Here is a 57671-nt window from a genome sequence, read left to right on the forward strand (position 1 = left end):
GGATTGGATCTGGTTCTACAATCACGAACGCCCTAACATGGCCTTGGGCGGTATTACCCCAATACAGCGGCTGGCCATGGTCGCATAGCGCTACTTCTGACTCCCCTTAAAAATGGGGGGATTACCGAGGGATTGGATTACGGGAGTTTTGTTTTCTTGTAATTCAGTCTGTTCGTTTATCGCTGAATGGATTTATTGACTGTCTCCTCCTGAGTAAGTACCAAACCATCTTGGCCCTGTAGCCAAAAGTTTGGTTCGGTTGCTATCTCCATTGACGTAAACCCTCATGAATCTAGATAAGCAGACACAACTGTCAGCACGGCTGATCGTGAGCCATTGAAGGCTGTTGCTTGAAGTTCCAAAATGAAATGACCCTGGCACTTAGGGAAACTGCCCAATGTCATTTCCAGTTGTTTGTTTGATAATGACGGACGAATTGGTTCTAGCACGACTATGTAAGTGGCAACTGGTCGATTATTGAATTTATCGTAACAACATCGAGCCCTACGACGATTTTGGTTTCGCTTCAGTGTTCGTTGCTTACTATGCGCTTAACAGTAGCAGCTATGAATGTATTGAAGTGCGGCGTGGATATCAGATTTGAGTAATTTTCCAAGCAAGCGCTATTAAATCCTCATCTTTTACTCGTTAGTGGTATGAAGAATTTATATCCTATTTAATATATTGAGAAATAAAGTGGTAGCAAAGTTAACTGAAAGCCAACATGCAGAAATCTCTGTCTTATGTGATCAAGGCGAGGAATTTGAACGTACTGGTCAGCATGAGTTGGCGAGGGAAAAATATATTGCCGCATTAGGGGCGTTGCCAAGGAATACGCATGACTATGAGTTGGCGACTTGGTTGTATGCGGCGGTTGGCGATATTTGCTTCCATATGGGGAAGATGCGCGAGGCATTGAAATATTTTTCCCACGCTGTTCAATGTCCATTGGGTATGGGCGACCCGTTGATTCATCTACGGTTAGGGCAGTTGTACTACGAGGTGGCGTACTTCGAGAAAGCGGAGGAGGAGCTGGCCAAGGCCTACCGGGATGCTGGTGTGGCCATATTCCGAGATGACGACCCCAAGTATTTCCAGTTCCTGGAAGCCCGTATTGCTATTTAGTAGCTAGATAAGGCTTATTGGGTAGGGCATTACTTGTTGAAGGCAGTAAACTATTCATTGCTTTTGTACTTGGCTTGGCACTTGTCTTTTTTAAGTGAACTTAAGTAAGTAGATACGGTCTTTTATTAGTCCGTTTCTGGTTTGACACTAATGCTTGGTGTTCTTGCCTTTGCTAACTCTTCAGCCACTGTCCCTGCCTATTTTTATGCATACCATACACGCCTTAGCTGCAGCCATTTTGCTTTCCGCAAGTAGTTTTACGCATGTTGCAGCATCAGATTTCCCTCAAAATTTTCTGTATTTAAGCTCGGGTGATTTGATACAGTTCGAAGACTTTATTAAACGATCAGATATTAATGGCGTGCAGATTGTTTATAACTGGAAAAGTTTGGAGATGTCGAAAGGCGAGTACGATTTCTCGCGGATTGAACAGGATTTGAAATACCTGAGCGGTCTGAATAAAAAGCTGTTCATTCAGGTTCAAGATCGCTTCTTCATGCCAGAAGACCGGAATGTACCGGCCTATCTGATGCAGGATGCCATCTATAAAGGCGGCATCGTGCAGCAATACGATAATCCGGGTGAAAACAAGCCAGTGGGGAGCGGTTGGGTTGCCCAGCAATGGAACCCGGCAGTACGTCAGCGTTTTCAGTCCCTGCTGACTGCTTTGGCGGGTCAGTTCGATGGCCGGGTGATGGGTGTTAATTTGCCGGAAACAGCGATTGATCTGGACATGAAGCGCAATAAAACCGGGTTCAGTTGCAATAAATACTTTGACGCGACGATGGAGAACCTCGGTTTTGCCAGAAAGGCGTTTAAGAAATCTCACGTCGTGCAATACGTCAATTTCTGGCCGTGTGAGTGGAATAACGACCACAAATACATGTCGCGTATCTTCGCTTTTGCCACAAGCAAGCGTATTGGTCTGGGTGGGCCCGACATTGTGCCGGGTCGTGAAGCGCAAATGAAGAATGCTTATCCATTCTTCAATAAGTACAAGGGCAAGTTGGATCTGGTTTCGATGGCAGTTCAAGAGCCTACGTTGACCTACACCAACCCCAGTACGAAAAAGCCGTTCACACGCGATGAGTTTTCCAGTTTCGCCAAAGATTATCTGGGCGTGAACATTATTTTCTGGAGTACGCAGTCGCCTTGGTTGAAAGAGAAGCCTGCTGCTGTGAATTAGCGAAGGCACAATCGCAGATTGTCAGGCTTTCCTTCTACCGTTTAGTAAATGTCACTACCCCACTACAAGGTTGAGATGTTTAGAGTCTGCTTACGATTTGTCTTGAGCAGCTGTCAGCAGGGTGCAGACCAGCACGTAAGCCCATTTCACGGCTGCGTAGCCAGATCGTAATCAGGTTCTTAAGGCTGTCCACTTGCTGTTTCTGTTACTGGCTTACGCCCCATTGCAGATGGCCAGCATTTAGTACCAAATCCATTGCTGCCATGGCGCTTGCCTATTGGTTATTGGAAACAGCGCTACCTCATTGCCTGCGGTATAGGTTAAGGCCGACCGCGGGTAGGCGACACTGATCAGCCGGTCTTCGTTATACCGCCATTGGGAGGTAGGTGGTGGTTGCTGGGCGCTACTGTCGGTACATGCTGTAGCGGAAGTGATATGTGCAGTACCTGTTGCTGAATCTATGGTAGGGCCGTGCGGCGAAAGGCAATGCGCCCCGGTGATACTGATGAGCTGGCCCGTTTCATCTTGCCGCCAGAGTTGGAACACTTTGTTGCCATCGCAGGGTGCTACGGATACGGATAGTGCTTCATCTATGATTGACGCCGTTAACGCTTCTCCATCAATATCGGCGGGGACGCGTTGGGCATTGGTAGCGAGCCTGCGTGCTTCCAAACAATGCTTTTGTTTGCTGCCGGCTGGTCGCCACTTCGAAACAAGTTGGCGAAATGATTTTGATAGGGCTTCTGGCCTGACGACCTTAACAGTAAATACCGCCATGCCGGCTTTGCCGTCGGTGGTCTGAAAGTCGAAGAATACTCGGCTCAGCTCTTGTTCTACCTCGGTTGTTGTAGTTGCTGGTGCACTGCCAGCCAATGTTTGGATTTTGAGCGTAAATGCATTGTTAGTCTGGTGGTCTATTTCCGCGGTGATAAGTGGGTTTTCACTTTTAACTTGTGGTGTCCGAGAAAGCGAGGTCTCCATGGGTAGCACCTGTATGTCCACTTTCGCCGTTGCACCTTCTGCCAGCACTAATTTGTGTTTGCTGAGGACGACCCCCAGGTTGTTGTCGGTTGGCGTAGGGCCGGTGTTTTTGGGCATGCCACCATATAGTGCTTCCAGCGCGTCGATGTCGCCGTTGGAAAGGGTATCGCGTGGCCATGGTCTTACCGGCGTATTGGGGTCTCGCAACGAGAGAAAGCGGTCGAGTTCGTAGTGCGTTACCGAGCCATAATCGTAAGCACCTATCGCAACGCCTTTAGCTTGCTTGCCGACTTGACCGGCAAGAGGGTGTGGTCGGACGTTTATATATTGGTCACGGTCTGGCCTCGCGTGCTCATGAAGCAGTCCCAAGGTGTGCATCAATTCATGCAGCATATCGTGTACGGTCTGGCAGCTCGCACTTAATGTAAGTGCCTGTGGCCCGCCGTCTCGCCCGATGGAAGAGTGACACATGGGGTAGTGGTTGCTGTCGGTCAGGTAGATATAGTCGGGTTCCGTTGTCCGCTCGACAAAATGCACTGCACTGTTTTCGGAAATATGGCTGGCAGCAGTAAGGAATGCCTGGCGTGCTTTGGGTGAGGCATTGGTCAGTACGTAAGGTACTTTACGGTCTGACCAGCGCTTGATGCTGGGATGCGTATGGCCACGCTTTACACGTACTGCTTTGGTTGCTTCGTCGTCACGGTTGTTTAGGCCTGCTTTCTGCCACGACCGCTCCGCGGCTTGGGCTACGTTCATCATCAGCATGGGTAAGATACAGGCATTCAACGACATTATGACTTTGCTGCAGCATCGATCCATGTTGCTACTCCTTTAACCAACACGATTTCGTATGAGTTCTTAGAGCCTGTTTACGACCTTGCTAAGCAGCCGCGATCAGCGCTTGTGTGTTGCTCGAAAGTATCCAGAAAGAGGATGTCGAACTCACTATTGTGCTTTACACCAAGGAGTTTGCAGCCTCACGTAACCAGAAGATTCTGGCTCGGGTACGATGCTTCATTCCGATTCACGGCTGCTTGCAGGGGGGAGTAAACAGGCCTTTCGTGGTGACTCTGTACGAAGGGACTCCCGCGCGTTGGGACCAGGTCCAATACGGCTTGTTCGTGGCATTGGTCAACTACAGGAAGAATGGGCAGTATTAATTCAAGATTCAGTGAAATGGCCTGTTTATTGATGTAAGTACATGGTTCACTGCTGGCATGTCTTCTCAAGAATCTGACCAAAGTTTTGCCTATGGGTGGTAGACCCTGACCAGTTCTAGGGTTGAATGTGGGTCGCGTTTTATCTGGTCTGTTCAACCATGTCTTTGATAACCCCATGCTGGATAGCGCGCAGGCATTGCACTTCGCCAGCAAACTTGGCGGCAAGTTCTGGCCGTTGTTGTATCAGTAGGGCATTTTCCGCCTCTACCTCGGTGTACAGCGCGGCTGTTTCGGTTTGAATACGGGTACGCAGGTTGTCGAGCAGGCGTTCAGCGGTTGCTTTGGCCAGGTTCAGTATTGCGCCAGCTTCCAGCAGCAAGGCCCGGGTGACATCCGCAAAGTGCTGTACGTTCAGGATGGGCCACGCCAGCATGGTTTGGTTTGGCCAGCCCGTCTTGCCGAAAGCGCGCATGTCGTATGCCGCAACACTCAACAAGTCGTAATGCGGTGCGAGTTGAATACCTTCCTGCGAAACCAGGAAGCTCAAGTTTTTTAGGTGTGCGTCGCTATTGCCAACCAACACATTGAGGACCAACCAGGAAAATAACCGGGTGCGTGCGACAGCTGGACTGCGACATGCAGTAGCCAGTGCCGCGAGATTCTGCATGCTGCCTTGGCTGTATTTGAAGCTGCGGTCCAGGCCAAGTAGCTGGCAGGCATCGATAACATGACGTCGTTGCCAGCCTTGCGCATTTTTGACCCGGTCGAACCGGTTGATGAGATATATCGGTTCAGGCACATAGCGCCGGTGTACATCCGGCACATCGAGTCCCAGCTTGCGCGCAAGGCGCATAACAAACCATTCATTGGCTACTGAATGTGGGTAGTCGGCATCGGGGTGGTCCGGCTTCAGGATATGGGTCGATGGCGTTGCGCCGCCGGGCTCAAACAATTTGCCGTCTTGCAGCACGACAGCGAGCTTATGTTGTGCCCCGGCGAGCGACATGCGCTTGATTGCAGCGTGTGTCAGCGGTGCTCGCGGCAATTGGCGGATTCGCGCGGCCAATGCATCGTCGGCCAGCAGCCGCAACGTATCCGGGCCCTGTGCTGTATGGCCTGGCGGCAGCAAGGTGACCGACCCGGCAGACTCAGCACCGTAATAAGCCAATAGGCCGAAAGCGTCTGCCGTATCAATCCGGGCATCATTGGCCAGCAGGGCGCGTTGGCTGTCTTCTGGCAACAGGTTATCGAAGTACCATTGCACCGGGCGCAGGGTTGCACCATCCAGCAGGCTTTCATCTGCATTTTTTAGGGGCAAGTGTGGGCTTAATGGAAAACTATGCGGGCTTTGCTGCCAGCTGGCGCTATAGCGAAAAGCCCAAATGCCGTTTACCTCCTGCAGGGTACCGATTGCCTCGTCGTTGATGAGGGCGACCAATTGGCGTTCCGTCATGACGGGTCTCGGTTTGCGGATTCGGCGGCCATCAAGGTGGCGACATCGTCCGGTACATCAAGCACAACATGTATTCCAAGTCCTTCCAAGACCTGGAATAACTTACCCCATTGGACGGACTCACCACCCCGTTCGATCTTGCCAAGAAAGTTCTCGCTGACACCAATACTGCCGGCGGCATCGTCCTGGCGTATACCTTGGGCTTTTCGGCTGGCTCTGACCACCTTGCCGATCTCAGCAGCTTGTTTGACAGGTATCTTCATAAAAATCCTCACGTTCGTGAGGATTATGGCAGTCAACCAGTTAATAAGAAACAAAATCCTCATGATCATGCGGATTTTTATTATTTGAATGAGAAGGTGCGAAAAATCCTTACGATCGTGAGGATTTTTCGGCGAAATAGATCGCTTAGAACTTGTGCAAAGTCTCACGAGCTAGAGCGAGGCAAGGAGGAAATAGCTGAGGAAGCAGAATTTACACGTGGTAAATGAGCATTCCGAGGGTGTTTTCAACGCCGTATTGCTGACGCACAGCAGTATTTGAACAGGTTCTTACTTTTCCTGAGCTTGGTAGGCATATCCCCAGGGTAAACCGCCAGAACAGTGTGACATGACCAGACATCGGCAAACCCGGCAAGCCGAGAACGAGAGCCTATAACCCAAGGTAGCCCGCCGACTTACCCAGCCGCGGGTGATCAGGTCTAGGAATCGGCTTAGAGTCTATCGCGAGCATGCCTTAGCAGGGCAAGCGCAAAATGGCGGTAAGTCGGTTCAGCATAAAAAGTGGGCTGCGTCATGCAGCACTATAAAAGCAAGCAGGAGGACCTATGGATACACCACCCTTTCCCAATGCCATGTCAGCGCAAGATCTGTGCTTAGCCATTGTTTGGTCTTGCTGAGTATTGGCTAGATATAAAAACATAGTAAGTAGATATTGATGTCCGCTTGTAAAAGGTTCATGTGAGCCGTTGTTCTGTATTGGGCATCTGTACAGGAAATCATGTCGGTAAAGAATCGACGTGGTTGCCTATTTTTTGGTAATGCGTATTGGAGTAAATAGTCACCTTGGTACTTTTAATTACTTTCAAGGTGCATTTTTTAATTAAATGCTTGGATTTAATTTTTGGCATTAATTGCAATTGATATTCATGCGTGAGGAACTACTGTGCTACTTGCCTTGTGAGTTGCATAGAGAGCAAAAAGGCAAGTTATTGTTAGAGCACGACCAAAATGAGTTGGCGTGTATTTCAGGAGGATCATCATGAATCTAATAAAAACGCACGTACCATATGTGATGGCAGCGACACTGGGGATTAGCTTTCTACCAGCGCAAGCAGTTGAAACAGGTATTACGATTGAAGCAGTGGATGCTTATTCCTGTGGTGCATTATCGAACGATATTCCCAATGTCGATAATTTCCGTAATCGAATGTTATCAATAGGAGGTTATACAGCAGGGGTACGGTATACCAATGGACTGGTATACCCCACGGATTTTACCGACCCACAAGTAATTTCTGGTGGTGCAGACACTTCCAACTTTGACCGGCCAGGAGATGCTATTTCCTACTTCAGCGGCCATGGTACCTGTGACGACCAGACCAATACGGCATGTACGTCAAATGCGGGTTGCCCGACAATTGCCGGGCTGCAGAAGCAATGCTTGAGATTTACCGATAGCCCATTGACGGGCCGCTGCGTTTATTCCCGTCCAAGGAATATCGTTGTTGATAAAACAGGTACATCTTGCCAATTGGTGAATTATTCAACCGGCAGTGTACGTTGGGGTGAGACACCTAGCGCAGGTACTTGGGCAGGGGCGGGTACTAATGGCGGTATTAATCTGGCAGTGATTGATAATAGCTGCGGTATTACACCTGGCATGTATGTATCGCAATTACTGCGACCATTTGCCGGACTATCGAGTATCGCTTTGATTATGCCAACCCGGGTAGGGTCTGATACGGCTGACGTTGCAAATCGTGGCCGTGCATTTGCCGATAGATATGTCGCTAATGTGAATTCAGCAGTCGGCCCATCGTGGACCAGCTCCATTAATTCGGTGACGGGTGGTAGCAGTTGCGCATTTGGTGGTGGCAGCCACGGGGTGGTGGGATGTGGCGCACATATTTATGTATCGGTAGAAGTGAATCAGGCCCGGGCGGAATGGGCCAATAGAACAGAGTCATGGGTGCAACTTAGAAATGAGGCGAACGATGGCATAGGTTGGGGCTGGATGTCCTGGCTTTATACCTGCAATTACGATTGCAATAACCATCCATTCTTTTTGCCTTGAATCAATACGCCCCATTTATCTGGAGGAACAATCATGAAATTGAATAGCGTAACTATTTGTTTATTACTGGCCTTGGGCGCATTGCAAATACCGCAGGCAATGGCGGATGAAATGGAAGTGGATAGCGCATCGCTGGCTAATACTGAAGGGCTTCAGTACGTGCATAGCATCGAGAAAGCGCGTTACAACCTTGGCATTGCCGCCCAGCGCGAAACAGAAGGCCCATACACGCGCATTGTGGGAGATAAAGGCGTCTTCATGGAAGACACGGTAACCCATGCCACGCTGCTGGTGCCGAATGCCTTGTCTGCCGGCCCTAAGTCCACAGCGGCGTTGAGGGCTGAGTTGCCACAGATACTGACAAGCAACCCGGATAAACATAACGCTGCAGTCAAAGCGTACTTGTTGGAGGCTGGTGTGCCGGCAAGTGAGGTGAGCGGCACCCATGTAACTACGACGATGGCAGGTGGTGGCCAGGTGCAGGCAGGTGTTCAGCCGGCCGACTCCAAGCTGCTTTTTTACACCACCCATTTGGAACGTTCATTGAATGGCATTCCGGTTGAAGGGTCCTTTGCTTTTGCTGCACTAGATAACCAAGGCAGATCTTTCTCTGAGGGAGTTTACTGGCCGGCTATTTCGGCCCAGGTCGTCAAAAAGGCAGTTGCATTGAAGCGCAAGCTCAGTTCGGCAGATGCGCTGCAGCAGTTCCTTGGTAAGGCCAAGACCTTCCGTTCTGATGTGGCGGATGCTGAAGCTGGCGAGGTACGGATAGTACATACCAGTGCAGGCCATCATGGTGCGTTTGAAGCTAGAGCGGTCTACTCCATGATCGTGCGCAACAAAGGACAGAAAGCGCAGATCGTCCGTTTGGATGAAACCGGTACGCCCATCACCATGGCTGATGAAGTCAAAGTGGCAACCAAGGATGTTGCCAAAATCAAATAGCCTTCTTTTGAACAGCTGGGGAGGGGGTGACTCCCCAGTTTTCTTTAAAACGGTTCTAGGAACCTGTCTAAAGTCTGCTGTGCGTCAGCAATACGGCGTTGAAAACACCCTCGAAATGCTCATTTACCATGAGTAAACTCCGCTTTCTCGGCTGTTTTCGCCTTGTCTTGCTCTAGCTCGCGAGACTTTAGACAGGTTCTAAGAACCTGTTGGCGATCTGTCGCGAGCAGCTGTCAGCAGGGTGCAGAGCAGAAACCGGAATGTATGTTGTACATGAGGCTTTCGAGTAATACATAAGCGCTGATCACGGCTGCGCAGCAAGATCGTAAACAGGCGCTAAGTGCGTTTCTTTTTACTGCTCTTTTTCCCAGTAGATTTAGCCTTGGTTGACGACTTTTTCTTGCTGCTCTTGGCGCTTTTCTTACCTTTGTGCCCTTTTTTACTGGTGACTTCGCTGGCTTCTTCCTGCTCCGGTTTGCTTGCCTGTTGGCTGCGTTCCGCGACACTCTCGTGCGTTACGCGGCGGCCGCCGTTATAGCGCTTGGCCCAGTAAGCGTCGGTAATCCGTACGATCTGCACCTTGCTGCCTTTACGGGGGGAGTGGATAAAGCGGTCATCTCCCAGATAGATACCGACATGGGAAAATTTCCGACCCAGTGTATTGAAGAACACCAGGTCACCCGGTTTCAGCGCTTCCTTTTTAACATCCTCTCCAAGGCGGCTGATGGCAAAGGCGTTATGAGGCAAGGCGATATTGAGGGCTTGCTGGAAGACATAACGGATAAAGCCACTGCAATCGAGCCCACTTTCCGGTGTGCTGCCACCCCAACGATAAGTGACGCCGATCAACCCCAGAGCCTGCAACATGATGTCCTGTGTGAACCTGGACCCAGCTTCGCTCTCTAATGCGCTTAACGCATCGTCGGGCTGCTCGGGTGTGACTACGGGTGCAGCAGGTGGTTCAGGCAAGGGAGATGGAGGGTCTTCAGTGGGTTTGGCCAGAGCTATGCAAGCCAAAGGTATGAGCAGTAAATGGCGAAAATTAAATGACATCCCGGCAATGTAAAAGGCGAAAAGGGTTACTGTAAAGAATGGTCACAGTGGACAATTCCTGCGTATCTTTGAAGTGAGCCGGGCGATGAGCCTACCGCGATCACCGTGATCTGATGCTCGTCGACTAGAATCGAGAACATGCTAAAAGAGACAATCAGCCTGATGCGCGATTTGCCTCGCATCAGGGAAATTATCGGGGTATTCGCCAGACACGGATTTGGCGATTTGGTTCGCCGCTTGAATGTACAACGTACATTCGAGCGGGCTGGCGAATCGCTAAGCGTACCCGAAGACGACGAGCGGCAGGTGCTCGACCCGCCTGTGCGTGCACGGTTGGCATTGGAGCAATTAGGGCCAACATTTATCAAACTTGGCCAAGTCTTGGCAACCCGGGTGGATGTTTTTCCGCCCGAGTGGGTTGCGGAATTCGAGAAACTGCAGTCAAGTGTACCAGCTACCGACTTTGCAGAATTGGAAGCCGAGCTGACCAGGGTCTGGGGCTGCCCCCCAAGCGAGCGTTTCAGCGAGTTGAGCCATGAGCCGATCGGCTCGGCATCAATCGCCCAGGTGCATCGTGCCAAACTGCCCGACGGGCAAAGCGTCATCCTGAAAATCCGTCGGCCGCATATTGTGGGCAAGATCGAGGCGGATCTACGTGTATTGCACCATTTGGCTACACTGGTCGAATTTGAATTTCCCGACAGCCGCCAGTACCAGCCTGTACGGATAGTCGAGCAATTTACCAAGTCGCTCCGACGTGAGCTGGATCTTGCCCAGGAAGCCCACCATCACCACCGCTTCGCCGAGAATTTTGCGGATGACCCGCATATTGTCATTCCGACGATTTATTGGGAGTACACCAATGAGATCGTCAATGTGCAGTCCTATATCGATGGCATTGCCGGTAATGAGCTGAGCTTGCTTGAGCCGGCCGGGTTGGATCGTAAGCTTCTGGCCCAGCGCGGCGCGAATGCCGTGTTGAAGATGATTCTGATTGATGGTTATTTCCATGCCGACCCGCACCCGGGTAATGTCATTTACCTGCCGGACAATCGTATCGCGTTTATCGATTTTGGCATGATCGGGCGTCTGCCTGCCCCAAGGCGTGACGAAATCGTTGATCTGCTGGCAGCGCTTGCCAGCCGCGATGAGCGGGGCATCCTCAATGTATTGATCGACTGGACCACCGATGCGCCGGTTGACGAGGACAAGTTGTCCGCTGACTTGGCCGAGTTCATGTTCAACTATGAGAACCTCGCGCTGAAGGACATCCGGTTTGGCCAGTTGCTAAACGATGTGATCGCCATCATGCGGGAGCACTCAATTACGCTACCGGCTGATCTGACGCTGCTGTTCAAGGCACTGATCACCCTGGAAGGCTTGGGTCGCCAGCTGGACCCGGATTTCCAAATGGTGCCGCATCTGACACCTTTTGTGCGCCAGGTACTATTGAGTCGCTATGCGCCCTTGGCGCTGCTGAAGAAAGGCCGACGCAATATATGGGAGCTGGTCTCGTTGATAGGCGGTTTACCGCGTGATGCGTCGAGGTTGATCAAGGCAGCACGCCGGGGCAAGGTGAAGATCGATCTTGACCTGAAACGGCTCGATCACTTTGGCCTACAAATAGACCGCGCTGCCAGCCGATTGACTTTGGGCATCGTGACAGGTTGCCTGATCATCGGGTCGAGCATTGTGATGACAGTGCCAGCAGGCCCACGGCTATTTGGCTTGCCGGCTTTCGGCTTCATCGGCTTTCTGATCGCCTTTTTCAACAGCATATGGCTGATCTGGTCTATCTGGCGTGCGGGAAAACAACCGCTCTAGACGCTGCTAACATATTGAAGCAAAATCGAAATGCCACACCCGTTTCATAGGGTCAGCATGTGTCGTTGGAATCCATGAAATTGGATTTTGGCCTTTATTTTGAGAGAGCGTAACCATGCATTTCCAGATAAGCCGACGCCACTTTCTAATGCAAGCCTCGGCCTATCTTGCTGCGATTGCATGTCCATCCAGATCTTTCGCGATTGGGAATGCAGACGATATCTTGTTAGGTGGGTGCCGCTACAAAGATATCGAAAAGGACTTGGTTCGATGTGCTCTCGTGTGTGTTGCGCCTGTGCAGAGGTTGTTACAGCAAGCCAGTGTAGATTTCTTCCCGCATGGCTTGGCTTTTCTCGACAGTACGCGAAAGCGTGCTTTTGCTTTTGAAAAGATAGGCCCAGGCGCTGCCTTAATAGATACGGAGAAGATGCAGTTAATAGAACCGATTCCGCCGGTAAAAGACCGACTATTTTACGGCCATGGGGCATGCAGTGCTGATGGGCAATTGCTCTACTCCACAGAAACAGCGGCGACGGGGGAAGGAGCAATTGGCGTGAGGGAAACGGGTAGTTTGCGCTACGTGGGTGATTTCCCAACGTATGGAAGTCATCCGCATGATTGTCATTTGATCGAAAATGGCGCAGTGCTTGCTGTTACCAATGGCGGGGGGGATCAAGCCAGTGGTAAACGGGCATCCATTTGCTATATCGACATTCAATCCCAGAAACTTCTGGATCGCATCGAAATGACGGATGAGCGTTTCAATGCGGGCCATATTTTTCCATTGACCGAGCGCCGGTCGGTACTTTTGTCCGCACCACGCCGCGGATGGAACGATGAGCATATTGGCGCAGTCAGTATTCAACGCGACAGCCAAACGCTCGAAATTATGAGTCAGCCCACAGATGTGGTTAACAATATGTTTGGTGAGGCGCTAAGCGTATTGGCCATTCCGGCAGCTGACTTTTTTGTCGCTACTCATCCTACACCAGGCATGGTAACGATTTGGCAGCTTAGCTCAGGTAAGCTTATTAAGCGGCTTGATCTTCCTCGAGCAAGAGGGGTTGCGTTGTCACGTGATAAAAAGGGTGTCTGGATTAGCTACGGTGCGGAGGCAAGCATGGTGCAGATGAGACTTGCCGACTTCAGTCTTGGCCCTAATGTACCAGGCACTTATATCACCGGCTCGCATCTGTTTTCCCTTTGAATTTCCTATTGCGTACTGATTGCCGTTAATAAAGAAAGCAGAACCTCCTGTGGCTCTTTCTGTACCTGTACACATGGTCTGTGTTTGCATACCTAACAAGCCCAGCTTCGTTGCTGTACTTAATTACCTAGCTGCACGTAACTAAACCGTGGACTGCTCCGTCCCGGAAGTCATATACCCCCGCAATATGTATTGCTCGGCGTTATGGCGCCGGTTGGCTTCGGCTGGGACGTGGACGATTAGAACCAGTTTGTCTGCTTCTTTGAGCTGCAGAGTGACCAGTGGCTCGGCAACAGGGATTTCCAGAGCGTGCCGCTCCGCCATCTCGCGGGCCGATGCCATCATCGCGCCTTTGCAACTGGCACAGGCTTCGCGGGCCAGCTCAAGCAGGCGGGCTTCGGCTACGCGCCAGTCTTTACCACAATCAATCGGTACACTGAACTGGTGCATGATGAAGTCACCCATCAGGCTGTCGCGTACCACGGCGTGGTTCCATAACAGGCTGTTAGGGATGGCGATAGCGCGGCCAGTACGTTGGTGGCTTTCAGCGTCGTCTTCGATCAGCGTAGTGGAAAACAGATTTGTATCGACCACACTGCCGCGGTGTTCGCCAATCTGAATTCGATCTCCCACCACATAGAGCTGTCCGCCACTACGTAGCATGGCGCCCGAGACACACAGAATCACTTCCTTGCCGGCTACGACCAGCGCTACGGCGAATGCCGCCAGTGAAACCAACAGGGCATGCAATTCACTGGCCCAGACCACCACGAGACCGATAATGAACGCACCAATCAGACTATTACGCAACGTAACCTGCCAACGCCTGCGTTGCTCCAAGGTGAAATTGGGATTATGTGCGATCAACTTGCCTAGGCTGTAGCGTACGACCAGTAGCGTAAGCAGCAGGGCGACGCTGGCCAGTGCATCTGCCAGGGTGGTGCGATCGGAGAGGTAGGACTGAAGTAACGGTAAGGCGGACGACATGGACGACTTCTACTAATAAATTTTGCGATTGAGATTGGCTTTGTGAAGGATGGTGGACGCAAGTTCCTCGATGGACTTGCTGGTTGTATTCAGGTGCGGGACGCTGGCATTACGGTAGAGGGCTTCCGCCTCCGCGACCTCGAATCGGCAATTGTCCAACGAGGCATAGCGGCTATCGGGTTTGCGTTCTGAACGAATCTGCGAAAGCCGTTCCGGGCTAATGGTAAGCCCAAACAACTTGTGCCGGAAGGGCTGCAATGGTTTAGGCAGGCCAGGCTGATCAAAGTCATCTGGCGTCAGTGGGTAGTTGGCAGCCTTGATGCCATATTGCAGTGCAAGGTAGAGGCAGGTGGGCGTTTTGCCGGATCGGGAGACGCCAACCAGCACGATATCGGCTGAGTCGAGATCGGAAGGCTTCACACCATCATCATGCGCCATGGCGAAGTTCACGGCTTCTATGCGCGTGTTGTACTCGTGATAATTCTCGATGCTATGGCTTTTACCTACCGTGTGTGAGGACTCTTGTTTTAACTCGGCCTCCAATGGTTCGATGAAGGCTTCGAAAAAGTCGATCACATGGGCTTGCGAGATATGAATGATGTCGCGGATTTCATCTTTGACAAAGGTCGAGAAAACTAGAGGCCGTGCTCCTTCTGCTTCGGCCGTTCTACGTATTCTGTCTGCTACCTGGTGCGCCTTGTCCAGTGTATCGATGAAGGGTAGGGTGATTCGTTTGAATTCGATGCCCTCAAACTGGGTAATCAGGCTGTGGCCCAGCATTTCTGCGGTAATGCCGGTACGGTCGGAAATAAAGAATACGGTGCGGTGATTCTGCATGGCAGGCTTTCTGGACAAGGCGGTTTTGAGCCATCTTGCCACAGCCTATTTGCTACGTCGCGAGTTGGTTGTGCGGACGCAACAAACGAGTCTTTGCTCGGATTCAGATGTTTTTCTTGTAGTTTTGTGGCTGAGACTACATTTCGCATTATCATGCGGCGACGCCTGTTATCAGGAGTTACCCTTAATAGGCTTTATTTGCGCGGTTTTCTGGGCTGCAAGCCTTGCAGCAACAGGCTAGAATCGCCACCTCGTTTTCCCCCAATCCCCAGCAAGGAAGCACAAAAAATGGCAGAGAACAACGTCATCTGGTTTGACGAACTGCGCATGACCGACGTAGAGCGTGTAGGCGGCAAGAATGCCTCGCTCGGCGAGATGATCAGCCAGTTGGCCGCCTCGGGCGTACGTGTACCTGGTGGTTTCGCCACTACAGCCGAGGCCTACCGTGCCTTTCTGGCGCATAACGGTCTCTCTGCCCGTATCAATGCGGCATTGGCTGCGTTGGACGTGGAAAATGTGACGGACCTTGCTCTGGTTGGCAAGCAGATTCGCCAGTGGGTCATCGACCAGCCATTCCCCACCCAGTTGGATGCAGATATACGCACGGCTTTTGCCAAGATGGAGGCAGATTCCGGCGCTGTGATTTCGGTCGCGGTACGTTCCTCAGCCACCGCAGAAGACTTGCCGGATGCCTCCTTTGCTGGGCAGCAGGAAACCTTCTTGAATATTGTCGGCGTCGATAACGTTATCCATGCAATCAAAGAGGTGTTTGCCTCGCTGTATAACGACCGCGCCATTTCCTATCGCGTGCACAAGGGGTTTGCCCATTCCGATGTGGCATTGTCTGCCGGCATCCAGCGCATGGTGCGTTCAGACAAAGGGGCTGCCGGGGTGATGTTCACCATCGATACCGAATCGGGTTTCGATGATGTGGTGTTCGTTACCGCAAGTTATGGCTTGGGTGAGACAGTGGTTCAGGGCGCGGTGAATCCTGACGAGTTCTATGTCTACAAACCCAATGTGATGGCCAGCAAGCCTGCTATTTTGCGCCGTAACCGTGGTTCCAAGCTGATCAAGATGGAATTCACCGATGAGGCAAGGGCTGGTAAATCGGTGCGTACAGTGGATGTGTCGGACGTTGAGCGCAATACCTTCTCGATTTCGGATGCCGAGGTCGAGGAATTGGCCCGTTATGCTTTAATTATTGAGAAACACTATGCTCGCCCGATGGATATCGAGTGGGGGCGTGATGGCATCGATGGCAAGCTGTATATCCTGCAAGCCCGCCCAGAGACGGTGAAATCGCAAGAGGCGCGGGTTGACACGCTGCGTCGTTATCGTTTGAACAGCAAGTCGACCATATTGGCGTCGGGCCGCGCTATCGGCCAAAAGATTGGTCAGGGTGTGGTGCGTCTGATCAAGTATGCCAGCGAAATGGACTCGGTCAAACCGGGCGATGTGCTGGTGACTGATATGACCGACCCTGATTGGGAGCCGGTGATGAAGCGCGCCAGCGCCATCGTGACCAATCGCGGCGGCCGTACCTGCCATGCAGCCATCATCGCGCGTGAGCTCGGCATTCCGGCCGTGGTGGGTTGTGGCGACGCCACGCGTGCGCTGCGTGATGGCCAGGAGGTAACCGTATCTTGTGCCGAAGGCGACACCGGCAATATCTATGAAGGTAAATTGGCTATCGAGATCATCGACTTGAAACTCGATTCGATGCCTAAGAGCCCGGTCAAGCTGATGATGAATGTGGGCAACCCGGAGTTGGCATTCGACTTCAGCCACCTGCCGAATGAGGGGGTAGGTCTGGCACGGTTGGAGTTCATCATCAATCGCATGATCGGTATCCACCCGAAAGCCTTGTTGGCCTACCCGAATATCCCATGGGACTTGAAGCAGCAGGTTGATGAGCGTATCGGCGGCTATGCATCCGCAGTGGACTTCTATGTCGATAAACTGGCTGAAGGCATCGCCACCCTGGCAGCGGCGTTCTACCCGAAAAAAGTGATCGTACGCATGTCCGACTTCAAGTCGAACGAGTACTCGAACCTGATTGGCGGGCAGAACTACGAGCCGCACGAAGAGAATCCGATGATTGGCTTCCGCGGCGCGGCGCGTTATATCAGCGAGTCGTTCCGTGATTGCTTCGAGCTGGAGACCAGTGCGCTGAAGAAGGTGCGCAATGAAATGGGGCTCACTAACGTTGAGGTGATGATTCCTTTCGTACGTACATTGGACGAGGCGCGCAAGGTAGTCGAGTTGTTGAAAGAGCAGGGGCTGGTACGTGGCGAAAACGGTTTGCGCCTGATCATGATGTGCGAGATTCCATCGAATGCCATTCTGGCAGACCAGTTCCTGGAGTACTTTGATGGTTTCTCGATTGGTTCCAACGACATGACCCAACTGACGTTGGCATTGGATCGTGATTCCGGCGGTCCGATTGCGTCTTTGTTTGATGAGCGTAACGAGGCAGTGAAAGCCATGCTGTCGATGGCGATCAAGGCTTGCCGCGCGAAGGGGAAATATATCGGTATCTGTGGCCAGGGCCCGTCCGACCACCCTGATTTCGCCAAGTGGTTGGTGGAGCAAGGTATCGAGACCGTATCGCTGAACCCGGATACAGTCGTGGAAACTTGGCTGTATCTGGCCAAGGAACTTGGCCGGTAAGTTGGGAAAAGGCGCTTTCGGGCGCCTTTTTCAATATACACGAGTGTTAAATGCGTATTCCGAGGATGTTTTTAACACTGTAGGGCTGATGCGTAGCAGGCTTCGAATCGGTTCTAGAGCCTGCTTACGATCTACCACGAGCAGCCGTTAGCAGGGTGAAGCGCAGCGCAGAAACCGGAATGTACTTGGGTACATGAGGCTGCGAACTTCTTGGTGCAAGGCACCTTAGCAGTTCGGCGTCCCCCTTGCGGGGGCTTTCGAGCAGCACATGGGTCCTGATCATGGCTGCGCAGTGAGATCGTAAACAGGTACTTAGGTCTTTGCCTTTGTCAAGATTGAGGCGTAGTGGGGTGTCGGAGTAGAATACGGAATTACCACCTGTGCGTTTTCAGCCAATGACCAAGTTTATCTTCGTTACCGGCGGCGTTGTCTCCTCTTTGGGGAAAGGCATCGCCGCCGCGTCACTTGCAGCCATCCTTGAATCGCGCGGTCTCAAGGTCACCATGATGAAGCTCGATCCCTATATCAACGTGGATCCGGGCACGATGTCTCCCTTGCAGCATGGCGAAGTCTTCGTGACTGAAGACGGCGCCGAAACCGATCTCGATCTTGGCCATTACGAGCGCTTCATCCATGCCAAGATGAAGAAAGCCAATAACTTCACCACCGGCCAGATTTATGAGTCGGTTATCAAAAAAGAGCGCCGTGGCGATTACCTGGGTAAGACAGTCCAGGTAATTCCGCATATCACCGATGAAATCAAGCATTTTGTCGGACTCGGTGCGGCGGATGCCGAACTGGCTGTTATCGAAGTCGGCGGTACCGTAGGCGATATTGAATCCTTGCCTTTCCTTGAGGCGATTCGCCAGATGGGTGTACAACTGGGTCGTGAGAACACCTGTTTTGTACATCTCTCCTATGTGCCTTATATCGCTGCTGCCGGTGAAATCAAGACCAAGCCGACCCAGCACTCCGTCAAAGAGCTGCGCGAGATTGGTATTCAGCCTGACGTGCTCATTTGCCGTGCAGACCGTATGGTGCCCGATGATGAGCGCCGCAAGATTGCCCTGTTCACCAATGTGGCAGAGAAGGCTGTTGTGTCTTGCCCAGATATGGACAGCATCTACAAGATTCCGCGTGTACTGTCTGAACAGCATATCGATGACATCATCTGCAAACAGTTGCAGCTGGATTTGCCTGGCGCGGATCTGGGTGTCTGGGACCGTATTGTCCATGCTACTGAGAACCCACGGCAGACCGTCAATATCGCCATGGTCGGTAAGTATGTCGACCTGACGGAGAGCTATAAATCGTTGATCGAGGCGCTCAAGCATGCGGGCATTCATACCCAGAGTGCGGTGAAGATCCACTATGTGGATTCTGAGGAGCTTGAGGGCGGTAATCTCGACCAGATCAGAGACATGGACGCTATTCTGGTGCCCGGTGGCTTTGGTAAGCGGGGGGTGGAAGGCAAGATCCGTGCGGTTCAGTATGCGCGCGAAAACAATGTGCCATACCTAGGCATTTGTCTTGGCATGCAGTTGGCGCTGATCGAATATGCCCGCCATAAGGCTGGTATGGCGGATGCCAACTCGACAGAATTCACGGTAGAGACGCCTTATCCTGTGGTGGCATTGATTGATGAATGGGTCAATCATGATGGCAGAATCGAAGTGCGTGACGAGAACTCGAACATGGGTGGAACCATGCGCCTGGGTAGCCAGGAGTGTGAACTTGCAGCCGGGTCACTGGCGGCACGTGTTTATGGCTCAACCCGGATTACCGAGCGCCATCGCCATCGCTATGAAGTGAACAACTACTATCTGCCACGGCTTGAAGCGGCCGGTCTGCGGGTGAGTGGTCGTTCCACCGATCCGAACCATTTGTGCGAAACCATCGAGTTGCCAGACCACCGCTGGTTCTTTGGTTGTCAGTTCCACCCGGAATTCACATCAACACCGCGTGATGGTCACCCGATGTTCAAGGCTTATGTGGAAGCGGCAATTGCTTATGCCCGTGCACATGGTCGCGAAGGTTTGAGTTGTTGATCTAACCCTGTGGGGTGTGAGTTATGCGGCACAGCGCTGTTTTATCTCACATCTCCCGCCTCACTCTTCACGGAGTAGTACATCATGAAACTTTGCGGTTTCGATATCGGCCTCGATAAACCTTTTTTCCTGATTGCTGGCCCCTGTGTGATTGAGGGTGAGCAATTCGCCATCGATACGGCCGGTACATTAAAAGAGCTCACTACCGAGCTGGGCATACCTTTCATCTATAAGTCGAGCTTTGACAAAGCCAACCGTTCCAGTGGTAAGTCATACCGCGGGACAGGCATGGATGAAGGATTGCGGATACTAGCCAAGGTACGCGAACAGGTCGGTGTGCCGGTGTTGACAGATATCCATGAGATCGACCAGATCAAACCGGTGGCGGCAGTGGTCGATGTATTGCAAACCCCGGCATTTCTGTGTCGTCAGACCGACTTCATCCGCGCCTGCGCGCAAAGTGGCAAGCCGGTGAATATCAAGAAGGGCCAGTTTCTGGCGCCTGGCGATATGAAGAATGTCATGGATAAAGCGCGTGAAGCAGCCAAAGAGGCGGGGTTGCCGGAAGATAACTTCATGGCCTGTGAGCGTGGCGCCAGCTTTGGTTACAACAATCTGGTTTCTGATATGCGCAGCCTTGCGATCATGCGTAATACCGGCTGCCCGGTCGTGTTCGATGCGACGCATTCTGTGCAGTTGCCCGGGGGGCAGGGCGATAAGTCGGGCGGTCAGCGTGAGCATGTGCCTGTGTTGGCGCGCGCCGCAGTGGCGGTTGGTGTGGCGGGTCTGTTTATGGAAACACACCCGAACCCAGCTGTCGCCATGTCGGACGGCCCCAATGCCTGGCCTTTGCCGCGTATGAAGGAATTGTTGGCCGTATTGAAAGAGCTCGATGGGTTGGTGAAACGCCAACCTCTGCACGAGAACACGCTGTAAAGCAGCTGCCTGTATGTTGAATATGTGCTTGGTTCTATGGGCACGTATTCAACATCACCTGGTTCGAACCCCTCACATCGCATCAAGGAAATATACCGATGAGCGCAATCGTAGAAGTCATCGCCCGCGAGATCCTCGACTCACGTGGCAACCCGACTGTTGAAGCCGACGTACTGCTGGAAAGTGGCGTGATGGGTCGCGCAGCCGTACCGAGCGGGGCCTCCACTGGCGAGCGGGAAGCATTGGAGCTGCGCGATGGCGATAAGGCGCGTTATCTTGGCAAAGGTGTGTTAAAGGCGGTTGAGCACGTCAACACCGAGATCTGTGAAGCCATCATCGGTCTGGATGCATCTGAGCAGGCGTTTATTGACCGCACCATGTTGGAGCTTGATGGTACCGACGACAAGGGTCGTTTGGGTGCGAACGCCATCCTGGCCGTTTCGATGGCGGTAGCCAAAGCGGCGGCAGAAGAAGCAGGTCTGCCTTTGTACCGTTATATCGGTGGTTCCGGCCCAATGGCTTTGCCGGTACCAATGATGAATGTGATCAATGGCGGTGAACACGCCAATAACAGCCTGGATTTTCAGGAGCTGATGATTGTGCCGGTGGGTGCCCCCAGCTTCCGCGAAGGGCTGCGTTATGGCGCTGAAGTCTTCCACAACCTGAAGAAAATCCTGCATGACAAACACCTGCCTACTCAGGTGGGTGATGAAGGTGGTTTTGCCCCTGATGTGGCCAATGCCGAAGAAGCATTGGAGCTGATCAAAGCGGCGGTAGAGAAGGCAGGCTACAGTTTTGGCGGCGATTTTATGATTGCACTCGACTGTGCTGCTTCTGAGTTCTACGACAAAGCTTCCGGCAAGTATGTATTCAAGAAGAGTGACAAGCGTGAGCTGACATCTGCTCAGATGGTGGATTATCTTGCCAGCCTGGCTGACAAGTATCCGATCGTATCGATTGAAGATGGCATGGGTGAGCGTGATTGGGATGGTTGGAAGTTGCTGACCGACCGTTTGGGTGATCGCGTCCAGCTGGTGGGTGATGACTTGTTTGTGACCAACGCAAAGATTCTGGCTGAAGGCATAGACAAAGGTATCTGCAATTCGATTCTGATCAAGGTGAACCAGATCGGATCGCTGACTGAAACACTGCAGGCAGTCGACCTTGCCAAGCGTAATCGCTATACATCGGTGATGTCCCATCGCTCTGGCGAAACAGAAGACAGTACGATTGCCGACTTGGCTGTGGCTACCAACTGTATGCAGATCAAGACGGGCTCGTTGAGCCGTTCAGATCGTATGGCCAAGTACAACCAGTTATTGCGTATCGAGGAAGAGTTGGGCGATGCTGCGTACTATCCTGGCCGTGCGGCTTTTTATCAGTTGAAGAAGTAAGGTCACCCATCGTTTCAGGGCGTAAAAAAGAACAGGGGCGTTATCATTGTCCCTGTTTTTTTGCCGCTTTGGCCTGATCCCACCTACAATCGCGCCCATGCGTCTTCTTGCCCTTATTCTTGCTAGCTGTGTTGTCTTGCTCCAGTGGCCACTCTGGATAGGCAAGGGTAGTTGGCTGAAGGTATGGCAGATTGAGAATCAGCTTTTCGAACAAAAAAAGCAGAATCAGAAGCTGCAGGCACGTAACAATGCGTTGGAAGCCGAAGTGCGTGACCTGAAGACAGGTACTGATGCGATTGAGGAAAGAGCCCGCAACGAGCTTGGCATGGTGCGGCAGGATGAAGTCTTCTTCCAGATTCTCGATCCAAAGCCTTCCAATATTGCACCCAAAGTCCAGGCTACTCCAGCTGTACCTTTAGTGCCGTCTGCAGAAACTCCTGCGCCAGCCGCGGTTCCAATTACGCCTATTGAGCCGCCTTCATCACCTATGCCACCCAGTGATCTTCCACTTACCGAGCCTGTTGTAGAGCCCGGTCCCGGGGATATACCCCCGCCGTGAATGAAACCCAGCGTTGCTGGGTTTTTGCCTTTTTGATTCTGCGTAACACAGTCTGCCGGACTGCCACCTTCCCGGTAAAATGGGGATATGCCTGCCTTTGACCCCAAGCCCATCCTTGCCAGCCTGCCCAATCTGCCAGGTGTATACCGCTTCCTGTCTGCGAAGGAGGATGTGCTGTATGTAGGTAAGGCGATCGATCTTAAACGGCGCGTATCGAGTTATTTCCAGAAGAATGACCAGTCGCCCCGTATCAAACTGATGCTGGGGCAGGTGGCGGATATCCAGACCACGGTAGTCCGGTCAGAGGCTGAAGCGTTGATTCTGGAAAATAACCTGATCAAAGCGCTGACACCGCGTTACAACATTCTTTTTCGCGATGATAAGAGCTACCCCTATCTGATGTTGAGTGGCCATCGTTATCCGCGATTGGCATACTACCGCGGTGCGTTGGACAAGCAGAACCAGTACTTCGGTCCATTTCCCAATGGCTACGCCGCGCGGGAAAGTATTCAGCTGCTGCAGCGGGTATTCAAGTTGCGGACCTGCGAGGATTCGGTATTTGAGCACCGTACCCGGCCTTGCCTGCTATTTCAGATCAAGCGTTGTAGCGGTCCTTGCGTAGAGCAGATTCCGATCGAGCAATACCGTCAAGACGTCCATAACGCCACGCAGTTTCTGCAGGGCAAGGCGAACGACTTATTGACCGAGCTTGACGAGAAGATGCGGGTTGCTGCGGCCAGCTGGCAGTTCGAGGTGGCGGCAGCCTATCGTGATCAAATCCAGGCGTTGGCCAAGGTGCAGGAGAAGCAGTTTGTCTCCAGCAATGCCAGCGAAACGGATGCAGACATCGTCGCCTGTGTGGCGGAGAATGGTCTGGTTTGCGTCAACTTGGTCATGATTCGTGGCGGGCGGCACGTGGGCGATAAGTCACTCTTCCCCGCACATGGCGAGGGTTATGATGTCCAAGGGGCACTTGAAGCCTTTTTGGTGCAACACTATCTGGACCGCAGTATTCCGCCTGTTATTGTGTGCAACAGCGTTGGCGACAACATGATATTGGTTGAATTGCTGAGTGCGCAGGCTGGCAGAAAGATTGCAATCGTGTCCAACCCGATTGCAGAACGCCGGGTCTGGTTGGAGATGGCGTTGAAGAATGCATCGCTCGCAATACAGCAGCGGCTCTTATTGGAATCAACCCAGCTTGGCCGAGTCGAGGCGCTGCAGGAGGCATTGCAGCTGCCGGACACCGCCCAGCGGATAGAGTGTTTTGATATCAGCCATACGATGGGCGAGGCCACCGTGGCTTCCTGCGTGGTTTACGACAGGCTGGCCATGCAGCCCAAGGAATACCGGCATTACAATATTACGGGTATTACACCGGGCGATGATTATGCCGCCATGCGCCAGGTGTTGACCCGGCGTTATGGCAAGATCGCGCAGGGTGAAGGTGTTGCGCCGGATGTGATCCTGATCGATGGCGGTAAGGGGCAGATCGGGGTGGCGGTGGAGGTCATCGAGGAAGTGGGTCTGCAAGGGGCATTGCTGGTTGGCGTGGCAAAGGGCGAAACCCGCAAGCCGGGTCTCGAACAGCTCGTTGTTCCATCACGGGACCAGACGTTACAATTGCCGCGCGATTCTGCCGCTTTGCATCTGGTCCAGACCATACGTGATGAGGCCCACCGTTTTGCTATTACCGGCCATCGCGCCAGAAGGGGCAAAGCCAGGGTGTCGTCGAGTCTGGAAGAGATCGAAGGGATTGGTGCCAAACGGCGGCAAAAGCTGTTGAGCCGCTTTGGCGGCCTGCAAGGCGTCAAGGCAGCCAGTATTGAAGATCTTTGCCAAGTCGAAGGCATCAATCAAACATTGGCTGAAAAAATTTATCAGGCGTTACACTGAGAACCTATTCACGATTTGTCACAAGCATGTATGTGAACTCCACTCACTGCTGCGTAGTAAGATCGTAAATAGGTTCTGAGGCTGCGCATGTCGCAGTCTCGCCAGAACGTGATGGTGTTTGTATTCGAACGGGCCGCACAACTGAATGACCCCAACCTTTACCGACTGGCAACATGCCCTTTAATCTTCCCAATCTGCTTACTTGGGCGAGAATCCTGACGATTCCGCTGATTCTTGGTGTTTACTACTTCCCGGATAGCTGGCTGTTGCCTGCCAACAAGAACATGGTCGGCGCGCTCCTGTTTATGCTGGCCGGAATTACAGACTGGTTTGATGGTTATCTGGCCCGTAAGTGGAACCAGTTGTCTGCCTTTGGTGCGTTTCTCGACCCGGTGGCGGACAAGTTGATGGTGGCGGCTGCATTGATTCTGCTGGTGCAACTGGGGCGGGCAGAAGCATGGTTGGCGGCAATCATCATCGGCCGTGAAATCACGATTTCCGCATTGCGTGAGTGGATGGCGCAGCTGGGCAATAGCAAGAGCGTCGCCGTATCGTTTGTGGGCAAGGTGAAGACGGCAGCCCAGATGGTGGCGATTACCGTTCTCCTGTTCCATGAAAACCTGATCCCTGGCGTCAATATGCAGCTGCTGGGGTCCGTCTGCCTCCTGGTGGCGGCCGTGTTGACGCTCTGGTCGATGGGGTACTACCTGCGTGTAGCTTGGCCTCAGTTGAGCGGCCGTCAGTAAACCTGAATTGGCGTCTGTACTCTGGTTGCTAGCGTGCGTAAGCGCGTGATAAGTTCGATCTCCCCGAACGCAACCAGGCTGTGGAGTAACCGATGGCACAGACCCTCTATGACAAACTCTGGCAGAGCCATGTGGTACACGAAGAAGCCGACGGTACCGCACTGCTGTATATCGATCGACATCTCGTACATGAGGTCACCAGTCCTCAGGCTTTTGAAGGCTTGAAGCTGGCGGGCCGTAAGCCCTGGCGTATTAACTCGATTGTGGCTACTGCTGACCACAACACCCCTACCGATCACTGGGATCAGGGCATCCAGGACCCTATCTCGCGCCAGCAGGTGGAGACGCTCGACGCCAATATCCGCGAAGTAGGCGCGCTGGCCTATTTCCCATTCAAAGACAAAGGCCAAGGCATTGTGCATGTGGTGGGCCCGGAGCAAGGCGCCACCCTACCGGGCATGACCGTCGTATGCGGCGACAGCCATACTTCCACCCACGGCGCATTTGCTTGCCTTGCGCACGGTATAGGTACTTCCGAAGTTGAGCATGTCCTGGCAACCCAGACACTGGTTGCCAAGAAATCCAAGTCCATGTTGGTCAAGGTGGAAGGTCAGTTGGGTCGTGGTGTGACCGCCAAGGACGTTGCGCTTGCGGTTATAGGCAGAATCGGCACGGCAGGCGGCACAGGTTATGCGATTGAATTCGGTGGTTCGACCATACTCAGCCTCAGCATGGAAGGCCGGATGACCCTGTGTAATATGGCGATTGAAGCGGGTGCACGCGCTGGCATGGTGGCTGTGGACCAGAACACGATCGATTATCTGCAAGGCCGGCCATTCGCGCCTAAAGCCGAGCACTGGGACAAGGCAGTAGCGTATTGGCGTACGCTGGTTTCTGATGAGGGAGCCCGTTTTGACGCTGTTATCGAGCTGGATGCAGCCAATATTGCCCCGCAGGTTACCTGGGGGACCTCGCCGGAGATGGTGGTTACGATCAACGACCGTGTACCTGACCCGGCTGTCGAGACGGACCCGACTCGTAAAACAGGTATGGAGCGTGCGCTAAGCTATATGGGATTGGTGGCGAATACGCCGATCAATGAGATTGCTGTCGATAAAGTGTTCATTGGTTCCTGCACCAATAGCCGTATCGAGGACCTTCGTGCTGCGGCGGCCATTACGCGTGGCCATAGAAAAGCTGCCAATGTGAAGGCGGTGCTGGTCGTGCCGGGTTCCGGTCTTGTTAAACGGCAGGCCGAGGCTGAAGGGCTGGACAAAGTGTTCATCGAAGCCGGTTTCGAATGGCGCGAGCCGGGTTGTTCGATGTGTCTGGCCATGAATGCCGACAGGTTGGAGCCCGGTGAGCGCTGTGCGTCGACCTCGAACCGCAATTTTGAAGGGCGGCAAGGGCAGGGCGGGCGTACGCATCTTGTCAGTCCGGAAATGGCTGCAGCTGCGGCGATTGCCGGCCATTTTGTCGATGTGCGAACTTTTGCCTGAATTCGGCTTTATAACGAAACCTGGGAGCGATCAATGACAAGACTGGCACTAATCGTTCTGGCCGCGCTAATTGGTCTGCAGCTGACTGCCTGCAATACGATGCAAGGCATTGGCAAGGATATTAAAAAGGGTGGCGAAGCCATCGAGCGCGCTGCCGATAAAGCCAGCAGTTGAAAGCTTAGAGAGACAAATATGCACGCATTTACCACTCTGAATGGCTTGGTCTGTCCGCTGGATCGGGCCAATGTCGATACCGATGCCATCATTCCCAAGCAGTTTCTCAAGTCGATCAAGCGTTCCGGCTTTGGCCCGAATCTGTTCGATGAATGGCGGTACCTGGACCATGGCGAGCCCGGCATGGACAACAGCAAGCGGCAGCTCAACCCGGAATTCGTACTGAACTTTCCACGTTACAAGGGTGCCCAGATATTGTTGGCGCGGGAAAATTTCGGCTGCGGCAGCTCGCGGGAGCATGCCCCCTGGGCGCTGGAGGACTACGGTTTCCGCGCCGTAATTGCGCCGTCGTTCGCCGATATCTTCTTCAACAATTGCTACAAGAATGGTGTGCTGCCGATTGTGCTGCCTGCCGAAACCGTTGAGCAGTTGTTTCAGGAAGCCCAGGCAAATGAGGGATACCGGCTGACGATTGATCTTGCGGCGCAAACTGTCATCACGCCGGCTAGCGTAAGATTTGGCTTTGATATTACGGGTCATCGTAAGCACTGCCTGTTCAATGGTCTCGATGAAATTGGCCTGACGCTGAATCACGCAGACAAGATCAAAGCCTTCGAAGCCCAACGCCGTATCGAACAGCCCTGGCTGTACGCCTGATTGCGCCGCCATGCACGGATGGCTCACCTTTATCGCACGGCTGCCTGTGCAGGTGCTCAGTCGACTACGGCAGCATGCGTGGTTGACGTTTGGTTTGATGGGGGTGTGCTTTCTTGGCTTTGGTATCTGCTCGTTGAACCTGATTATGTTGCTGCAAGCCAATCTCGACCTCTTTCTCGAGTATGGTTGGCAGGTGGTGCAAGAAGGGGCGCTCAGGCAATTGATCGAATTGATTGCACTGAGCTATCTGGCACTGGCGTGCTGGGTTGGCTTCAAATGTTGTGAGAAATTACTGGTGGACAGACTGACGCGTGACCCAGGGGAGGACAACCATGCTGGCGAGCAATCAGACTGAGTTGGAGCTGCTACGGACGGACTGTAAAGCCCTGGTGCGCAAACGGGCGCGCCTATCGGCGGGGGCTGCCGTTATTCCCGTGCCTGGTATGGATATGCTGGCGGATGTCATGGTGTACTCCGAGCTCTTGGAAACCATCAGTACACGCTTCGGTCTGTCGCATGCCCAACTGGCCAAGCTCGACCCGACAAGTCGGCAATATCTGATGCTGGTTGCAGGGCGTATCGGCAGCGACCTGATAGGACGTTTGATCAGCCGGCAGCTGGTCAGGTTGGTATTACGCAAGATGGGCAGCAAACTCTTGGGTAAGACGGTAATAAGGTTTGTGCCATTGGCAGGCCAGGCGGTCGCCGCCGGTTTGAGTTATCGGATGGTCACGGGCCTTGGCGATAAACACATAGATGATTGTTATCGGGTTGCGCTGGCGCATATAGCGCAACCTGAAAATACAGAGGGACAACCATGAAGATAGCCATTCTCCCCGGTGACTGTATCGGTCCGGAGATCGTTGCACAGGCTGTGCGCGTGCTTGATAAATTCAAGGCTGAAGGCCTGGTGGTGGAAACAACAACCGTGCCACTCGGTGGCGCCGCGTACGACCAGTATGGCGAGCCATACCCTGCAGCAACGCGCGATGCCGTTCGCGCAGCCGACGCCATTTTGCTTGGTGCGGTTGGTGGGCCGCAGTACGACACCCTACCAAGAGATAAACGCCCCGAGCGCGGGCTGTTGGCGATTCGCAAGGATCTGGGCCTGTTTGGCAATTTGCGCCCTGCCATTCTCTACCCGGAACTGGCCGGTGCTTCTACGTTGAAGCCGGAAGTGGTGGCCGGTCTGGATATCATGATCGTGCGGGAGCTGACCGGCGACATCTACTTTGGCCAGCCCAGGGGTATCCTCGTCAATACCGAGGGTGAACGTGAAGGCTTCAATACGATGCGTTACAGCGAATCGGAGATTCGACGCATTGCAAAAGTGGCGTTCGATATCGCCATGAAGCGCAACAAGAGGCTTTGCTCGGTGGACAAGGCCAATGTGTTGGAATGTACCGAATTCTGGAAGGAAATCGTGACCGATGTGGCCAAGCAGTACCCAGAGGTGCAGCTGAGCCATATGTATGTCGACAATGCCGCCATGCAACTGGTGCGTAACCCAAAGCAGTTCGATGTCATCGTCACCGGTAATATCTTTGGCGATATCCTTAGCGACGAAGCATCAATGCTGACCGGTTCGATCGGCATGTTGCCGAGTGCGTCGCTTGATGCCCATAACAAAGGGTTGTATGAACCCTGCCATGGTTCCGCCCCGGATATCGCAGGCAAGAACCTGGCCAACCCGCTGGCGACCATTTTGTCGTTGGCGATGATGATGCGTTACACCTTTGCCCGTGAAGACCTCGCTAAGCGTATTGAAGCTGCAGTGCAGGCTGTGCTGCGTAAGGGTTATCGTACGGCGGATATTTACGAGGTGGGTACCGAGAAGGTCAGTTGTTCGGTCATGGGTGACGCTGTCGTCGCGGCGGTGTGATGGTGACAGGCGCCCTGAAGCTGCGCAGCGCGGTACCTGACGATGCCGAGGCATTTGCCTGTATCGCGTCGGATGAATCCGTTTTCGGTAATCTGATGCGACTGCCTTATTCCACTGCCGCACAATGGTCGGAATGGGCGTCGAAGATCGGCCCGGAAGAGTTGCTGCTGGTGGCGGAACGGGATGGGCAGGTAGTAGGTTTTGCCGGGTTGAAAGCTGCTGCAGCCAGTCCACGCCGCCGGCATTCGCGTACCTTGTTCATTGCGGTTGCTACAACCGCGCAGCGGCAGGGGATCGGTAATGTTTTGATGCAGGCCTTGCTGGATGCGGCAGACCGCTGGATGGCAGTATTGCGTATCGAACTCGGTGTTTTCGTCGAAAATGAACCAGCGTATCGTTTGTATCAGAAGTTCGGATTTGAAGCAGAAGGCATTCAACGCGGTTTCGCGTTCCGAGATGGCCGCTACCAGGATGTACGCCTGATGGCGCGGCTCCATCCGCGTCTTTTGCAGCAGTGAGTTTCATTATTTATCTAGGTGATTCAGGAAAATTATCATGTTGAAAGTGGGTTTGGTCGGTTGGCGTGGCATGGTCGGTTCGGTGCTGATGCAGCGTATGCGGGAAGAGAATGACTTCGCGCATATTGATCCTGTCTTCTTTACTACCTCGAACGTGGGTGGCAATGGGCCTGATGTGGGCCGTGGTGTGTCGGCATTGAAGGATGCCAAGTCGATTGCCGATCTGAAAGCCATGGATGTCATCATTACCTGTCAAGGTGGCGACTACACGACCGAGATTCACCCTCAGCTGCGTGCTGCCGGTTGGAATGGGTATTGGATCGACGCGGCTTCCACACTGCGTATGGAAGACAACGCCGTAATCGTGCTCGACCCGGTCAACCTCGATGGCATCAAGGCATCGATTGCCAAAGGCGGTAGAGACTTTATCGGCGGCAACTGCACCAACTCCATTCTGTTGATGGGTGTGGGCGGTTTGTTCAAGGCCGGTTTGGTGGAGTGGGTGTCTTCGATGACCTATCAAGCTGCGTCGGGCGGTGGTGCGCAACATATGCGCGAGTTGCTGACCCAGATGGGTGCTGTAAATGGCTCAGTTGCTCACCTGTTGGCCGATCCAGCCTCAGCTATCCTGGAAATCGACCGTCGTGTAGCTGAAACCATGCGTGACGATAAGCTGCCGACCGAACACTTTGGTGTACCGCTGGCCGGCAGCCTGATTCCCTGGATCGACAAGCAGCTCGACAATGGCCAGTCCAAGGAGGAGTGGAAAGGCCAGGCTGAAGTAAACAAGATTCTGGGAAATACCAAGGTTATTCCGGTTGATGGCTTGTGTGTGCGTATCGGTGCCATGCGCTGTCACAGCCTTGGTCTGACCTTGAAGCTGAACAAGGACCTGCCGTTGGCTGAGATCGAAAGCCTGATCAAAGGTACCAACCAGTGGGTCAAGTTTGTGCCGAATGACCGTGCCACTACCGTCAAGGAACTCACCCCGACTGCCGTGACCGGTAAGCTCGATATCGCGGTGGGCCGTGTACGCAAGTTGAATATGGGTCCGGAATACGTGTCGGCCTTTGTCTGTGGCGATCAGCTCCTGTGGGGCGCGGCAGAGCCTTTGCGCCGTACCCTGCGTATTTTGCTCGACAAGTAAGCAACACAAAGTTTGCGGCCCGATTTCATCATCGGGCCGTTTGCTTTCATGGTTATCTCTCATGCAGACCACACTCATCAGTAATGCGCATTTTGCGCTACGCCCGTTACGCGCAGCCGATGCTGCTCAATTATTCAGCGCTATCGATGCTTCGCGAGCAGAAATCAGCCAATGGCAGAGCTGGTGCGGGCCGGATTACCACCTGGAACATGCAGCGCAATATGCAACCGATGGTGAGGCTAACTGGGAGGCCGGCACTGAATATAGCTTTACGGCAGTTTGTAAGCAGACCAGCCAGATGCTGGCCATGGTTTCGCTCAACCATATCCGGCGCGACCATCAGTTCTGCAATCTGGGCTATTGGACGCGTACCAGCCATGTCGGTCGTGGCATCGCCAGTCAGATAAGCCTCGCTGCCGCGCGTTTTGCATTTCAGACACTAAGCATGGCGCGGGTTGAAATTGTTGCAGAGGTCAACCATCTGGCCAGCCAGCGGGTTGCGCGCAAGATTGGCGCTCGCGAAGAAGGTATTGCGAGAAGTCGTTTGCTGTATCACGGTGAGCCGCGAGATGCGATGCTGTTTTCATTGATTAGCTCGGACTTGTTGTAATTGTCCGTCTGCTCGATATCCCCCCTATTTTCATGTCCATGAAATATGCTCGTTGGCGCGACTGGCTGCCCGATGCGGCAACAGTAAGTTGGCCGGAACGCCTGAGAGCAGGGGCAGGTGGTGCATTGGCCATACTACTGGTTGGCATTGTTGCTTCCAGCATCAGTTCGGGCCTTGGCGCTGTATTGATTACCGCGTCGATGGGCGCATCGGCCGTCATCGTGTTCGGCCTGCCGACCAGCCCCTTGGGTCAGCCCTGGCCATTGCTGGGCGGCCACCTTATATCAGCAGCCATTGGTGTGTTGTGCCAATGGTTTATTCCAGTGCCCCAACTGGCTGGTGCATTGGCCGTGGGCTTGGCGATCATCGCGATGTTGGCTTGTCGCTGCGCCCACCCGCCTGGCCGCGCGACAGCCTTGACGGCGGTGATTGGCGGGCCCGTGATACACCAGCTGGGTTTCGCTTATCTGCTTCACCCGATTCTGACAGGTGCGCTTGCCATTCTGGTGGTAGGCCTACTGGTCAACAACCTGCTTCTCGGCCGGCAATATCCGCTACGTAAGCATTTGAGCAGCAGGCATGGTGTGAAAGATCCAGAGCCTTTGGCGCGTGGCCCTGTACAGGAATCCGATATAACACGCGCAGTGGCTGAGCGCGATCTGCTGGTTGATCTGACGCCCGCCGAGCTTGAACAACTCTATATCTCAGCCGAGCGCTATGCGGCCAGTCGCCTGACTGGAGGTTTATGTTGTGGGGATATTGCCTCCCGTGATGTATTGGTCTTATCGGCAGATATATTGGCCGAACATGCTTGGCGTTTGCTCAACGGGCGAGCGATCAGTAGCGCGCCGGTCGTGGATGGGCAAGCTAGGGTTATCGGCCTGTTCTCGCCGACTGCAATGCTGCAGGATGCACCGACCCTGGCGTTGGCGCATGACGCGTTGAGCCGCCTGCAAGGCAAGCCGGTTACTGAAATGATGCGTCTCAATCCGCCCCTGGTAAGTGTAAATACCCCGGTAGCAGACTTGTTGGCGCAAGTGAGCGCCAGCGAAGAACACCTCACTCTTGTCCTTGACGAAGCTGGCGGTCTGTATGGTGTGATCAGCCAGACCGACCTGATCGCCAGCCTGTTTCATCAACAGATTTTTGACACCCAATCCGGCTCAGCCGGTTTGCAGAACTAGAACCATGCTACCTACCATCGAAAACCGCCTTGCCCAGGAATTGAACTGCCGCCCCAATCAGGTCGTGGCTACCGTCACCTTATTGGATGAAGGCGCCACTGTACCTTTCATTGCCCGTTATCGTAAGGAAGTGACTGGCGGGCTGGACGATACGCAGCTGCGTACGCTGGAAGAGCGTCTGCGCTATCTGCGTGAATTGGAAGAGCGGCGTACGGCGGTGATTGCTTCAGTTCAGGAGCAGGGTAAGCTGACAGCAGAGCTGCACGCAGACCTTCTGAGTGCCGACAACAAGCAGCGCCTCGAAGATTTGTATCTGCCGTATAAGCAGAAACGACGCACCAGAGCCCAGATCGCGCGTGAGGCAGGCTTGGCGCCGCTTGCGGAAGCTTTGCTTGCCAACCCGACCTTGAACCCGGAAGCCGAAGCCGCGGCTTACGTCAGCGAAGAGAAAGCTGTGCCGGATGTGAAGGCAGCCCTCGATGGCGCACGGCATATCCTGATCGAACAATACGCTGAAGACGCTGCGTTGTTGGGTGAGCTGCGTGAATTGCTTTGGAGTCGCGCTGAATTGGTTGTCAGCTTGGCAGATGAAGCCAAGCGGGAGGAGGGCGCCAAGTTCGCCGATTACTTCGACCACCGCGAACCCTTGGCCAAAACGCCATCACATCGTGCGTTGGCGATTCTACGTGGGCGTAATGAAGGCATTCTTAACTTCACACTGGCCTTGCCTGAGGATGCCAATCTTGCAGCTGGCCAACAGAGTGCAGGCGAAGCGCGGGTTGCCATGCGATTCAATGTCCGGGACATGGGCCGGGCAGCGGATCGTTGGTTGCTGGATGGTGTACGGCTTGCCTGGCGGGCGAAGATATTCCTCTCTTTGGAAGTGGAGCTCACCAATCGGATTCGCGATGCTGCCGAGGTCGAAGCCATCAAGGTTTTCGCCAGCAATCTGAAGGATTTGCTGCTGGCAGCGCCGGCTGGCCCGCGTGCTACCTTGGGCCTGGACCCAGGCTTGCGTACCGGTGTGAAAGTGGCTGTGGTGGACAACACGGGCAAGCTGGTGGCGACCGATACCATTTACCCCCATGTGCCGCGTAACGATTGGGATGGTAGCTTGCATAAGCTGGGTGTGCTTTGTGCGGCCCATAAGGTTGAGCTGATCGCCATTGGCAATGGTACTGCCAGCCGGGAGACCGACAAGCTTGCAGCCGAGCTGATCAAGCACTATCCGGCGTCGAAGATGCAGAAGATCGTTGTGTCGGAAGCGGGCGCGTCGGTTTATTCCGCCTCGGAATTGGCTGCCAAGGAATTCCCTGAACTGGATGTCAGCCTGCGTGGCGCTGTATCGATTGCCCGTCGCCTGCAGGACCCATTGGCTGAACTGGTCAAGATTGACCCGAAGGCGATAGGAGTCGGCCAGTACCAGCATGATCTAAATCAGGGCGAACTGGCGCGTTCGCTTGATGCGGTGGTGGAAGACTGTGTGAACGCCGTGGGGGTCGATGTAAACATGGCGTCCAGCGCCCTGCTTGCTAGAGTCTCCGGCCTGACGCCGACCTTGGCGAGCAATATCGTGGCTTTCCGCGATGCCCACGGTGTCTTTGCCAGCCGTGCCGCGTTGAAGGCGGTGCCACGCCTGGGCGAAAAGACCTTCGAGCAGGCTGCCGGCTTTTTGCGAGTGATGAATGGCGACAATCCGCTTGATGCCTCTGCGGTCCACCCGGAAGCCTATCCGGTGGTGGAGAAGATATTGGCCAAGAGTAGGCGTGAGATAAAGGCGGTGCTGGGGGATTCAACCTTCCTCAAGCAGGTGAATGCGGCAGACTTCACTGACGAACGTTTTGGCTTGCCGACCGTGAAAGATATTCTGTCTGAACTGGACAAGCCCGGCCGCGATCCACGCCCGGAATTCAAGACTGCGACCTTCCAGGAAGGGGTGGAGGATATCAAGGACCTGCGTGTCGGCATGATTCTGGAAGGCGTAGTCAGCAATGTGGCAGCTTTCGGTGCATTTGTGGACATTGGCGTACATCAGGATGGCTTAGTGCATGTCTCGGCCCTGGCAAGCAAATTCGTCAAGGACCCACGCGATGTCGTCAAGGCGGGCGACGTGGTCAAAGTAAAGGTGATGGAGGTCGACGTGAAACGCGCCCGGATCGCCTTGACGATGCGATTGGACGATCAACCCGGTGCAGCCGGCAATGGTAGGCCTAGTCCAGCAGAGCGGCCAACCCACCAGGTCCGCCAGCGTATGGAGAACAAAGCTGCACCTATTGGCGACAATGCGATGGCAGCAGCTTTTGCTGCACTGAAGCGGAAGTAGGCACGGCAACATAGGAAACAAAACACTCCGCAATGAGGGGTGTTTTGTTAATACAGTTGCGCATTATTTAATGCCTGTACGGCTAATAAAACCCAGCGAAGAGGTTCTGGTCAGGTGTGCAAACATAGACAGTACGTGGGTACGGCAAGTTTGCGCAACAACGCAAGAAGGGTTTTGTTGGCCGTATTAAGCCGATGCGTTCAAGCCTTTGGGCAGCGAAAACACAATCCCTTCAATGCGGCCATCCATTTCACGCACTTCATTACCGCCAAATTCTGCGATACGGGCGATGACTTCCTTGACCAGGACTTCAGGCGCCGATGCGCCAGCAGTAACGCCGACCCGGCCTTTGCCAGCAAACCATTCGGGCTTGAGTTCGCTGGCATTGTCGACCAGATAGGCATCAAGACCCGCATTACTGGCGACTTCGCGCAGGCGGTTGGAGTTCGAGCTGTTTACCGAACCCACCACGACCACGACGTCGGTTTCGGTGATCAACTGCTTCACCGCATCCTGGCGGTTTTGCGTGGCATAACAGATGTCGTCCTTCTTCGGGCCGACGATATTGGGAAAGCGCTTTTGCAGGGCTTCGACCACGATGGCCGCGTCGTCCACGCTCAAGGTGGTCTGGGTAACGTAGGAGAGTTTGCTGGGGTCGGTAACCTCCAGCTTTTCCACGTCGGCCGCATCTTCCACCAAATACATGCCACCGGTGGATTGGCCCATGGTGCCCTCGACCTCCGGATGTCCTTTGTGGCCGATCATGACGATCTCAAACCCGGTTTCGCGCAGCTTTTTCACTTCCAGATGCACTTTGGTCACCAAGGGGCAGGTAGCGTCGAATACCTTGAGGCCACGCTCTTCAGCCGCACGCCGCACTGCCTGCGGCACACCATGGGCCGAGAAAATCAGCGTGGCACCTGTGGGCACCTCCGCGAGGTCCTCAATAAAGATGGCGCCTTTGCGTTTGAGGTCTTCCACCACGAACTTGTTGTGCACCACTTCATGACGCACATAAATCGGTGCGCCAAACTGCGACAGGGCGCGCTCGACGATGGCGATGGCACGATCTACACCGGCGCAGAAGCCGCGAGGGTTGGCGAGAATGACTTGCATGGGGCGCATGGCAATATAGAGGGCTGATGGCTTCGAAAGAACCGATTTTACCGGATAGTGTGACAATGCTCGTATAAAGTCGGCCAAAATCTGTAAATGCGGGTTGTCATGGCAGATTTCAATAGCTAGTGATCGACTGCAAATCCAGAGAAAAAGAGGTGTGCCCACTAGACCTGTACCGATCAGTAGCACCTGTACCACCAAAAATATAAGCCAAAACAGCAATTAATTAGAGTGACAACATGAAGCTGAAACACATTCCGCTCGCCAGCCTCTTGGCAGTGGCGTTACCGGGCCTTGCCGCTACGGAGCAATCCAAATCGAGCACTGCAGTACTATTCCAGAGTTTTCATTGGCATTCAGCCAACGGTTCGTTTTACCGTGACATCCAGTCTAAAGCTGCCGACTTGAGAGACCTTGGCATTACCCATGTCTGGTTCCCACCGCCTTCCGATGCGGGCTCACCAGAGGGGTATCTGCCTCGCCAGTTGAATAAGCTCGACTCCCAATATGGAAGCGAACTTGAACTGACCTCGGCGATTTCGGCCCTTAAAGCCCAAGGTCTGGAAAGCGTGGCGGATGTCGTGATCAACCATCGTATTGGCTCAACGGACTGGGGTGATTTCACCAACCCCACCTGGGACTGCCGCGCTGTGGTCAAGGAAGACGAATGGCTAGGCAAGTGCGGCAATGCGGATTCAGGCGAGGGATTTGGCGCCGCCCGCGATATCGACCATAGCCAGACGTTTGTGCAGAACGACATCAAACGCTGGTTAGGTGTAAGGCTGAAGGGTGTAGGCTTCACCGGCATACGTTTTGATTATTCCAAAGGCTACGCACCCCGCTACGCAGGCCTGTACCACGACGCCATGCAGCCAAGCTTCTGCGTAGGCGAAGTCTGGACCGATCTCAACTTCGATAACGTCAATACACATCGCCAGGGTTTGATGAACTACGTCGATGGCACAGGTGGGAAATGCGGTGTATTTGATTTCACCACCAAGGGTTTACTGAACCAGGCGCTGCACCATAGCGAATATGGTCGGCTACGTGACAGCACAGGCAAACCCGCGGGCGGTATTGGCCGCAATGCCCAGAAGATGGTGACCTTTGTCGACAACCACGATACCGGCCCGTCAGAAAGTTGCAGCGCAGGCCAGAATCATTGGCCTGTACCGTGCGACAAGGTGATGCAGGGCTATGCCTATGTGTTGACCCATCCTGGTATTCCGAGCGTTTATTACCCGCATGTGTACCAGTGGCGACTGCGGGATAGCATCAAGCCCTTGCTTAAGCTACGCAAGGAACAAGGCATTACATCGACCTCCCAGGTAGCCATACAACGCGCTGAAACCGGGCTTTATGCGGCGATTGTCGACAATAAAGTCGCCGTCAAGATCGGCCCAGCTGACTGGAGCCCCGGTGTGGGTTGGACATTGCGCACTTCAGGTAACCAATATGCAGTCTGGACCAAGGGGATGACAGAAAGCTGTACAACAGTGCCGGTCAACTTCAGCATTGCCAATGCCGCGACAGTAGGGAACCAACGCCTCTATGTGGTGGGGAATCAAGCCAATCTGGGTGATTGGACGCCTGCTCAAGGTTTCAAGCTGAACCACCAAGGGAATGGCAACAATGCCACGTGGACAGCTACGGCTAACCTGCCGCCCACCACACAGGTGCAATACAAATTTGTAAAGTGGGATGGTGTGACAGCCAGCTGGGAAGGCCGCCAGGATTCAGCCAGCGGCAACCGGGAATTGGTTACGCCGGCTTGTGGCGGTTTAGTAGCAGAAAGTACTGGCGGCAGCTTCCGCTTCTAAGAGCCTGTTTAAAGTCTCGCGAGCTAAGGTGAGACAAGGCGAAAACACCCGAGGAAGCGGAGTTTACGAGTGGTAAATGAGTATTCCGAGGGCGTTTTCAACGCCGTATCGCCGACGCGCAGCAGACTACGAGCAGCTGCTAAGTTATACAGCGCCGGCTTTGCGCAAGCTCTCCGCCAATGCCTCTGCAAACTGGCGGTAACCTTCCGCATTGGGGTGGATAGGGTCGCTTTTGAGACTATTGTCCGCAAGGATGCGCACCAATGTATCGGTTTCAATGGGCAGCTTGTACTCCTTGGCGAGCTCGGTGTAGAACTCTGGCACTTTCAGGCCCAATCCTAAACGTGGTGTGGCGACCAGCAGTACAGGCAGATTGCGGCGCTTGGTTTCGTCCAGCATGGCGCGTAGGTTGGCGATGGTCTCTTCCTGCGGTTTACGCTGCAGGAAGTCATTGCCGCCCAGGCACAGAATAACGAGGCGTGGTGGGGTGGCATCCAGTGTTGTGGCAAAGCGGGCAAGGCCGTCGGCCGTGGTATTGCCTGGGATGCCGGCATTGATCACGGGCCGCGAAATCAAGCCGGCAAGCACGGTGGGGTAGCTGGTCTCGAGTGTGGCGCCGGTACCGTAGGTGAGCGAATCGCCAAATGCCAGAATCGTCGCATCGGTCGAAAGCCGCTTGATAGCCGGTTGTTTGCCACAGCCCAATAGCGCCAACAGGGCAATCATTACCAGCGCATTTCGTCTTGTAGTCATCTCTTTGTCTCGGTCACCCGGTTCAGTGTTGATCCTAGCAGTCGGGCTGTCATCGTTTACAATCTGATGTTGCTCCTTTCCCCTGGATTGCCTACGTGCGCCTTACCCACGTCAAACTTGCCGGCTTCAAAAGTTTTTGCGACCCGACCGCCATTCCGGTACCAGGGCAGCTGGTGGCCGTCGTGGGTCCAAACGGTTGCGGCAAATCGAATGTGATCGACGCGGTGCGTTGGGTGCTCGGCGAGTCCAGCGCCAAACAGCTGCGTGGCGAGTCGATGCAGGACGTGATCTTTAACGGGTCGACCACGCGCAAGTCGGTCAGCCGCGCCTCGGTGGAGCTGGTGTTCGACAATGCCGAGGGCAGGGCGGCCGGCGCATGGAGCCAGTATGCCGAGATCAGCATCAAGCGCTTACTGACCCGCCAGGGGGAGTCATCCTACTACATCAATAACCTGCAATGCCGCCGGCGTGACATTGCCGATCTGTTTCTCGGCACCGGCGTGGGCACCAAGGGTTATGCGGTGATTGAGCAGGGCATGATCTCGCGCATTATTGAAGCCCGACCTGAAGAGCTGCGTGCTTTTCTGGAAGAGGCGGCAGGGATATCGAAATACAAGGAGCGGCGTAAGGAAACCGAGGGGCGCATTGCCGACACACGTGAAAATCTGGAGCGGGTGGACGATATTCGCCAGGAATTGATTGGCCAGTTGGAGAAGCTGGAAACGCAGGCAGGGGTTGCCGCCCAGTTCCACGAGATGAAAGCGCGCCTTACCGAGCGGCAGAACCTGTTGGCGCTGCAGCGCAAGCTCGATGCAGAGCGTGATGAGGCCCAGTTCCGAACCGAGATTGCCGCAGCCCAGACTGGCCTTGAATCGCAGACGAGCCGGCTGCGCGATACCGAAGCCGCTATTGAACTGCTGCGTGAACAGCATTACGACGCGACCGATAAGGTCAGCGAAGCCCAAACGGCATTGGCAGATGCCAGCGCCACCGTGGCGAGGATGGAACAGAAGCTCTTGCACCTGCGTGAAACCCGCCAACGGTTGACGCAACAGCAGCAACAGGCACGCCAACGTCTGGATGAGCTGAACCGTGCACAGCAGGGTGTGGCGGCGGAACAGGACGAATGGCAAATCAAGCACGAGGATGCTGCACTGGCGAAGGAGGATGCCCAGGCAGCGTTGCTGGCGGAGCAAGATGCCTTACCCAAGCTGGAGGCTGAATATAAACGACATGACCACGCCCTGAGCGAAGCGCAGCTGGCTTTTTCCCACGCTCGGCAGTCTCGCCAGCTGGCCGAGCAGCAATTGCAGCACCTCGAACGCAGCCTGAGCCAATTACAGCAGCGGCGCGAGAAGCTTGCGGCGGAAGCACGTAATCTGCCTGTGCCGGATGCCGATCTCCTTGCAGACAAACGCCTGGAGCTGGAGGAGCTGAGTCTGGCATTGGAAGATGCCCAAGGGCGCCTGGGGCAGTTGGATGCGCAATTACATGCAGCCGAAGCCGCACGCGCGGAACACCGGCATGTAGTGGAAAAACTGCGGGTGGAGCGGGCAGAGCTGAGTGCGCGCCACGATGCCTTGGCCAAGCTCCAGGCGCAAGCGGGGGCCGACAAAGCGCTGGACGCATGGCTGGCCAAGCAGGGGTTGGCCGATGCACCCCGCTTCTTCCGCCAACTTACGATTGCGCCGGGTTGGGAAACCGCAGTGGAAGCGGTGCTGCGCGAACGCATGAATGCGGTTATCGGCCAGGCTGCTGATGTATCAGTTGCCCCGGCACGCCTTACTGTGCTTTGGACTGAGGTTGCTGGCGCAGCTGGTCAACCAATAGCCGCCCATGCTCTGCTGCATCATGTACATAGTCAGCACCCGGCTGTGCAAGCGGCACTGCAGGATTGGCTGGCGGGGGTGTTGTGCGTTGAGCAGGATGTGGACTTGGCCGGCATGCAGAGCCAACTTGCACCCGGTGCGCTGGTTGTCGCGCGCTCCGGGCATTCGGCCAGCCGGCATGCCATGCATTTTCACGCACCGGACAACGCCCTGGCAGGCGTATTGCAGCGTGAAAAGGAGCTCGTAGAGCTGGCGCAACGATTGGCGACCATCGGCCCTGCATTAGAAGCGGAAGGCGACGTGCTGCATACGGTGGAGCACCGGTTGGGTGAACTGCATAACGAACTCAAGCATGTCCGCCAGAAACTTGATGCCTTGCGCCAGCATCGTGGTGAGCGGCAGGTCGAGGTGGCGCGGCTTACCCAGGCGGCTGAACAGGCCCGGGTACGGGCCGAGGCATTGGAGCGAGAGCAGGCCGACCTGGCAGAAGAAGCTGCAGAGTTGGCGCTGGAGCAGGAAGCTGTACGTGAAGAGGCTGCCGCTGCAGGCAGCGACCAACCGGCATTGGAACAGGAAGTCCAGGCTGCACACATTGCCAAGGCAGAAGCCGAGACGGCGTTGGAAGTGTTGCGAGGACGTTTGCGCCAAGTCGAACGGCAGGCGCAGGAAACCGGCTTTGCCTGCCAGTCCGCCCAGGCAAGGTTGGCCGAGTTGCAACGGCGCAGCCAGGAAATCAGTACGCAGCTTGAAGAGGCGCAGCTGAGGCTGGATGAAGCGAGCTTTGACCTGGAAGGCATAGACGAAGGCGAATTCGATGTCGGCTTTCAGGAGGCGGTGAACCTGCGTGCTGAAAAGGAACGTCAGCTCGCCACAATGCGCGACGCCGCCAATGCCACAACGAATGCATTGCGCGAAAAGGAATTGGAAAAGCAGCAGATTGAAACTGGTTTCGACCCATTACGCGAAAAAGTAGGCGAGCTGCGCTTGAAGGAGCAGGAAGCAAGGCTCGCGCTAGAGCGATTTGAGCAGGAACTGGTGGAAGCACAAGCCGATGTGGCGGCGTTGCTGCCCTTGATCGGCAACGGCCTCAAAGTAAGCAGCCTGGTGTCGGAGATCGGCCGACTGGGGCAGAGTATCAATGCCTTGGGAAATGTGAACCTTGCCGCGCTTGATGAGCTCAATGCTGCCCGTGAGCGCAAGACCTATCTCGATGCGCAGGCAGAAGACCTGACCCAGGCGATGGACACGTTGGAATCCGCCATCCGCAAGATCGACCGAGAAACACGCATTCTGTTGCAGTCGACGTTTGATGCGGTGAATGGCAGCTTGAAGGAACTGTTCCCATCGCTATTTGGCGGTGGCCGTGCGGAATTGATTCTGACTGGCGAGGAAATTCTCGACGCCGGTATTCAGATCATGGCGCAGCCGCCGGGCAAGAAGAACGCCACGATTCACCTCTTGTCGGGTGGCGAAAAGGCGTTGACGGCCTTGAGCCTTGTGTTTTCGCTGTTCCAGCTCAACCCGGCGCCATTTTGTCTGCTCGATGAGGTAGATGCTCCACTGGATGACGCCAATACCAGTCGCTTTTGCGAGATGGTAAAACGTATGGCTGGACGTACACAGTTTTTGTATATCAGCCACAATAAGCTGACCATGGAAATGGCCGATCAGCTGATCGGTATCACTATGCAGGAGCAAGGCGTGTCGCGGGTTGTGGCGGTGGATATCCAGGAAGCGTTGCAAATGCGCGAGTTATCGGCGGTATAGACGGCAGGATCTAGAAGCGGCCGGCGCAATCGACTATATCGTTGTGGCTGCTATGCCGTTTGGCTTGGCGCATGTCCCGCCTTCCGCTAAGCTCGTGTTCCATGTCCTCTTGGGGACACTTTAATATTCAAGGGTCTGTTTATGGCCTGCAGCGTGCGCCGGAAGTGCTGCAATGCAAGGCCTTGGAACCTGCACGATCGGTTACGAGCAGTCGTCAACAGGGTGAAGCGCAACGCAGAAACTGGAGTGTACTTTTAGTACATGAGGATTTCGAGCAGCACATAAGCCTTGATCATGACTGCGCAGTAAGACTGTGAATAGGTTCTGTAAACAGGTTCTATCAGCCACGCCCGGATCAGACTAGCAACTATGACTGAATTTCACTGGATCACCCTAGGCCTTGGCGTTGCCCTCGTGGCTGGCGTGTGGGGTTTCAATGCCTGGCAGGAATGGCGCTTCAAAAAGCGTGCTGCCGCAGCTTTCGCACGCAGCCATCCGGATGTTTTGCTTGAAACGCCGAAGAATATGGTCCGACAGGGCGAAGCTGTCGCCAGGATGGAGCCCTCGTTAGCAGGTGCAGGCACGCCACCACCACCCGCATCGCCTGTCGTCAATGCGCCGGAAGAGCTGGAGCTCACCGATTCGCTGGCCCTGGCGGTGTCGGTCCTCGACCCCTCGCTGGACTATATCGCCGAATTGCATCCCGGTGAGACGATCGATTATGCAGAGATCACTCAGATTGAAGTGGGTAAACGTATAAGAACCCTGGGCTTGTCTACGCTGGACGAATGGGAAGTCGTGCGTCCGGGTGGCAGTTACAGCGAGCTGCGCATCGGTTTGCAGCTGGTTGACAGGCAAGGGCCGCTTAGCGAAGCGCAGATGGTCATGTTCTGCGAGCAGGTGATTGCATTGGCGGAACGTGCTGGGGGTGTAGCTACCTTCCCACGCCGTGAAGACAAACTGCGTATTGCCCAGCACCTGGATACCTTTTGCGCTGATGTCGACATGCTGATCGGGCTCAATATCGTGTCGAGCCGAAATCCGTTCCCTATCAGCCGGGTGCGCAGCATGGCCGAGTCCGCCGGCATGGTGTTCGAAGGCGATGGCGCATTCCATATGCGCTCGGACTCCGGCAAGGCCTTATTCACGTTGACCGATCGCCACCACCGGCCACTCGATGCGCTGGAAGATACGCCGTCGCTTACCCTGATGCTCGATGTACCGCGTGTTGCGGGGGGCGAGTTGGCGTTTGACCGCATGACCGACCTCGCCCAGCAGATGGCCCTTACCTTGGGCGGTGACCTTGTCGACGACGAGAACCGCTCCCTTAAACCGGCCGACCTGGCTGCCATCCAGAAGCAGTTGATCGTGATCTACGACCGCATGGACGAACGCGGTATCGCCGCGGGCAGCATGGCGGCCCTGCGTCTATTTGCCTAACTATGTCTTCACCGAACCGACGCGTAGCACAGCTGCGCGAATTGTTACGCCGTTATAACCGTGAATATCACGAGCTGGATGCACCCAGCGTACCCGATGCTGAATATGATCGACTGTTTCATGAACTTGAAGAGTTAGAAGCAGCCAATCCTGGTCTTAAAACATTAGATTCGCCTACCCAACGCGTCGGTGGTCGTCCTTTGACGGCATTCGAGCCGGTCAGACATGCTGTTCCCATGCTGTCGATACGGACGGAAACGGATTTTGGACCTGGCGGAGCTGCAAATTTTGACGCTAGAGTGCGACGTGAGTTGGGATTACCGTCCCACCTATCCGTGGAGTACGCGGCTGAGCTTAAGTTCGACGGTCTCGCAATCAGCCTGCGTTACGAGAGTGGCGTGTTGGTACGTGCAGCAACTCGTGGTGATGGCGAAACGGGCGAGGATGTCACGCACAATATCCGTACCATTGATCAGATTCCATTATGTTTGGCTGGGCAAGCGCCAGCGGTGCTGGAAGTGCGCGGTGAAGTGTATATGCGCCGCGATGCGTTCGATGCACTCAATGCCCGCCAGCGTGAGCTGGGCGAAAAGACCTTCGTGAACCCGCGTAACGCTGCAGCAGGTGCGGTACGCCAGCTCGATTTCAAAATTGCCGCCAAGCGTCCGCTTAGCTTCTTTGCCTATGGCCTGGGTGAAGTAGTGGATTGGGATATTCCCCTCACCCACAGCGGCATGCTTGATGCGCTCGCAGCATTCGGCTTGCCAGTTTGTCCTGACAGGGAGGTCACAAGGGGTGCTGCCGGCCTGATCGACTTTCATGACAGTATTGCCGCCAAGCGCGACAAACTGCCGTTTGATATCGATGGTGTGGTTTACAAGGTAAACGACCGCGCATTACAGACACAGTTGGGGTTTGTAAGTCGTGAACCACGCTGGGCAGTAGCGCACAAATATCCTGCCCAGGAAATGCTGACCACGGTAGAGGCCATCAACGTCCAGGTTGGCCGCACTGGCACCATCACACCGGTTGCCCGGCTTGCCCCAGTGTTTGTCGGTGGCGTTACTGTCACCAATGCCACCTTGCACAATATCGACCGGATTCGCCAGCTTGATGTACGCGTGGGGGATACCGTCATCGTCCGCCGTGCGGGGGATGTGATCCCAGAAGTTGTGGATGTTGTGATGGACCGACGCCCCCTGCGGGAAGAGTCGGTTGATCTGCTCGAAACACGCCAGGTACCGCAATACGAACCTTTTGAAATGCCGACCAGTTGTCCGGTTTGCGGTTCGCACGTGGTACGCGAGGAAGGTGAGGCAGCCTACCGCTGTACGGGTGGGCTGGTCTGCACCGCGCAGCGCAAGCAGGCATTGCTGCATTTTGCCAGTCGGCGCGCCATGGATATCGAAGGGCTGGGCGACAAGCTGGTGGATCAGCTGGTCGATGTGGGTCTGGTACGTACGCCGGCCGATATTTACCGTTTGGGCATACTCAAGCTGGCCGAGCTTGACCGGATGGCGGCGAAATCCGCCTCCAACTTGTTAGCCGGCATCGACAAGAGCCGCAACACCACGCTGGCGCGCTTTATTTTCGCTTTGGGTATACGCAATGTGGGCGAGACCACGGCAAAGGATCTGGCGCGCCACTTTGGTAAGCTCGATGGCTTGATCGAAGCCGCAAGCCGTGAAGACGAGAGCGCGGCCTTGTCTGTTTTGCAGTCGGTACCCGATATCGGCCCTGTGGTGGCTCACTCGATTCGCGACTTCCTGCGGGAACCGCATAACGTGGAGGTCATCGAACAATTACGGGCAAATGGTGTCAGCTGGCCTGAATTTGAGCCCAGCGAGGTTGTGCCTGCCGGCCCCTTGTTGGGCAAGACCCTGGTAATCACCGGTACTCTGCCTACCTTGAGTCGCGATGAGGCAAAAGCCCTTATCGAAGCGGCAGGCGGCAAGGCTGCGGGTTCTGTCTCCAAGAAAACTGATTACCTGGTGGCGGGGGAGGCTGCGGGTTCCAAGCTCGATAAGGCGCAGGAACTCGGCGTACCTATTCTCGATGAAGCCGCGCTGTTGGCATTGCTTGCCAAGCAACCTGAATAGCTGGATTAGGACAGACCCATGCAAAAAGTCACCAAAGCGGTATTTCCGGTAGCCGGGCTCGGCACTCGCTTTTTGCCGGCCACCAAGGCCAGCCCGAAGGAGATGCTCAACGTTGTGGACAAGCCGCTGATCCAATACGCAGTGGAAGAAGCGGTGGCTGCGGGCATCACCGATATGATCTTCGTTACCGGTCGGAACAAACGCGCTATCGAAGACCACTTCGACAAGGCGTATGAGCTGGAGACGGAGCTGGAAGCCAAAGGCAAGCATGAACTGCTTGAGCTGGTGCGCAATATCCTGCCCAAGCACGTCAGCTGCGCCTATGTACGTCAACCTGAGGCCCTGGGGCTGGGCCACGCAGTGTTGTGTGCCCGCCCACTGGTGGGAGATGAGCCATTCGCCGTTATTCTGGGGGATGACCTGATCGCCGCTGAAAAGCCGGTGATGCAGCAGATGGTTGATTTGTACGATGAAACGCAGAGCTCAGTCATCGGCGTGCAGGAAGTACTGCGTGAAGAGACGGGCTCCTACGGCATTGTTGTCGCCAGCCGCAATGGTGGTGGTTACCTCAAGCTTAGCGGCATCGTCGAAAAACCCAAGCCGGCTGATGCACCATCCACTTTGGGTGTTGTGGGCCGATATATCCTCAGCCCGCGTATTTTCCGCCATCTGCAAAAAGCCCAGCCCGGTACAGGAGGTGAAATCCAGTTGACCGATGCGATAGCCGCCTTATTGGAAGAGGAGCGTGTATTGGCGCTGCCTTTTGAGGGTGTGCGGTATGACTGCGGCTCCAAATTAGGCTATTTGCAAGCCACCCTGGCGTTTGCTACCCAGCACGCGGAGGTCGGGGCGGATTTTCGTGCTTTCCTGCGGCAGTTTTGCGCCAAAGAGGGCTATTGATGCAAATCTATCCCTTGCAGGCGGGTGATGATCTGGACGAAGCCAGTCGGCTTTTCGATGCCTACCGGCAGTTCTACCAGCTGGCCAGCAACCAGGGCGCAGCGCGCACCTATCTGAGTATGCGTCTTCAATCCGGGCAGTCGGCAGTATTTCTGGCGGAGGCAGAGGGCAAGGCGGTCGGGTTCATGCAGCTTTATCCCAGCTTCTGTTCGCTGGCGCTTGCGCCGATCTGGGTGTTGTACGACCTTTACGTCCATCCTTCGGCGCGAGGCCGTGGCATTGCCAGCGCCTTACTGGAGACTGCACGTGAGTACGGTTTATCCACCGGTGCTGCCTACCTGCAGCTTTCGACTGCTCATAAGAACCACACCGCTCAAGCGCTGTATGAAAAGCATGGCTGGCAGCTTGACCAGACATTCCGCACCTATACGCTTTCCCTGGAAACAAATCCATAGTCCCTGGCCTGTTTGCCTTTCAAGCCTGTTTCACACCTACAATGCAGTCATACCAATACAAGAGGGAAAAGGCGCATGCTGGCCATTATCGGTGGAACCGGGCTGACCCGGCTTAAGAACCTCAAAATCACCCACCGGCAGGTTATTCGAACCCCTTACGGTGAGCCATCCGGCGCACTCACCTTTGGTGAGATCAACGACCATCATGTGGTGTTTATTGCCCGCCACGGCTACGGCCATACTATTCCGCCGCACGAAATCAATTATCGCGCCAATATCTGGGCGTTGGCTGAGCAGCAGGTGTCGCGCATCGTTTCCGTCTGTACGGTGGGCGGCGTACGTGAGGACCTGGCCCCCGGCACCCTGGTGCTGCCTGACCAGTTGATCGACTACACCTACGGCCGGCGGCATACCTTCTTTGAAGGTGGCGATAAACCGGTTACCCATAGCGACTTCACGGAACCTTATTGCCCCAAGCTGCGTCGACGTATCGTGCAGGCAGCAAAAACCAGCCGGCAGACCTTGGTGGAGCACGGGGTATATGCTGCAACGCAGGGGCCACGGCTGGAAACGGCTGCGGAGATCAACCGTATCGCCCGCGATGGCGGCGATATGGTGGGTATGACAGGTATGCCGGAAGCGGCGCTGGCGCGCGAAGCCGGGCTCAGTTACGCCGCGATTGCGGTGGTGTCCAACTGGGCTGCGGGACGTGGCAACAGTCTGCACAACGTCGACCTTGCCGCAGCCGAGACGGTCTTCCAGGCGGCTATCGAGCATGTGCATCGCATGTTGGAAGCCTTGGTAAAAGTTGAAGGAGTATAGAAATTGGCAGTACGCGATATTGTATTGATGGGTGACCCGCTGTTATTGCGGGTTGCCGATCCGATCAAGCCCGAGGAATTCGGCTCGCCAGCCTTGATGGCGCTGATCAAGGATCTACAGGACACCATGGTTGCCATGAATGGTGCAGGCATCGCTGCGCCACAGATTGGCGTATCGAAGCAGATCACGATTTTTGGCGGTTTCAAGAGTCCACGCTATCCGGACGCCGAAGCTGTGCCCTACACCATTCTGTGCAACCCTATTCTTACGCCGCTGAGTGATGAGATGGCCGATGACTGGGAAGGTTGCCTTAGCGTGCCCGGCCTGCGGGGTGTGGTGCCGCGCCACGAGCACCTGCGTTACCAGGGCCTGGACGAGTTGGGGCAGCCGATTGACCGCCAGGTAAGCGGTTTTCATGCGCGGGTGGCGCAACACGAGTGCGACCATTTATTCGGCAAGCTTTACCCGATGCGCATCGTGGATATGAGCAAGTTCGGTTACAGCGAAGTGTTGTTTCCCAATCAGTTGCCAGCAGAGGATTGAGGCCCGGATACGATTGTTACCCCCTCTGGTGAGGTTATCTGCCAAGCTGCGATTGATGTGAGCGCGCGCAGCTTCTAAGGTTGATTGGCATGGTGATGTGGGTGTAGCCCTTCCACAGACCTGTTAGAACCCGTTTACGATCTTATAGCGTGGTCGTGATCAGGTTCTTGGAACTTGTTCAATATCTGTTACGAGCAGTTGTCAGCAGGGTGCAGAGCAGCACATAAGCCCTGATCACAGCTGCGCAGTACAGATAGTGAATAGGTTCTTGGATGCAAAGCCATCAACCTGAAACAGTAACCGAGAGTGAGCATGTTTGATAACAAAGCCATTCTGATCACCGGGGGGACCGGATCCTTCGGCAAGCAATTCATCCATACCTTGCTGGAACGCCATAAACCTCGCCGTGTGGTGGTGTTTTCGCGTGATGAACTGAAACAGTTCGAGATGCAGCAGGTGCTGAATGCTCCCTGCATGCGTTACTTCCTCGGCGATGTGCGCGACGGAGACCGTTTACGGCAGGCCATGCGCGGTATCGATTATGTAGTGCATGCCGCAGCACTCAAACAGGTGCCAGCAGCGGAATACAACCCTACCGAGTGTATCCGCACCAATGTCTCGGGTGCCGAGAATGTCATCAACGCCGCCATCGAAAATGGCGTTGCCAAGGTGATTGCGCTTTCCACCGATAAGGCGGCGAGCCCGATCAATCTCTATGGCGCAACCAAGCTGTTGTCCGACAAGCTGTTTGTTGCCGCTAATAATATCGCCGGTACCCACAAGACCCGTTTTGCCGTAGTGCGTTATGGCAATGTAGTGGGTTCGCGGGGTTCGGTGTTGCCGTTCTTTCGCAAGCTGATCAACGAGGGTGGCGCTTCTCTGCCGATTACCGATCCGCGCATGACGCGCTTTTGGATCACCCTCGACCAGGGCGTGAGCTTTGTGATGGAGAATTTCGCCCGCATGCACGGTGGTGAAATCTTTGTTCCCAAGATCCCTTCGGCTCGCATCGTTGACCTTGCCACTGCCATGGCGCCGCAGCTCCAGCAGCATGTTGTGGGGATACGTCCGGGTGAAAAGCTACACGAGATGATGATTTCCAAGGACGATGCGCTGCATACCTTCGAGTTTTCCCGCCACTACGTGATTGCCCCTTCCATCAGCTTCATCGTGCAGGCGGATTACCAGCAGGATGGTTTGGGTGAACGTGGTCAGCGTGTGCAGGAAGGGTTCGAGTATGTGTCGGATACCAATCCGCACTACTTCACCATTCCTGAGCTCACCCAACTGGACCGACAGACACCATGATTCCTTACGGCCGCCAGCAAATCAGTTCTGACGATGTGGCAGCCGTGGTAGCGGCCTTGCAGTCGGACTGGCTGACCCAGGGGCCGGCGATCGAGCGCTTCGAGCAGGCATTGGCTGCGCGTTGCCAGGCCCGCCATGCTGTGGCGGTATGTAATGCGACCGCTGCATTGCACCTTGCCTGCCTTGCCCTGGACCTTGGGCCGGTGGATAGCGTATGGACTAGTCCCAATACCTTTGTCGCCAGTGCCAATTGCGCACGCTATTGCGGCGCGAAGGTCGATTTCGTCGACATTGACCCCGCTACCTGGAATCTCGATGTCGACAAGCTCGAAGCCAAGCTGGTGGAAGCCAAGCGTGCAGGACATCTGCCGCGCGCCCTGGTTGCCGTGGCGTTCTCGGGTCAGAGTTGCGATATGGCGCGTATTGCGGCGCTGGCCAAGGTGTATGGCTTTGCGGTGATTGAAGACGCATCGCACGCCGTGGGGGCGACCTACCAGGGGCGTCCTGTCGGGTGTGGCGACTTTGCGGACATGACGGTCTTCAGCTTCCACCCGGTCAAGATCATCACGACCGGGGAGGGTGGGGCGATTCTGACCAACCGCACCGACCTCGCGCAGCGGCTGCAACGCCTGCGCAGCCACGGTATTACACGCGATCCTGCGCAGATGCAGGGCAACAGCCACGGCCCGTGGTACTACCAGCAGCGGGAATTGGGCTTCAACTACCGCATTACCGATCTGCAGACGGCGTTGGGTTATTCGCAACTGCAACGACTTGATGACTTCCTGGCCCGCCGGCGTGCGCTGGCGGCGCGGTATGACCAACTGCTGGCAGGATTGCCGTTGCAGTTGCCAACCCGTCAGGCTGGGGCAGAGTCAGCATGGCACCTGTATGTGGTGCGTTTGCAGCTCGATCGCATCGGCCAGACACACCGTAATGTGTTTGAAGCTTTGCGTGCGGGGGGTATTGGTGTGAATGTGCATTACATCCCGGTGCACTTGCAGCCTTACTATGCTGCATTGGGGTTTCAGCCCGGTGATTTTCCAGAAGCCGAGCGCTACTATGCAGAGGCGATCAGCCTGCCGATGTATGCGGGGCTGACCGATGCGCAACAGGATGATGTGGTGGTCCAACTTCGAGCGGCGGTACGACCATGAGCAATGTCGCAATTATCCCGGCGCGGGGCGGCAGCAAGCGCATTCCACGCAAGAACATCAAGCCGTTCCATGGCCAGCCCATGATCTCCTACGCTATCCAGGCGGCGCGAACGGCGGGCTTATTTGACCGTGTCGTGGTCAGTACCGATGACGATGAAATCGCTGAATTGGCGCTGCTGTTCGGTGCGGAAGTTCCATTTCGCCGGCCTGCTGAGTTGGCGGACGACCACGCCACGACGATTGCCGTCATCCAGCATGCCATCAAGACCCTGCAAGCCGAGGGGGACGCAGTAAGCATGGCGTGCTGCCTGTATGCCACGGCGCCCTTTGTGCAGGCCAAGTATCTGTTTGCGGGTTTCCAAGCCCTCATGGCTCAGCCGGACAAGGCATATGCGTTCTCGGTAACGACCTTCCCATTTCCAGTGCAGCGGGCTATCCGGCTTACGGCCGATGGGTGTGTCGATGCGCTTTACCCGGAATACCGCAATACCCGCTCGCAAGACCTGGAAGCAGCATTTCACGACGCAGGCCAGTTCTATTGGGGGCGTGCCGAAGCATGGTTACGTGGTGAAGTGATTTTCTCACCTGCTTCCTTGCCCGTGGTATTGCCGCGTTATCTGGTGCAGGACATCGATACGCCTGAGGACTGGATGCGGGCTGAATACCTTTACAGTGCCTTGCAAGCCAGTGGCGAAATCGTGTGAGGGTATTGGTCCGAACCGATGCATCGTTGGCCATCGGTTTTGGTCATGTAGCCAGATGTTTGACTCTGGCGCACGCATTATGCAAAGGCGGGGCCCTAGTGACATTTGCCTGCCGCAGCCTACCCGGCAATGCTTTAGCGCAGATATCAGGGCAAGGTTTTCCGGTTTTTGCATTGCCAGGCCAGTATCCGCAGGACACCACCCATTCCAATATTGAAGCGCTGATCGACTGGCAGGCTGATCTTGCCGCGCTGCAAGCCGAAATGGATGAGCAGCCACCTTTCGACTGGGTACTGGTTGATCACTATGGTCTGGATGCAGGCTGGGAAAAAGCTGCAAGGGCTATTGCAAGCCATATTGCGGTAATCGACGACCTTGCCAACCGCCCACACGATGCTGATGTGTTGCTGGACCAGAATCTGACCGCCACTGCTGCAGCCTATGCAGATTTGGTCCCTGCCAAATGCCAAATGTTGCTTGGCCCGCGCTATGCCCTGCTGCGACCTGAATTCTCGGGTGAACCTATTGCAATTGCCCCGCAGGTTGGTCGTGTGCTGGTGAGTTTTGGCGGAGTCGATGTTGGCGGTGAGACCTTTAAGGTATTGGATGCATTGGCAGCTTTCCCTGCACTTGAAGTCGATATCGTGGCGGGCGCTGCCAACCCGCGCTGGGCGCAGCTGCAGCAACGTGTGGCTGGGCATTCCTCCTGGTGGTTGCAACGGTTTGTCAGCGACTTTGCGGTATTGATGCGTCAGGTCGATCTGTTTATCGGTGCAGGTGGGGGTACCAGCTGGGAACGTGCAGCGCTGGGCCTGCCAACTGTGTGTATTGCGATTGCCGCCAACCAGGAAGCCAATGCCGAGCAATTGTCACGACAGGGGGTACATCGTTACCTAGGGCCCTCACAAGCGGTTACCGTCGCAGCGCTGAAGCAAGTGATCAATGAGTTGATTGCCGATACTAGTGCACGGCAGGCTTATGCAGCCCAATCCCGTGCTCTGGTGGATGGTCAGGGTACGCGGCGTATGGCTGCAGCGCTATTGACGCGAGGGCTGCGACTTCGACCAGCCACGTTGGAAGACGCGCAACTGTTGTTTGACGGCCGCAATGCAGAGCACGTAAGGCGTTGGTCACGCAATTCCGACCCTATCACTTGGGAACAGCATCTAAACTGGCTCACGCATACCTTGCAGCTGTCAGATCGGCTACTACTGATCGGCGAGGGGCCGGGTGGTCCGGTAGGCATGCTGCGTTACGATCGTTCAGCAACTACACCGGAACGCGCCGAAGTATCAATCTACCTGTTCGCGGGTCGGGAAGGCATGGGCTGGGGTCAGGCTTTGCTGGCGAGGGGTGATAAACAGCTTAAACATCATTGGCCAGCCGTGGTGGCAATCGATGCGACGGTGCTGGCAGGCAATGAGGTATCGCAGAAGTTATTCAGGCAGGCGGGTTACCAACAAAGTGGTGAACATTTTGTGCTCAATGTGTAGCTTGGAACCGGTCTAAAGTCTCGCGAGCTAAAGCAAGACAAGACGAAAACAGCCGAGGAAGCGGAATTTACGCGTGGTAAATGAGCATTCTGAGGCTGTTTTTAACACCGTATTGCTGATGGGCAGCAAACTTAGGTACAGAACCTGTTTACGATCTGTTGCGAGCAGCTGTCAGCGGGGCGCAGAGCAGCACAGAAACCGGAATGTACTTGAGTACATGAGGATTTCGAGCAGCACATAAGCCCCGATCACGGCTGCGCAGCAAGGTCGTAAATAGGTTCTTAGGGGCTGTATCTCGTACGTCGGTGTCGATACCGAAAAGGGATGAAACCATGCATAGCTTCAAGATCGGCCATCGCACTGTGGGTGCGGACTCCGCGCCCTTCGTGATTGCCGAAATGAGCGGTAACCACAACCAGTCGTTAGACCGGGCGCTGGCAATCGTCGAAGCGGCCGCCAAAGCCGGGGCCCATGCCTTGAAGCTGCAAACCTACACGCCCGACACGATGACATTGGATATCGACGAGGGCGAGTTCCATATTGCCGATCCGAACAGCCTCTGGGCTGGTACCTCGTTGTACAAGCTCTACCAGGAAGCCTATACGCCGTGGGAATGGCACAAGTCGATCTTCGAGCGGGCTAACGCGCTGGGCATGCTGGCGTTTTCCACGCCGTTTGATGAAACGGCAGTCGATTTTCTCGAGTCGCTGAATGTACCTGCCTACAAAATCGCTAGCTTCGAGAATACCGATATCCCGCTGATACGCCGCGTCGCTGCAACAGGTAAGCCGATGATTATTTCCACCGGCATGGCGAATGTGGCGGAGCTTGATGAAAGCGTACGGGCGGCGCGGGCTGCCGGTTGCAAGGACCTAGTTTTGCTTAAGTGTACCAGTACCTATCCTGCAACGCCGGCCAATACCCATCTGCGTACGATTCCGCATTTGCGTGATCTGTTTGGCTGTCAGGTCGGGCTTTCCGATCACACCATGGGGGTGGGGGCCGCAGTGGCAGCTGTTGCGCTGGGTGCGACAGTGCTGGAAAAGCATTTCACTCTGCGTCGGGCGGATGGCGGCGTGGATTCGACATTTTCATTGGAACCCGAGGAAATGGCCGCACTGGTTGTCGAGACTGAACGGGCATGGCAGGCCATGGGCCAAGTGCAATATGGGGCGACCAGTGCCGAGCAGAAATCCCTGGTATTCCGCCGCTCACTCTATGTGGTGCAGGATGTCGCGGCTGGGGAGGTGTTCACGGCCGAGAATGTCCGCGCTATCCGCCCCGGGCTGGGCCTGCCGCCCAAGGCATTGGAAATCGTACTCGGTCGCAAGGCCGGTAATCCCATCAAACGTGGCACCCCGCTCAAGTGGGAGCTCTTGGCCTGATGACCCAGGGAGACTTGCGTGCAGGGTTGATTGGCTGTGGCCGTATCGGGTGCGAGTTCGACGACGATGCCCAGCGTATTGGCATCTATACCCATGCGGCCGCCTATCGGGCTGCTGACGGGGTAGGACTGTGGGCGATTGCCGATGCGGACCCCGCCAAGCTGGCCAATTGCGGCGAGCGTTACAACATCCCGGCCGAGCGCCGCTATACCGACGCCTATGCCATGCTGGCAGCGGAACGGCTTGATCTGGTCAGCATCGCCGCACCCGATGCTTTGCATTTCCCCTTGGCCAAAGCCGCCTTGGTTACGCCTGGCGTACGCGGTGTACTGCTGGAAAAACCCCTGGCGCTGACTGTATCGGATGGACGCGAACTGGTTGGTTTGGCGGCGGGGCACCAGCGTGTGCTGGCGGTGAACTACTCGCGGCGATTCTGCCCCGCGCATGCCAAGGTGCAAATCGCACTGGTCGAGGGTGCACTGGGCAATATCCAGCAGGTCTGCGGCTATTACGGCAAGGGTATCTGCCATAACGGCAGCCATTGGCTGGACCTGCTGCGTCAGTTCTTCGGCCCGATTCGCCAATTGCGTGCCTGGGCTGGGAGTGCGCCCGATTTTGAAGGTGACCCGAGCCCGGATTTACGTATCGAACTTGATTCAGGCCTGTACGCCAGCCTGCTCAGCACCAGTCACCTTGCCTACAGCCTGTTCGAGATGGACATCGTTGCGGAAAGAGGCCGTGTACGGATCAGTGACAGTGGTCATCGGATTGACTGGTACATGGTGGAGGAGAGCCCATATTACGCGGGCTACCGCCTTCCGGCACTGCGCGAGACCGACCAGAACGGTATGCGGGACCTCTTGCTGGCAGCGGTTGAAGACTTGCGCGACGCGGTCATTACAGATCGGCGGCCGTGCTGCTCGGGTGAGGATGGGGTAGCAGCGCTGCTGGCTGCCCAGACCGCAATCCAATCTTTGTCAAGCGGCCGGGCGGAGCTGGTACGATGAAGCCGGTGGCCATCGTTGCCGGTGACCCGGGTGGCGGCAATGCATTGGCGCCGGTAATCCTGCGTCTACGTAAGCAGCAATGGCCGCACCGGCTGTTTGCGTATGCCGAATCAGCGCGGTTGTGGGCAGAGCGGGGTTGGGATGTGGCACCGGCCGAAGCCATTGATTTCTCCGATGGCGCCGGCCTGCTGTGTGCGACCTCAGTGAATGCTTACCAGCATGAATTACGCTGGATTGCTGCAGCCAGACAGTTCCGAGTGCCCAGCCTTGCGGTGCTCGACTTCTGGAGCAACTACCGGCCACGTTTTCTGTTCGATGGGCAGCAACATTTGCCTGACTGTATCGCTGTGCCGGACAAGCTGGCTTGTGACGAAATGGTGAAGGAAGGATTCGATACCGATCTACTTAGGGTAACCGGCCAGCCTGCACTGGATGTTATAGCCCAAGGGGCAGGGCAGCTTAACGAGGCGGCACGGGTTGCACTGCGCACTGAATGTGGCGTCAAGGCGGATGAGCACCTGCTGATTTTTGTATCGCAGCCATTGCGCCAGATGGCCAGGCAACTGGGGCAGGCTCCAGCGATTGATGAGCAGTCGGCGCTGCGGGATATCGAAACTGCTTTATTGAAATTGGGACTACCGATCGCCCTGAGGGTCAAACCCCATCCGCGGGAAGACTCGGCGGACTTTGCTGGAATCGGTCAGATATGGGCCAATACACGGTTAGCGCCGTCTGCACTGGCTCATGATTTGCTTAGTTGTGCCGATATGGTGGCGGGCATCCATTCGATGCTGCTGCTGGAAGCGTGCTACCTCGGCTGTCGGGTGTTGAGTTACCAACCCGGTGGCCAAGCGAGCGACCCCTTACCCTCGAATCGTTCTGGTCTCAGCCGCCGTTGTGACGATGCTGCAAAGCTGCCGCAAACGCTGGCCGACACATTGGCCGGGCCCAAGCCGCAAGCGCCCTCGCTTGATGGTTTGTCGGCCCAGCGTGTGTTGGATGTGCTGGCAGGGCTGCTGGCCTGAACAAGATGTGTCTGGATGGTACTAGGTATGACGCAACAACTTGCCTTGTTGGGCGGTAACCCGGTGCGCACAGCACCTTTGCCTGCCTACAACACTTTGGGGCCGGAGGAACGTGCTGCGGTAAATGCGGTGCTCGACAGCGCGGTGCTATCGCGCTTTCTTGGAGCATGGACACCCGACTTCTACGGCGGAGACAGGGTCCAGGCGCTGGAGCGAGCCTGGGAGAAGCATTTCGATATCGCCCACGCGGTCTCGATGAACTCAGCAACATCCTGCCTGTACGCGGCAGTAGGGGCGCTGGGTATTGGGCCTGGAGATGAAGTCATTGTTTCGCCCTACACCATGTCGGCCTCTGCAGTGGCGGCAGTGGTTTACGGTGCGATACCGGTATTTGCCGATATCGATCCTGCTACGTTCTGCCTGTCTGCCGAGACGATAGCTGCGCGTATTACATCGCGCACCAAGGCGATTATCGTGGTCGACATTTTCGGCCAACCCGCCGATTTTGGCCCCATCATGACCTTGGCGCGCCAACATGGTCTGCGGGTGATTGAAGACAATGCCCAGGGGCCGGGTGCACGTTATCACGGGCGATATAGCGGTACGCTGGCTGACATCGGCATTTTCAGCCTGAACTATCACAAGACCATCCATTGCGGAGAAGGCGGCGTTGCCGTGACGATGGATGCGGAACTCGCCGAGCGTATGCGGCTGATTCGCAACCACGCTGAAGCGGTAACCAAGCC

49 protein-coding genes (1 of these 49 running past the window's edge) are annotated in these 57671 nt (G+C 55.1%); 41 read left to right on the forward strand and 8 right to left on the reverse strand.

Features of this window, described 5'->3' with window-relative positions; genetic code table 11:
• Positions 1-696 precede the first annotated feature (696 nt).
• Both ACUHMQ_RS04430 and ACUHMQ_RS04435 read left to right on the forward strand, forming a co-directional pair.
• Positions 697-1125, forward strand: coding sequence for a tetratricopeptide repeat protein (locus tag ACUHMQ_RS04430; protein WP_445294234.1), 429 nt, complete (start codon positions 697-699; stop codon positions 1123-1125).
• A gap of 394 nt (positions 1126-1519) precedes the next feature.
• Positions 1520-2311, forward strand: coding sequence for a hypothetical protein (locus tag ACUHMQ_RS04435; protein ID WP_445294235.1), 792 nt, complete (start codon positions 1520-1522; stop codon positions 2309-2311).
• Between the two features lie 240 nt (positions 2312-2551).
• On the opposite strand, the gene ACUHMQ_RS04440 is transcribed toward ACUHMQ_RS04435, so the two are convergent.
• Complete coding sequence (locus ACUHMQ_RS04440) at positions 2552-4084, reverse strand: M12 family metallopeptidase (protein WP_445294236.1); 1533 nt, start codon at positions 4082-4084, stop codon at positions 2552-2554.
• Between the two features lie 113 nt (positions 4085-4197).
• Between ACUHMQ_RS04440 and ACUHMQ_RS04445 the strand changes: the two genes are divergently transcribed.
• Positions 4198-4452 carry a hypothetical protein gene (locus ACUHMQ_RS04445; protein WP_445294237.1) on the forward strand — a complete coding sequence of 85 codons (255 nt, stop codon included), beginning with the start codon at positions 4198-4200 and terminating at the stop codon, positions 4450-4452.
• A gap of 139 nt (positions 4453-4591) precedes the next feature.
• On the opposite strand, the gene ACUHMQ_RS04450 is transcribed toward ACUHMQ_RS04445, so the two are convergent.
• Both ACUHMQ_RS04450 and ACUHMQ_RS04455 read right to left on the reverse strand, forming a co-directional pair.
• Entirely contained in the window at positions 4592-5905 is a 1314-nt protein-coding gene (locus ACUHMQ_RS04450) for a HipA domain-containing protein (protein WP_445294238.1), read from the reverse strand.
• Positions 5902-6168: a helix-turn-helix domain-containing protein gene (locus ACUHMQ_RS04455; protein WP_445294239.1), complete on the reverse strand. Its 267-nt coding sequence runs from the start codon at positions 6166-6168 to the stop codon at positions 5902-5904. Before ACUHMQ_RS04455 ends, ACUHMQ_RS04450 begins: the two co-directional genes overlap by 4 nt.
• 997 nt (positions 6169-7165) lie before the next feature.
• On the opposite strand from ACUHMQ_RS04455, the gene ACUHMQ_RS04460 reads away from it, so the two are divergent.
• The gene (locus ACUHMQ_RS04460) at positions 7166-8200 is read left to right on the forward strand and encodes a hypothetical protein (protein WP_445294240.1); all 1035 of its coding nucleotides are present in this window, start codon (positions 7166-7168) and stop codon (positions 8198-8200) included.
• Between the two features lie 33 nt (positions 8201-8233).
• Positions 8234-9145 (forward strand): hypothetical protein, encoded by a 912-nt coding sequence (locus ACUHMQ_RS04465; protein WP_445294241.1) that lies wholly within the window; start codon positions 8234-8236, stop codon positions 9143-9145.
• A gap of 336 nt (positions 9146-9481) precedes the next feature.
• On the opposite strand, the gene ACUHMQ_RS04470 is transcribed toward ACUHMQ_RS04465, so the two are convergent.
• Positions 9482-10162 (reverse strand): C40 family peptidase, encoded by a 681-nt coding sequence (locus ACUHMQ_RS04470; RefSeq protein ID WP_445294242.1) that lies wholly within the window; start codon positions 10160-10162, stop codon positions 9482-9484.
• Positions 10163-10336: 174 nt separating this feature from the next.
• Between ACUHMQ_RS04470 and ACUHMQ_RS04475 the strand changes: the two genes are divergently transcribed.
• Positions 10337-12022 (forward strand): ABC1 kinase family protein, encoded by a 1686-nt coding sequence (locus tag ACUHMQ_RS04475; RefSeq protein ID WP_445294243.1) that lies wholly within the window; start codon positions 10337-10339, stop codon positions 12020-12022.
• 295 nt (positions 12023-12317) lie between these two features.
• The gene (locus ACUHMQ_RS04480; RefSeq protein ID WP_445294244.1) at positions 12318-13229 is read left to right on the forward strand and encodes a DUF1513 domain-containing protein; all 912 of its coding nucleotides are present in this window, start codon (positions 12318-12320) and stop codon (positions 13227-13229) included.
• A 141-nt stretch (positions 13230-13370) separates the two neighbouring features.
• On the opposite strand, the gene ACUHMQ_RS04485 is transcribed toward ACUHMQ_RS04480, so the two are convergent.
• Positions 13371-14216 carry a mechanosensitive ion channel domain-containing protein gene (locus ACUHMQ_RS04485; RefSeq protein WP_445294245.1) on the reverse strand — a complete coding sequence of 282 codons (846 nt, stop codon included), beginning with the start codon at positions 14214-14216 and terminating at the stop codon, positions 13371-13373.
• Between the two features lie 12 nt (positions 14217-14228).
• Positions 14229-15053 carry a posphoenolpyruvate synthetase regulatory kinase/phosphorylase PpsR gene (gene ppsR / locus ACUHMQ_RS04490; RefSeq protein WP_445294246.1) on the reverse strand — a complete coding sequence of 275 codons (825 nt, stop codon included), beginning with the start codon at positions 15051-15053 and terminating at the stop codon, positions 14229-14231.
• 288 nt (positions 15054-15341) lie between these two features.
• Between ppsR and ppsA the strand changes: the two genes are divergently transcribed.
• The 18 genes from ppsA (at position 15342) to ACUHMQ_RS04580 (ending at position 35299) form a co-directional block, all read left to right on the forward strand.
• A complete protein-coding gene (ppsA, locus tag ACUHMQ_RS04495; protein WP_445294247.1) occupies positions 15342-17726 on the forward strand; it encodes a phosphoenolpyruvate synthase in 2385 nt (794 codons plus the stop codon).
• Between the two features lie 395 nt (positions 17727-18121).
• Positions 18122-19774 (forward strand): CTP synthase, encoded by a 1653-nt coding sequence (gene pyrG, locus ACUHMQ_RS04500; protein WP_445294248.1) that lies wholly within the window; start codon positions 18122-18124, stop codon positions 19772-19774.
• A gap of 84 nt (positions 19775-19858) precedes the next feature.
• The gene (kdsA, locus tag ACUHMQ_RS04505; protein ID WP_445294249.1) at positions 19859-20710 is read left to right on the forward strand and encodes a 3-deoxy-8-phosphooctulonate synthase; all 852 of its coding nucleotides are present in this window, start codon (positions 19859-19861) and stop codon (positions 20708-20710) included.
• A 98-nt stretch (positions 20711-20808) separates the two neighbouring features.
• Entirely contained in the window at positions 20809-22104 is a 1296-nt protein-coding gene (gene eno / locus ACUHMQ_RS04510; protein WP_445294250.1) for a phosphopyruvate hydratase, read from the forward strand.
• A gap of 97 nt (positions 22105-22201) precedes the next feature.
• The gene (gene ftsB, locus ACUHMQ_RS04515) at positions 22202-22663 is read left to right on the forward strand and encodes a cell division protein FtsB (protein WP_445294251.1); all 462 of its coding nucleotides are present in this window, start codon (positions 22202-22204) and stop codon (positions 22661-22663) included.
• Positions 22664-22750: 87 nt separating this feature from the next.
• A complete protein-coding gene (gene uvrC, locus ACUHMQ_RS04520; protein ID WP_445294252.1) occupies positions 22751-24559 on the forward strand; it encodes an excinuclease ABC subunit UvrC in 1809 nt (602 codons plus the stop codon).
• A 173-nt stretch (positions 24560-24732) separates the two neighbouring features.
• A complete protein-coding gene (pgsA, locus tag ACUHMQ_RS04525; protein ID WP_445294253.1) occupies positions 24733-25305 on the forward strand; it encodes a CDP-diacylglycerol--glycerol-3-phosphate 3-phosphatidyltransferase in 573 nt (190 codons plus the stop codon).
• A gap of 92 nt (positions 25306-25397) precedes the next feature.
• The gene (gene leuC, locus ACUHMQ_RS04530) at positions 25398-26804 is read left to right on the forward strand and encodes a 3-isopropylmalate dehydratase large subunit (protein ID WP_445294254.1); all 1407 of its coding nucleotides are present in this window, start codon (positions 25398-25400) and stop codon (positions 26802-26804) included.
• 33 nt (positions 26805-26837) lie between these two features.
• Positions 26838-26978, forward strand: a complete 141-nt coding sequence (locus ACUHMQ_RS04535; RefSeq protein ID WP_445294255.1) for an entericidin A/B family lipoprotein — start codon at positions 26838-26840, stop codon at positions 26976-26978.
• An 18-nt stretch (positions 26979-26996) separates the two neighbouring features.
• The gene (leuD, locus tag ACUHMQ_RS04540) at positions 26997-27635 is read left to right on the forward strand and encodes a 3-isopropylmalate dehydratase small subunit (protein ID WP_445294256.1); all 639 of its coding nucleotides are present in this window, start codon (positions 26997-26999) and stop codon (positions 27633-27635) included.
• Positions 27636-27645: 10 nt separating this feature from the next.
• A complete protein-coding gene (locus ACUHMQ_RS04545; protein ID WP_445294257.1) occupies positions 27646-27990 on the forward strand; it encodes a hypothetical protein in 345 nt (114 codons plus the stop codon).
• Positions 27968-28456, forward strand: a complete 489-nt coding sequence (locus ACUHMQ_RS04550) for a hypothetical protein (RefSeq protein ID WP_445294258.1) — start codon at positions 27968-27970, stop codon at positions 28454-28456. The genes ACUHMQ_RS04545 and ACUHMQ_RS04550 overlap by 23 nt, the downstream gene beginning before the upstream one ends.
• Positions 28453-29517 (forward strand): 3-isopropylmalate dehydrogenase, encoded by a 1065-nt coding sequence (gene leuB, locus ACUHMQ_RS04555; protein WP_445294259.1) that lies wholly within the window; start codon positions 28453-28455, stop codon positions 29515-29517. Before ACUHMQ_RS04550 ends, leuB begins: the two co-directional genes overlap by 4 nt.
• Positions 29517-30035, forward strand: a complete 519-nt coding sequence (locus ACUHMQ_RS04560) for a GNAT family N-acetyltransferase (protein ID WP_445294260.1) — start codon at positions 29517-29519, stop codon at positions 30033-30035. Before leuB ends, ACUHMQ_RS04560 begins: the two co-directional genes overlap by 1 nt.
• A 37-nt stretch (positions 30036-30072) precedes the next feature.
• Positions 30073-31182 carry an aspartate-semialdehyde dehydrogenase gene (gene asd / locus ACUHMQ_RS04565; RefSeq protein ID WP_445294261.1) on the forward strand — a complete coding sequence of 370 codons (1110 nt, stop codon included), beginning with the start codon at positions 30073-30075 and terminating at the stop codon, positions 31180-31182.
• A gap of 61 nt (positions 31183-31243) precedes the next feature.
• A complete protein-coding gene (locus tag ACUHMQ_RS04570) occupies positions 31244-31792 on the forward strand; it encodes a GNAT family N-acetyltransferase (protein ID WP_445294262.1) in 549 nt (182 codons plus the stop codon).
• A gap of 38 nt (positions 31793-31830) precedes the next feature.
• Entirely contained in the window at positions 31831-32976 is a 1146-nt protein-coding gene (locus ACUHMQ_RS04575; RefSeq protein WP_445294263.1) for an HPP family protein, read from the forward strand.
• A 4-nt stretch (positions 32977-32980) separates the two neighbouring features.
• On the forward strand, positions 32981-35299 hold the full coding sequence (locus tag ACUHMQ_RS04580) for a Tex family protein (RefSeq protein WP_445294264.1): 2319 nt from the start codon (positions 32981-32983) through the stop codon (positions 35297-35299).
• 186 nt (positions 35300-35485) lie between these two features.
• Here ACUHMQ_RS04580 and ispH read toward each other — a convergent pair whose 3' ends face one another.
• Positions 35486-36424: a 4-hydroxy-3-methylbut-2-enyl diphosphate reductase gene (gene ispH / locus ACUHMQ_RS04585; protein ID WP_445294265.1), complete on the reverse strand. Its 939-nt coding sequence runs from the start codon at positions 36422-36424 to the stop codon at positions 35486-35488.
• 233 nt (positions 36425-36657) lie between these two features.
• Between ispH and ACUHMQ_RS04590 the strand changes: the two genes are divergently transcribed.
• On the forward strand, positions 36658-38238 hold the full coding sequence (locus ACUHMQ_RS04590) for an alpha-amylase C-terminal beta-sheet domain-containing protein (protein WP_445294266.1): 1581 nt from the start codon (positions 36658-36660) through the stop codon (positions 38236-38238).
• A gap of 144 nt (positions 38239-38382) precedes the next feature.
• Here the strand turns inward: ACUHMQ_RS04590 and ACUHMQ_RS04595 are convergent, their stop codons facing one another.
• Positions 38383-38991 (reverse strand): arylesterase, encoded by a 609-nt coding sequence (locus ACUHMQ_RS04595; protein ID WP_445294267.1) that lies wholly within the window; start codon positions 38989-38991, stop codon positions 38383-38385.
• Between the two features lie 95 nt (positions 38992-39086).
• Between ACUHMQ_RS04595 and smc the strand changes: the two genes are divergently transcribed.
• The 15 genes from smc to ACUHMQ_RS04670 form a co-directional block, all read left to right on the forward strand.
• On the forward strand, positions 39087-42587 hold the full coding sequence (gene smc / locus ACUHMQ_RS04600) for a chromosome segregation protein SMC (RefSeq protein ID WP_445294268.1): 3501 nt from the start codon (positions 39087-39089) through the stop codon (positions 42585-42587).
• 369 nt (positions 42588-42956) lie between these two features.
• Positions 42957-44027: a cell division protein ZipA C-terminal FtsZ-binding domain-containing protein gene (locus tag ACUHMQ_RS04605; protein WP_445294269.1), complete on the forward strand. Its 1071-nt coding sequence runs from the start codon at positions 42957-42959 to the stop codon at positions 44025-44027.
• Positions 44028-44029: 2 nt separating this feature from the next.
• Positions 44030-46126 carry an NAD-dependent DNA ligase LigA gene (gene ligA, locus ACUHMQ_RS04610; protein ID WP_445294270.1) on the forward strand — a complete coding sequence of 699 codons (2097 nt, stop codon included), beginning with the start codon at positions 44030-44032 and terminating at the stop codon, positions 46124-46126.
• An 18-nt stretch (positions 46127-46144) separates the two neighbouring features.
• The gene (galU, locus tag ACUHMQ_RS04615) at positions 46145-47026 is read left to right on the forward strand and encodes a UTP--glucose-1-phosphate uridylyltransferase GalU (RefSeq protein WP_445294271.1); all 882 of its coding nucleotides are present in this window, start codon (positions 46145-46147) and stop codon (positions 47024-47026) included.
• On the forward strand, positions 47026-47481 hold the full coding sequence (locus ACUHMQ_RS04620) for a GNAT family N-acetyltransferase (protein ID WP_445294272.1): 456 nt from the start codon (positions 47026-47028) through the stop codon (positions 47479-47481). The genes galU and ACUHMQ_RS04620 overlap by 1 nt, the downstream gene beginning before the upstream one ends.
• Positions 47482-47556: 75 nt before the next feature.
• Complete coding sequence (locus ACUHMQ_RS04625; protein ID WP_445294273.1) at positions 47557-48303, forward strand: S-methyl-5'-thioinosine phosphorylase; 747 nt, start codon at positions 47557-47559, stop codon at positions 48301-48303.
• Positions 48304-48306: 3 nt separating this feature from the next.
• Positions 48307-48846 carry a peptide deformylase gene (locus tag ACUHMQ_RS04630; protein ID WP_445294274.1) on the forward strand — a complete coding sequence of 180 codons (540 nt, stop codon included), beginning with the start codon at positions 48307-48309 and terminating at the stop codon, positions 48844-48846.
• A 312-nt stretch (positions 48847-49158) separates the two neighbouring features.
• Complete coding sequence (gene pseB, locus ACUHMQ_RS04635) at positions 49159-50154, forward strand: UDP-N-acetylglucosamine 4,6-dehydratase (inverting) (RefSeq protein WP_445294275.1); 996 nt, start codon at positions 49159-49161, stop codon at positions 50152-50154.
• Positions 50151-51311: a UDP-4-amino-4,6-dideoxy-N-acetyl-beta-L-altrosamine transaminase gene (gene pseC / locus ACUHMQ_RS04640; RefSeq protein ID WP_445294276.1), complete on the forward strand. Its 1161-nt coding sequence runs from the start codon at positions 50151-50153 to the stop codon at positions 51309-51311. The genes pseB and pseC overlap by 4 nt, the downstream gene beginning before the upstream one ends.
• The gene (pseF, locus tag ACUHMQ_RS04645) at positions 51308-52015 is read left to right on the forward strand and encodes a pseudaminic acid cytidylyltransferase (protein WP_445294277.1); all 708 of its coding nucleotides are present in this window, start codon (positions 51308-51310) and stop codon (positions 52013-52015) included. Before pseC ends, pseF begins: the two co-directional genes overlap by 4 nt.
• Positions 52012-53508, forward strand: a complete 1497-nt coding sequence (pseG, locus tag ACUHMQ_RS04650; protein ID WP_445294278.1) for a UDP-2,4-diacetamido-2,4,6-trideoxy-beta-L-altropyranose hydrolase — start codon at positions 52012-52014, stop codon at positions 53506-53508. The genes pseF and pseG overlap by 4 nt, the downstream gene beginning before the upstream one ends.
• 332 nt (positions 53509-53840) lie before the next feature.
• The gene (gene pseI, locus ACUHMQ_RS04655) at positions 53841-54893 is read left to right on the forward strand and encodes a pseudaminic acid synthase (RefSeq protein ID WP_445294279.1); all 1053 of its coding nucleotides are present in this window, start codon (positions 53841-53843) and stop codon (positions 54891-54893) included.
• Positions 54893-55900 carry a Gfo/Idh/MocA family protein gene (locus tag ACUHMQ_RS04660; protein WP_445294280.1) on the forward strand — a complete coding sequence of 336 codons (1008 nt, stop codon included), beginning with the start codon at positions 54893-54895 and terminating at the stop codon, positions 55898-55900. Before pseI ends, ACUHMQ_RS04660 begins: the two co-directional genes overlap by 1 nt.
• Entirely contained in the window at positions 55897-56925 is a 1029-nt protein-coding gene (locus ACUHMQ_RS04665) for a hypothetical protein (RefSeq protein ID WP_445294281.1), read from the forward strand. The genes ACUHMQ_RS04660 and ACUHMQ_RS04665 overlap by 4 nt, the downstream gene beginning before the upstream one ends.
• Positions 56926-56952: 27 nt before the next feature.
• On the forward strand, positions 56953-57671 hold the 5' portion of the coding sequence (locus ACUHMQ_RS04670) for a DegT/DnrJ/EryC1/StrS family aminotransferase (RefSeq protein WP_445294282.1). Its footprint extends 571 nt past the window's final position; only the first 719 of its 1290 coding nucleotides appear in the window; its start codon is at positions 56953-56955; the stop codon falls past the right edge of the window.

The sequence above is a fragment of the Chitinimonas violaceus genome (assembly GCF_052601015.1).

Bases quoted from the DNA above. Each gene is read 5' to 3' on its own strand.
- ACUHMQ_RS04435 (WP_445294235.1), top strand. From the start codon at position 1,520: ATGTCGAAAGGCGAGTACGATTTCTCGCGGATTGAACAGGATTTGAAA.
- ACUHMQ_RS04440 (WP_445294236.1), bottom strand. From the start codon at position 4,084: ATGTCGTTGAATGCCTGTATCTTACCCATGCTGATGATGAACGTAGCC.
- ACUHMQ_RS04450 (WP_445294238.1), bottom strand. From the start codon at position 5,905: ATGACGGAACGCCAATTGGTCGCCCTCATCAACGACGAGGCAATCGGT.
- ACUHMQ_RS04455 (WP_445294239.1), bottom strand. From the start codon at position 6,168: ATGAAGATACCTGTCAAACAAGCTGCTGAGATCGGCAAGGTGGTCAGA.
- ACUHMQ_RS04460 (WP_445294240.1), top strand. From the start codon at position 7,166: ATGAATCTAATAAAAACGCACGTACCATATGTGATGGCAGCGACACTG.
- ACUHMQ_RS04465 (WP_445294241.1), top strand. From the start codon at position 8,234: ATGAAATTGAATAGCGTAACTATTTGTTTATTACTGGCCTTGGGCGCA.
- ACUHMQ_RS04475 (WP_445294243.1), top strand. From the start codon at position 10,337: ATGCTAAAAGAGACAATCAGCCTGATGCGCGATTTGCCTCGCATCAGG.
- ACUHMQ_RS04485 (WP_445294245.1), bottom strand. From the start codon at position 14,216: ATGTCGTCCGCCTTACCGTTACTTCAGTCCTACCTCTCCGATCGCACC.
- ppsR (WP_445294246.1), bottom strand. From the start codon at position 15,053: ATGCAGAATCACCGCACCGTATTCTTTATTTCCGACCGTACCGGCATT.
- ppsA (WP_445294247.1), top strand. From the start codon at position 15,342: ATGGCAGAGAACAACGTCATCTGGTTTGACGAACTGCGCATGACCGAC.
- pyrG (WP_445294248.1), top strand. From the start codon at position 18,122: ATGACCAAGTTTATCTTCGTTACCGGCGGCGTTGTCTCCTCTTTGGGG.
- kdsA (WP_445294249.1), top strand. From the start codon at position 19,859: ATGAAACTTTGCGGTTTCGATATCGGCCTCGATAAACCTTTTTTCCTG.
- eno (WP_445294250.1), top strand. From the start codon at position 20,809: ATGAGCGCAATCGTAGAAGTCATCGCCCGCGAGATCCTCGACTCACGT.
- ftsB (WP_445294251.1), top strand. From the start codon at position 22,202: ATGCGTCTTCTTGCCCTTATTCTTGCTAGCTGTGTTGTCTTGCTCCAG.
- uvrC (WP_445294252.1), top strand. From the start codon at position 22,751: ATGCCTGCCTTTGACCCCAAGCCCATCCTTGCCAGCCTGCCCAATCTG.
- pgsA (WP_445294253.1), top strand. From the start codon at position 24,733: ATGCCCTTTAATCTTCCCAATCTGCTTACTTGGGCGAGAATCCTGACG.
- leuC (WP_445294254.1), top strand. From the start codon at position 25,398: ATGGCACAGACCCTCTATGACAAACTCTGGCAGAGCCATGTGGTACAC.
- ACUHMQ_RS04535 (WP_445294255.1), top strand. From the start codon at position 26,838: ATGACAAGACTGGCACTAATCGTTCTGGCCGCGCTAATTGGTCTGCAG.
- leuD (WP_445294256.1), top strand. From the start codon at position 26,997: ATGCACGCATTTACCACTCTGAATGGCTTGGTCTGTCCGCTGGATCGG.
- ACUHMQ_RS04545 (WP_445294257.1), top strand. From the start codon at position 27,646: ATGCACGGATGGCTCACCTTTATCGCACGGCTGCCTGTGCAGGTGCTC.
- ACUHMQ_RS04550 (WP_445294258.1), top strand. From the start codon at position 27,968: ATGCTGGCGAGCAATCAGACTGAGTTGGAGCTGCTACGGACGGACTGT.
- leuB (WP_445294259.1), top strand. From the start codon at position 28,453: ATGAAGATAGCCATTCTCCCCGGTGACTGTATCGGTCCGGAGATCGTT.
- ACUHMQ_RS04560 (WP_445294260.1), top strand. From the start codon at position 29,517: ATGGTGACAGGCGCCCTGAAGCTGCGCAGCGCGGTACCTGACGATGCC.
- asd (WP_445294261.1), top strand. From the start codon at position 30,073: ATGTTGAAAGTGGGTTTGGTCGGTTGGCGTGGCATGGTCGGTTCGGTG.
- ACUHMQ_RS04570 (WP_445294262.1), top strand. From the start codon at position 31,244: ATGCAGACCACACTCATCAGTAATGCGCATTTTGCGCTACGCCCGTTA.
- ACUHMQ_RS04575 (WP_445294263.1), top strand. From the start codon at position 31,831: ATGAAATATGCTCGTTGGCGCGACTGGCTGCCCGATGCGGCAACAGTA.
- ACUHMQ_RS04580 (WP_445294264.1), top strand. From the start codon at position 32,981: ATGCTACCTACCATCGAAAACCGCCTTGCCCAGGAATTGAACTGCCGC.
- ispH (WP_445294265.1), bottom strand. From the start codon at position 36,424: ATGCGCCCCATGCAAGTCATTCTCGCCAACCCTCGCGGCTTCTGCGCC.
- ACUHMQ_RS04590 (WP_445294266.1), top strand. From the start codon at position 36,658: ATGAAGCTGAAACACATTCCGCTCGCCAGCCTCTTGGCAGTGGCGTTA.
- ACUHMQ_RS04595 (WP_445294267.1), bottom strand. From the start codon at position 38,991: ATGACTACAAGACGAAATGCGCTGGTAATGATTGCCCTGTTGGCGCTA.
- ACUHMQ_RS04605 (WP_445294269.1), top strand. From the start codon at position 42,957: ATGACTGAATTTCACTGGATCACCCTAGGCCTTGGCGTTGCCCTCGTG.
- ligA (WP_445294270.1), top strand. From the start codon at position 44,030: ATGTCTTCACCGAACCGACGCGTAGCACAGCTGCGCGAATTGTTACGC.
- galU (WP_445294271.1), top strand. From the start codon at position 46,145: ATGCAAAAAGTCACCAAAGCGGTATTTCCGGTAGCCGGGCTCGGCACT.
- ACUHMQ_RS04620 (WP_445294272.1), top strand. From the start codon at position 47,026: ATGCAAATCTATCCCTTGCAGGCGGGTGATGATCTGGACGAAGCCAGT.
- ACUHMQ_RS04625 (WP_445294273.1), top strand. From the start codon at position 47,557: ATGCTGGCCATTATCGGTGGAACCGGGCTGACCCGGCTTAAGAACCTC.
- pseB (WP_445294275.1), top strand. From the start codon at position 49,159: ATGTTTGATAACAAAGCCATTCTGATCACCGGGGGGACCGGATCCTTC.
- pseC (WP_445294276.1), top strand. From the start codon at position 50,151: ATGATTCCTTACGGCCGCCAGCAAATCAGTTCTGACGATGTGGCAGCC.
- pseF (WP_445294277.1), top strand. From the start codon at position 51,308: ATGAGCAATGTCGCAATTATCCCGGCGCGGGGCGGCAGCAAGCGCATT.
- pseI (WP_445294279.1), top strand. From the start codon at position 53,841: ATGCATAGCTTCAAGATCGGCCATCGCACTGTGGGTGCGGACTCCGCG.
- ACUHMQ_RS04660 (WP_445294280.1), top strand. From the start codon at position 54,893: ATGACCCAGGGAGACTTGCGTGCAGGGTTGATTGGCTGTGGCCGTATC.
- ACUHMQ_RS04665 (WP_445294281.1), top strand. From the start codon at position 55,897: ATGAAGCCGGTGGCCATCGTTGCCGGTGACCCGGGTGGCGGCAATGCA.